Raw genomic sequence first — 42,466 nt, forward strand, 5'->3', positions numbered from 1 at the left:
GGAATCTACTACAACAAAACCAGTATCGTCAACGTCTACAGCTCATTCAGTACAAGAACCCCCTGCTCTAAATCGTCTCGGTTTCAAATTGCCTTAAAAACCGTATATCATTTTCAGAAAACAAGCGTAGGTCTTTGATTTCGTATTTTAAATTCGTGATTCGTTCGATTCCCATCCCGAAAGCAAAACCGGTATATTTCTTCGCGTCAATCTTGCTATTCTCTAAAACATTCGGATCCACCATACCGCAGCCCAAAATCTCCACCCAACCGGTGTACTTGCACATGTTACAGCCCGCTCCTTTACAAATGGTACAGGAAATATCCATTTCTGCAGATGGTTCGGTAAAAGGGAAATATGAGGGACGGAAGCGAACCTTGGTTCCATCGCCAAAAAGCTCCTGAACGAAGTGATACAAGGTTTGCTTTAGGTCGGCAAAAGAAACCCCTTCATCGATATACAAACCCTCTACTTGATGAAAGAAACAATGAGCCCGCGCAGATATAGCTTCATTTCTGTAAACCCGACCCGGCATAATGGCACGGAAAGGCGGTGTTCCGCTTTCCATCATACGCACTTGCACAGATGAAGTATGCGTACGAAGTGCAATATCATTGCCGGGCTGTTTCCTGATAAAAAAGGTGTCCTGCATATCTCTTGCGGGGTGTTCTTCCGGAAAGTTAAGCGCCGAAAAGTTATGCCAATCGTCTTCGATCTCGGGCCCCTCAGCAACAATAAAACCCAATTTTTTGAAAATCTCCACAATTTCTTTTCGCACCAGCGATAAAGGGTGCCGCGTTCCTATCTCAAAGCCGGGCCCCGGCAAAGTAAGATCCTGCTCCTTCGACGGCTTCGAAGCGGGCGTATCTGAGCCGAACAAATCCTTGGCCTCCGCATATTTTGCTTCTGCGGTCTGCTTAAGCTGGTTCAATACTTTTCCCAGTGACCGCTTCTCCTCATTGGAAACACTTTTAAATTCTTCGAATAGATTTTTAATAAGGCCTTTAGCTACCAAAAATCTTAAGCGATAGTCCTCCACCTCTTGCTGAGACTGAGGGGTCCAATTATTTATTTCTTCTGTATATTGAACTATTTTCTCTTGTATGCTCATTTTCAAATTCTTCTAAAACAAAAGCCGCACTGCCAGTCGGTTTTCTGCAAACTTAGATAAAATGCTTGACATTCAGAACACCGGCATGGCAGGTCTACAGATAGCCGCACCGGTGCTTCCGCCATCCCATGAATCTATTTAATCACGCCCAAGAGCTTCCCTACTTTTGTGAATGCAGCAATTGCTTTATCCAAGTGTTCCTGATTATGGGCAGCAGACAATTGTACCCGGATCCTGGCCTTTTCTTTTGGCACCACCGGATAATAAAATCCGATAACGTAGATACCTTCATCCAACATTTTAGCAGCGAACTCTTGCGCCAATTTAGCGTCATAAAGCATAACGGGAACAATCGGATGGAACCCGGGCTTGACGTCAAACCCGGCCTCTGCCATCTTCTCCCTGAAGTATTTCGTATTGTACTCGAGCTTGTCGCGCAATTCAGTCGTTTCGCTCAGCATATCCAGCACAGCAATAGAAGCTCCAGTAATAGCAGGGGCTAAGGTGTTCGAAAACAAATATGGTCTGGAGCGCTGCCGAAGCATATCGATAATTTCCTTTCTACCGGAAGTAAAACCTCCAGAAGCTCCGCCCAGGGCCTTTCCTAAGGTTCCGGTAATGATATCGATCCGATCCATTACCCCAAAGTGCTCGTGGGTACCCCGTCCGGTTTTTCCAATAAAGCCTGTACAATGCGATTCATCGATCATCACCAAGGCTTCATATTGATCGGCTAAATCACATATTTTATCCAAAGGCGCAACAACACCGTCCATAGAGAAAGCGCCATCGGTCACAATAATACGGTGTCTGGCATCTTTTGCCGCAATTAACTGCTTCTCTAAATCTGCCATGTCCGCGTTCTTGTACCGAAAACGCTGCGCCTTACATAAGCGAACACCGTCTATAATAGATGCATGGTTCAACTCGTCCGAAATAATAGCATCTTCCGCACCAAATAGCGGTTCAAAAACGCCCCCATTTGCGTCGAAGGCGGCCGCGTACAATATAGTGTCCTCCGTGCCTAAAAATTTCGATATCTTCGATTCAAGCTCTTTATGTATATCCTGTGTTCCGCAAATGAAACGTACCGAAGACATACCGTAACCGCGCGTGTCTATTGCATCTTTTGCTGCTTCAATCACCTTTGGATGAGAAGAAAGGCCGAGGTAGTTATTCGCACAGAAGTTGATAACCTCTTTGCCCCCGCTTACTTTTATATCGGCACCTTGCGGTGTGGTAATAATGCGTTCCCGTTTATATAAACCAGCCTCTTCTATTTCGGCTAATTCTTTTTGCAATACAGGTTGAAGTGTTTTATACATAAATTCAGTGATTTGCGGTAAAAATACAGATTTAATGATAAAAGCTGAAAAGATGATACAAAAAGACCGCCTCCCGAACGTTATGATTCACATCGCTCAAATAAATTAAGCGCTGTATAAAAATCAACTCCGGTTCAAAAATGTCGCGCATTTTCTATAAGTTTGGGTATGCCCGAAATAATCGCAGATAAAACTATCTTTTCATTGGCAGAAGTAGCTCGCAGCATTCAAAAGACGATTGCCGACCGCTATAAAAGCCTGTATTGGATAAAGGCTGAGATGAATAAGCTCAATCACTATTCCCATTCAGGTCATTGCTATCCCGAACTTCTTGAGAAGAAGGAAGGTCGGGTCGTTGCAGAGATCCGGGCAACATTATGGAAAAGCGATTATGAACGCATCAACCAACGCTTTATCGAAATCATCAAAGAACCGTTAAAGAATGGGATCAACATTCTGATGCAGGCATCGATCAGCTACGACCCTATACATGGTTTGAGCCTACATATTGTAGACATCGACCCTTCCTATTCCCTGGGCGAGTTGGAACGAGAAAAACAGGCCAGTATTGCCACGCTGAAAGAGCAAGGCCTTTTTGAAGCGAACAAGCTATTGCCTTTTCCCTTACTGCCTAAGCGCATGGCCATCATTTCGGTCGAAACAAGTAAGGGCTTAGCAGATTTTTTAAAGATTATCGACAATAACCCTTTCGGTTATCGTTTCGAATATCAGTTATTTCCAGCCCTTTTACAGGGCGAAAAATCAATAACTTCTATTATCGATCAGTTAGCGAGCATCCGTTTGCATCTTCAACGATTTGATGTAGTCGCCATTATAAGAGGAGGAGGAGGGGAAGTGGGTTTAAGTTCTTACAACAACGTATTATTGGCGACAGCCATTGCCACCTTTCCCATCCCGGTAATCACCGGTATTGGCCATGCCACTAATGAGACCGTTTCTGAAATGGTCGCCTACAAAAATTCCATTACGCCCAGTGCATTGGCCGACTACCTTTTGCAGCATTTCCACAATTTTGCGCGCCCCGTCGCCTATGCAGAACAGGTATTACGATTGAAAACGAGGCAGGTTCTTGACAATCAGCAGCAAGCGTTAAATAACGCCATCAAGTATTTTAGAATGGCGAGCCTGACTATGCTCCGAGAAAACAAACATCAATTAGCTGAGTTGCGCAGTCGCACACTTCAACAAAGCAAATACCGATTAATGCAGGAAAGGGGCTCTTTTCAGCACCTAAAAAATCAATTATCTACCCAATCAACGCGCGTTTTGTTGGAAAGCCAACAGCGCATAGCCTTTTTAGGGCAGCGATTGAAGCGCGAAAACCTCCATTTAAACAAGCGCTACAGGCAAACCCTCCAGCAAATCAAAGATCTGCTAATACGGCAAAGTCATCAGATCGCCAAAAAGCAGCATGTAGCCCTGGCAACACTACAGAAAAACCTTACACCTGCTACCGACAAATCGCTACAAGAAGCGGCAAAATTACTGGAGAACCAAGAACGCCACTTATCGATACTCGATCCGCAACAAGTATTAAAAAGAGGGTATAGCATCACGCTTTTGAACGGTAAAGCTGTTAAGGATGCCGGAAACGTCGTTGCCGGAGACCAGGTGAAAACGATCTTGGCTATTGGAGAAATTGAAAGTCGCGTTACTTTTGTAAAAGAAAACGAAGAAAGCACGGAACATGAATAATCAAATAAGCTATACCTCGGCGTTTGAAGAACTTCAAACCATCGTAGAGGAAATTGAGGACGGAGAAATCAGCGTAGACGAACTGTCTGCCAAAGTGAAGCGAGCCGCCCTGTTAATTAAAATTTGCAAGGCTAAACTTAGCGAAACGGAATCGGACGTGAACAAAATCCTGGAGGACCTCGACAATGAGAGCTTAAAGGAAGATGAATAGGAAAAACATCATCTGCATTATAATGAAATCCATGAAGAGAATTACACTACTTACCCTAATTCTGTGCTATGGTTTCTTAGTTACCTCAAAAGCACAAACGGAGACAGAGGAGACGACCCTTTGGGAAATTAGCGGAAAAGATCTTTCCGAGCCGTCCTACTTGTTCGGTACCTTTCACCTTTTATGCCCGGAAGACCTCATTCTTACCGCCAATGTGAAGGAAAAGTTCGAAGCGAGCAAGCAGTTATACCTTGAGATCGATTTTTCGGATCCGAATATAGGTCCGAAAATGATGCAGCACATGCAGATGCGGGACACGACTTTTCACGATTTATACGATAGTGCAACCTATCAGCAGCTCAGCGATAGTTTAGAGAAAAACGCACATCTTCGTTTAGAGATGCTTAACAAAACAAAGCCTTTCGCTTTATACTCCCTCGTCATGATTGGCACGCTCGATTGCCAGCCCGCCAGTTGGGAACTCAAACTAGTAGAAATGGCGAAAACGGGCGGCATACCAATAAGTGGCTTAGAGACCGTAGCCGAGCAAGCTGCCATCTTCGATACGATTCCTTACAAGACACAGGCCGAACAGTTGAAAGGAATGATTCTCAACCCGGATAGTACAAGGCGGGAAATAAGGGATATCATCGACTTATATAAACATCAAAAGCTCACTGCGATGAACGAGCGGATCACTTCAGACCCTTTGATGGAAGCTTATCTCGATTTAATGCTATACAACAGAAATGCTAACTGGATTGCCGTCATCGGGGAACAAGCAAAGCTAAAACCCACCTTCTTCGCCTTTGGCGCAGGCCACCTGGCCGGAGAAAAAGGCGTCATCAATCTCTTAAGGAAGCAAGGTTATACCGTAAAGCCGATTCACTAGTAAAACAGAAAAGGCTGTCGCCTATGTTTGCCTTCAACAAACATAGGTGACAGCCTTTTCCTTATCAACCTTTTCTTAGTCTAAACTAATTACGTTCTTCATAAGCAATGCCCATGTTCTGGAACATAAAGGACCATTTATCGGCTTGCTCTTGAATAATCATTGCGGTTGGCTTGCCTGCCCCGTGGCCGGCCTTCGTTTCTATCCGGATTAACACCGGATTCTCTCCTTTATGATACGCTTGTAAACGTGCCGCAAATTTAAAGCTATGTGCGGGAACTACGCGATCGTCGTGATCTGCTGTCGTCACCATCGTTGCCGGATACTCAACACCTTCTTTTAAGGCATGGTAAGGCGAATACTGGTACAAGTAATTAAACATTTCTTTATTGTCGTCCGCCGTACCGTAATCATAAGCCCATCCTGCACCTGCCGTAAACTTATGGTAACGTAACATATCCAGAACGCCTACTGCGGGGAAAGCCACCTTAAACAAATCAGGGCGTTGCGTCATGGCCGCACCTACCAACAAACCTCCGTTAGATCCTCCTGAGATTGCCAATTTCTCTTTAGAAGTATAATTTTCGCTGATAAGGTATTCAGCGGCGGCAATAAAATCGTCAAATACGTTTTGCTTCTGCAATTTTGTTCCGGCAAGATGCCATTTTTCACCGTATTCGCCACCACCACGTAAGTTGGCTACAGCATAAACACCGCCCTGTTCCAACAATAAAACAGTCGATACGCTAAATGAGGGTGTTAAACTGACATTGAATCCACCGTAGCCATACAGCATCGTGGGGTTATTTCCGTCGAGCACAACACCTTTTTTATAGGTGATGATCATCGGAACTTTGGTACCATCTTTAGAACTGTAAAACACCTGCTTTGATTCATATTCGTCAGGATTAAACAGCACGTCGGGCTTTTTATAGACTTCCGATTTACCGGAAGCAATGTCGTACTTAAAAATAGTTGGTGGATAGATGTAAGAGGTAAATGAGTAATAAAGCTCGGTTTCATTTTCTTTTGCGCCGAACCCGTTCGCCGTACCTACGCCGGGCAATTCGATTACGCGCTCTTCTTTACCTTGACGATCAAATTGTTTTACAAGGGAAGTAGCGTCTTTTAGGTAATTGGCAAATAATTTACCGCCGCCGGTTCTAATATTCAAAACATTGTCTGTTTCAGGGATCAAATCCTTCCAGTTGGCCGGTTTCGGATCGCTGGTATTTGTGGTCACCACTTTATAATTAGGTGCATTCAGGTTTGTGTAGATAAACAGGGTGTCGCCTACATTATCTATCACACTATGCTCCTTTTCAAAGTTATCGACCACCTGAACGATTTTAGCATCGGGCTTACTTAAGTCCTGAATATACAATTCATTGCCGCTGGTTGTGTTCGCCGCTGAAATCACCAAATAACGTTCGTCTTCTGTTAAATAAGCTCCGATATAGCGCCTGGGCGTACTTTCGCCGCCAAAGACCAGTTTATCCGACTCCTGAGGCGTACCCAATTTATGGAAGTACAGCTTGTGATATTGTGTTAGTCCGGAAAGGGCACTTCCTTCCTTTGGCTTGTCATAGCTGCTATAGTAAAATCCTTCATTACCTTTCCAAGCCAACCCCGAAAACTTGACGTCAACAAGGGTGTCACCTACCACTGATTTATCTTCCGCTTTCCAAACAATTACTTTACGCCAATCAGAACCACCTTCTGAAATCTGATAAGCCACCAAACTGCCATCTTTGCTAAAGTTGATTCCCGCCAGTGAGGTGGTACCGTCCGTAGAAAATTTATTGGGATCGAGGAAAACTTCACTTTCTCCTCCTTCTTTCTCACGATAAATCACCGACTGGTTTTGAAGCCCATCGTTTTTCGAGTAATACGTGTAATTACCTTCTTTGAATGGCGCCGATATTTTCTCGTAATTCCACAGTTTTTCCAACCGCTGCTTCATGGCATCCCTAAATGGAATCTGCGAAAGGTAATCGTTCGTTACCTCATTCTCTGCCACCACCCATTCTTTGGTATCAGCCGCCGTGTCGTTTTCCAACCACCGATAAGGGTCGGGAACTTTGGTACCAAAATGGTCATCAACGACGTCTATCGTTTTCGTTGTGGGGTAAGGTTTCAATTTCATACTCGCTGCCGGTTCAATAGTTTTCTGGTTGTTTTTGCAAGCCGCCAAAGAGATAGCGCATAGCAACAAACCTGAGTAAGTTTTTAACATAGTGAACAAAATAAAGTTTACATTGTGAATATGCTCCAATATTACAAATAAAAAAAGCAAAAAAGCAGCTTCTTCCCGGCTATATGCTAGAGAAAGCGTTTTTTTTCCTGCAAGTTCGTTTCCTTTCCTTATTTTTACCCTAAAATCTTTCGGTTTGCTTTGGAATAATCCTCAAACCAACCCTTATATTTAGAATTTATACATGAACGCCTTTCCTTCTCACACTAAAACGATTTGTCTGCTACTGCCTTTTATGCTGCTCCATCTTTTTTCCTTCGGCCAATCTTATGAATTGAACCGAGGGTGGAGATTAAAAAACCACAAGGAAGTGATACAGCATGGCGAAAAGCTTTCTGACCCTTCGCTGGCACTTCAAGACTGGAAACCAGCCACTGTTCCCGGAACGGTGTTAACAAGCATGCTGAACAACAAAGAAGTCCCGGATCCCTTCTTTGGCATGAACAACAATAAGATACCGGACATCTATTCCATAGGCAAAGACTATTACACCTACTGGTTTGTGAATGATTTTAACGAGGCTGCCCCCACTGGCGAGCAGCAGGTTTGGCTTAACTTCAGGGGAATCAACTACAGCTGCGAAATATTTCTCAATGGCAAAAAAGTGAATACCGAGCCGTTCAAAGGAATGTATATCCGTAAGCGCTTCAATATCACCAAGCTGTTGGCAGCAAACGGCAAGAATCGCCTAGCCGTAATTGTGTACCCCCCGGACGTAGTAGGTGATCCCAATGGTGGACAAGGGGGCGACGGCACTATTGCTCGAAACGTAGGCCTGCAATACACAGCGGGCTGGGATTGGATCAAACCAATCCGCGACAGGAACACTGGTATCTGGGATAAAGTGACTATTGAAAAAACGGGTGCTGTTTCCATCCAAGATCCTCATATTGTCACAGTGGTTCCGGGAAAAAGAGAAACTACAGGCCCACAGGAACCTGCCATCATCAAGGTTTCAGCCACGTTATTGAATGCAAGTGACAAAGCGGTTAGCGGAACGCTTCAATATAACTTAGACGGCCAGTCTGTTAAACAAACCGTTACGCTCCGGCCTCATGAAGAAAAGGAAGTAGAGTTTGCGGACTTCGCGCTGGCCAATCCTAAGCTCTGGTGGCCATCCAACTATGGGCAGCCGCATCTTTACCCCGCCGAGCTTAGCTTTTTGCCAAACGGCAGCCATGCAAGCAGTGATAAAAAAGCATTGCAGGTGGGTGTGCGGGAAATTCAGACTTATTGGAATCCGCATACGCGCAGTCGCGAGGTCGCTGTTAATGGCCAAAAGATCTTTATTAAAGGCGGTAACTGGATTATTTCCGATGCTATGCTCCGCTTTACAAAAGAACGCTATGACGCTGAAATCCGCTTTCATCGGGACATGAACCTGAATCTCATCCGAATCTGGGGCGGTGCGTTGGTAGAACGCCCGGAATTTTATGAAGCGTGCGACCGTTACGGCTTGCTCGTCCTGCAAGATTTTTGGATGTCGGGCGACTGCAACGGGCGATGGGAAGACCCGCTTAAGAAAGATGATCAATGGACAAGGCGACAATATCCTGATGATCATCCCTTGTTTTTGGAGTCAGCGGCCGATATGGTTAAAATGATCCGGAACCACCCTTCCCTCGCTTTCTATTGCGGAGGCAATGAAATTACGCCACCCGACGATATTTTGGTACCGCTTCGAGATTCTATTCTGCCAAAACTAGACGGAACACGCTGGTTCGTAGATTATTCCAATTCTGACGCCATGTCGCAAAACGACATCGGAGGCAACGGCGACGGCCCTTATGGCATACAGGATATCAAAACGTTCTGGGTCGATAAAACCTGGCCTTTTAATTCGGAAGTTGGTTCGGTAGGTGTAGGCGACCTGGAATCACTTAAACGGTTCCTACCGACAGAAAATCAGGTCGCTCCCTTATTTACCGGATTTAACGACGAAGGAAGAATGCAAGAAACCGTAGATTCCGTTTGGCAATATCACACGTATATAAGTTACGGAGAGCATATTGAGCCCTATGGCAAACCCCGCGATCTCGAGGACTTCGCGAACAAAGCACAATTGGTTAATTACGATCAATACAGGGGGCTGATGGAAGGCTTTAGTTCCCACATGTGGGACTGGTATACCGGCACAATTATTTGGAAAACGCAAAATCCGTGGACGTCTTTACGCGGCCAGATGTATGACTATTACCTTGATCCAAATGCCTGTCTTTATGGCCTCAGAAGCGGAAGCGAACCCTTACATGCAATGTACAACCCTGTAGATGGCTTTGTATCCATTGTCAACAATCATTTCGAAAAGCGCAACAACATCATGTTAGTGATTAACGCCTACGATATGCAGGGAAAAGCCAAGCCTATTACACAGGTCTTCTGCTTCATGGAACCTTCCTCTGTCAAGAAAATTATGTCTATAAAAAAACAGATGGATGAATTGGCAAAGGAAAAAGGGGCATTTTTACGCTTGCAGCTCATGGGTGCCGATAGACAGCTGCTGAGCGACAATTTTTATTGGTTGCCGGACGCAAAAGGCCAATATAGCGGTTTGAAGGATATGGCGACCTGTAAGCTAGATATACAAAGCCGATCAACGGCGGCTGGAGAATACACGGTAACACTTCGCAATAATGAGCACGACAAAATCGCCTTTTTCAACCGACTCTCCTTGGTGGATAGCGATAGTAAACAACGGGTACTGCCAACCTTTTATAGCGACAATTATCTGTCAATACTTCCGGGCGAGCAAAAGACAATCACGATGAGTGTCGACCCTATCCTTATCCAAGGTAAAAAAATAGCGATCGAGAATGCCGGTTGGAACGTTGATAAAATGGAAGTTCTCATCCCTTAAGCTTGGCTTTTTAAATAAGCAGGCTTTTGGTTACCTTCGCAGGGATGGTTGAAAAGAAAAAAATATATTTTGCTTCCGACTTTCACTTGGGTGTACCCACCTATGAGAAGAGTCGCGAACGGGAAGCCCGATTGGTTAGGTGGCTCGACTCGATTAAAGACGATGCCGCCGAACTTTATCTTGTGGGCGACATCTTCGACTTCTGGTTTGAATACGCTACCGCAGTTCCGAAAGGTTTTGTAAGGTTTTTAGGGAAATTGGCCGAACTGGCCGACCATGGCACCAGGATCACGTTCTTTAAAGGGAACCATGATATGTGGATGTTTGGCTACCTAGAGCAAGAACTGGGAGCGAAAATCATAGCTGATGAATTGATTATTGAGCGACAAGGTAAACGCTTCTATCTGCATCACGGCGATGGCTTAGGCCCGGGAGATGCGAAGTACAAGTTCCTGAAGAAATTCTTTAGAAGCAAATTTTGCCAATGGCTTTTTGCACGGGTCCATCCTAACTTAGGTATCGGCATCGCCCTACGGTGGTCGCAAAACAGCAGAATCGTCAACAACAAAAAAGAATGGCGCAAAGAAGCCGAGCAAGAGTGGCTGGTTGTCTACTCGAGGGAAGTATTAAAAAAGGAACATTTCGACTATTTGGTTTTCGGCCATCGGCACTTACCGCTGGATATTGAGGTGGGACCAAATAGCCGTTATATTAATCTCGGTGAATGGGTGAACTATAATAGCTATGCTGTTTTTGACGGAACACATTTGGAGCTGAAAACATTCGAAGGTTAACCCCTTTCCGGTCCGACAGTTTGACCCGATTGGGGCACCCTATTTGTTTGTTATTACTAATCGCTATTGATTTCTCATCGTATAAATACAGTGCGGCCTTTTTAAACAACGCGAAGAACGAACAACCATAATGAATCCATATCAACATAGTCAACGGTGGAAGTTTCTACTTCTGATATTTGCCGCCATTATAGCAACGGCCTCTCTTTGGTATACGAATTTTCTAGTGCAAAACCTGTCGGAAGCGGAACGGACAAAGGCATCCGTTTGGGCAATTAGTACACGGAACATGTATGCCATGCCCGATGTGAATGATGAATATATAACTTACATTTATAGCGTTCGCGATAGTTTAAAAGTTCCCGCAATCATTACAGACTCAAAAGATAGCATCATCTATTATCGCGGACTTGATTCAACAAAAACCTTATATAATATAGGCGGAGAGAACCAGGGAGCCAATCGGCCAAAATATGATCCTGCATATTTTGAATATCAATTAGCCATTATGAAGGAAAGGCATCCGCCGATAGAGATTGAACTATCGGGAGGCGAAAAATGGTATGTCTATTACAAAGATTCCCTACTGCTAACACAACTAAGGGTATTCCCTTATGTGCAGCTGACGCTTATTGCCATCTTCCTCGGTATTGCCTACACCGTGTTCAATAGTATGCGAAAGTCAGAGCAGAATCAGGTATGGGTGGGCTTAGCTAAAGAAACCGCCCATCAGCTGGGTACGCCTATCTCCTCCTTGATGGCTTGGCTCGAACTTGTGAAGGCCAAGTTCGACGCAGAAGACGATCCACTGCTGACCGAAATGGAAAACGATGTAAAGCGACTCGAAATTGTGGCCGACCGATTTTCGAAGATAGGCTCCAAACCGGTGCTGGAAAATCACCCCGTTTATCCCGTGGTAAGCAACTTCGTTCGCTATTTCAAAGTACGCACAAGTGATAAAATCAAGTTTTCAGTTACGGGCGATAAAACCGTGGAAGCGCAATTAAATGTACCGCTGTTTGACTGGGTCATCGAAAACATCCTAAAAAACGCAGCAAACGCAATTGAATCTGCCGGTGAAATCAATATAATTATAAGCGAAAATATTGCTAAAGAGCAGATATTTATTGATATTAGCGACACCGGAAAGGGTATCCCAAGAAATAAATTTGATGCTGTCTTTCAACCGGGATATACAACTCGGAAAAGAGGATGGGGCCTTGGCCTCTCATTAACCAAGCGAATAATTGAAAATTATCATAAAGGACAAATTTTTGTAAAGGATTCGGAAGTAGGAAAAGGAACTACCTTTAGAATCATATTAAAAAGCAGTTTAACCTATGAGCCAGCTAAGATCTGATGAATACCCGGCCTTTTATGCTACATACATTGATACTGTCTTTGGCGATGTCATGCAGGTGCTTAATGAACAAATAACAAGTTTTCCAGCTTTTTTAGATGCGGTTCCGGCGGGTAGATCTGAATATGCTTACGCAGAAGGCAAATGGACGATTAAAGAAGTAGTCGGACACGTTTTAGATACCGAACGGATTATGGCCTATCGAGCACTGCGTTTTGCCAGAAATGATACCAAAGCGCTACCTGGTTTTGAGCAAGAGGAATTTGTTACGAACGCCCGCTTCAATGAGCGTAGCTTGCGTTCTCTAGCCGAGGAGTTCGTTTTGTTGAGAAAATCGAATATGGCGCTGTTCAACACGTTTAATGAGACCGAACAGAGCCGGAGAGGCTTAGCGTCTGACCGTTTAATCAGTGTCCGTGCTTTTTTCTACATCATAGCCGGACATCTGAATCACCATAGAAATATTATTAAGGAGCGGTATTTAGACACGATGGTTTAATAAATTCGAAAATAAGTTGCTCTTACAATCCAACAAGATTTTAAAACTATTTAATACCTAAAGTGTTTTTATCATATCAGTAAGGCCAGGTAATGGTTTTGTGATAAGGTTTAGGTTTTTGGAAACGCCTCGATGTGAAATTGAGGCGTTTCTTTTTTGACTGTTCTGAAAAAAGCCTGCATCGAATATCAGCTCCAGTTTAAACCCAAACGAAGTCTTGTGGGCTGCCAAAAATTAACCGTTTTAGCTAATGAATGAGGCGTCTTCCGCACCATATTGGATTGAACAACCGTTTGCACGCTTGTTTTTGTTTAAAATATGGAAATATTTTATTAGCCTTGTAGAAAACATGCTTATTTTTTTATAGTTTCAATCGTCATTCACTAAAAGATACTTAATCTAATTGTTCACATGAATCAACATCCTAATGCCAATAGTATGGGTAAGAGCAGCCTAAACCCAATTGTCATCATCGGCGCTTTGTTCTTTATCTTTGGGTTTGTAACGTGGCTTAATTCCGTCCTCATCCCTTATCTCAAAATTGCTTGCGAGCTTAATCATTTTCAAGCTTATTTAGTAGCCTTCGCCTTTTACATTGCGTATTTTGTAATGGCGCCTTTGTCAACTAGAGTACTGAAAGTGTTCGGCTTTAAGAATGGGATGTCGGTCGGTTTAGGTATTATGGCCGTTGGGGCACTACTGTTTATTCCAGCCGCCTTATCCCGCACCTACGCCTTGTTTCTTTTAGGACTTTTCGTTCAAGGATCCGGATTAGCTATTTTGCAAACCGCATCGAATCCCTATATCACGATATTGGGACCTGCGGAGAGTGCGGCCAAACGGATCAGTATCATGGGAATATGTAACAAGCTGGCCGGAGGACTCGCTCCTATCGTATTAGGCGCCGTCGTATTAAGCAATGCCGATGCCTTGACCGCCCGGATCGAATCCCTGCCTGCGGCAGAGAAAGCCTTAGAATTAAACGAACTTGCTTCGAGGGTGATTTTCCCTTACTGTTGCATCATCTTGGTTTTAGCTGTACTCGCATTCCTAATTTATCGGTCGAATCTGCCAGAAATCGACACGGATAGAGAAGATGAGGTTTCAGGCTCTGCAAATCAGGGAAAAACGAGTTTGTTTCATTTCCCTCATTTGATATTAGGCTTCGTTACTATGTTTCTGTATGTCGGCGTAGAAGTTATTGCGGGGGATACCATCATCAGTTATGGTGCTGCACAGGGCATTAAACTGGAAGTGGCGAAATATTTCACCATGGGTACGATGTCTTGCATGATTTTGGGTTACGGACTGGGAATTTTGTTGATCCCAAAATATATTAAGCAAGAAAATGCCATGAAGATATGCGCATTATTGGGATTGGCTTTCAGCTTAGGGGCGATTTTTACAGACGGCTATTTGTCGGTGGCCTTTATTGCCTTATTAGGCCTGGCAAATTCGTTGGTGTATCCAGCGATCTGGCCATTGGCTATTGTTGGTCTAGGCAGATTTACGAAAGCTGCTTCCTCTTTGTTGGTTATGGGACTAGCCGGAGGAGCTGTTGTGCCTGTCATTTATGGCGCTTTAGCGGATGCCTGGAATCCACAGCAAGCGTATTGGATTATGGTGCCTTGCTACCTTGTCATCTGGTATTACGCCTTAGCAGGCCATAAACTCGGAAAAAAATAGCTACGCCCCGTTGCGGGAGCATATCATGTAATTGGAATTATTATCTTCGGAGAGAAATTCCGAATTTTAACAAAAGACTATATTATCGCTACACATTATGAAACCAAAATTTTTGAGTATTGCGGCCTGTATGCTGCTTATGTCGACCTTTATTTCAGGCAACTCCCGTGCACAGGGACTAAAGCTCCCCGCTGCTAGCAGCAAACAAGTCATCACACAGGATCTGGGCATCAGCGAGATAACCCTCAGCTATGCAAGGCCCAATGTAAAGGGACGTAAGATCTTTGGCGGCTTAGAGCCTTACGGCACTGTATGGCGTACAGGTGCTAACAGTGCAACTACCCTTACTTTTAGTGGCGATGTGATTATCAACGGCAAAACAATACCCGCGGGGACCTATGGGCTTTTTACTATCCCCGACAAAAGTGAATGGACAATCATTCTGAATAAAAATAGCAAGCAATGGGGTGCTTACGAATACAACGAGGCAGATGATGTTTTACGTTTTCAGGTGAAGCCCGAGCAGACAAAAAATAAAGTAGAGACCTTTACAATCAGTTTTCCGGAGGTAACCGCTACGGAAGCCAAGCTAGCTATCGCCTGGGAGAATACAGCCGTCAGCTTCCCGATCCAAGTAAATCAGGATGCGGAAATCATGGCATCTATTGAGGAAGCCATGAAGGGTGATAAAAAGCCCTATCTCGCAGCCGCACAGTACTACCTAAATAACGACAAGGATTTAGATAAAGCACTTGCATGGGCGGACGAAGCGGTGAAGGCAAATCCGGCATTGCCCTATCCTTATTACTGGAAGGCACAAATACAGTTGAAAAAGGGAGATAAGGCAGGAGCGAAAGCGACCGCAACATTAGGAAAAGAAGCTGCAGAAAAGGCAAAGAGCGACGAGTACATCCGTCTTAACAGCCAAATTATAGAGAAGGCAAAATAATTCTGTATCTTTGTGCCCGTTACTATGTTAAGTAAGTAACAGGCACTTAGAGATCTTTTTATCCGTCTTACATAAGGCAAATCGCTTTATCTAGGGCAGGATTTTATTTTTTACTTTTGAATTTTTACTTAATCTATGTTTGATAGTTTACAGGATAAGTTAGATAGGGCCTTTAAAGTTCTAAAAGGACAGGGAAATATCACAGAAATTAACGTAGCGGAGACTGTTAAAGAAATTCGCAAAGCCTTATTGGACGCTGACGTTAACTATAAAACCGCCAAAGCGTTTACCGATGAAGTAAAGCAAAGAGCTTTAGGTGAAAATGTATTGAGCAGCATTTCGCCAGGGCAATTGCTTACCAAAATCATGAACGATGAGCTTACCTCGCTCATGGGCGGCACGGCAAGCGACGTGGAACTTGGTAAAAATCCAACGGTCATTTTGATTGCGGGATTGAATGGTGCGGGTAAGACCACTTTCACCGGCAAATTGGCCAAGTACCTGAAAGAGAAGCGTGGTAAAAAGCCGTTACTGGTAGCAGGCGACGTCTATAGGCCTGCTGCAATTGATCAATTGGAAGTGCTGGCACAGCAAGTTGATGTGCCGGTTTACACCAACAGAGAGTCTAAAGATCCTATTGCAATCGCTGAAGAGGGTGTGGCGGAAGCCAAGCGCAGTGGCCAGAATGTGGTTATCGTAGATACGGCAGGTCGCTTGGCGATTGACGAAGCACTCATGAACGAAATCTCGGCGGTTAAAGAGGCAACGAATCCACATGAAATTTTGTTCGTTGTGGATGCCATGACCGGGCAGGATGCGGTAAATACAGCGAAAGCCTTTAACGACCGTTTGGATTTCACAGGCGTTGTGCTTACCAAATTAGATGGTGATACCCGGGGCGGGGCGGCGTTATCTATTAAATCCGTTGTAAACAAACCCATTAAGTTTATCGGTACCGGTGAGAAAATGGATGCGTTGGACGTGTTCCATCCAGACCGGATGGCCTCGCGTATCTTGGGAATGGGCGACGTGGTATCTTTGGTTGAGCGCGCCCAGCAGCAGTTTGACGAAAAAGAAGCCGCTGCGCTCCAAAAGAAAATCCGCAAGAACAAGTTTGATTTTAACGATTTTATCAGCCAGATCCAACAGATCAAGAAGATGGGAAATATGAAGGATCTGATGGGCATGATACCCGGTGTTGGAAAGGCAATTAAAGATGTCGAAATTGACGATGATGCTTTTAAACCCATCGAGGCAATTATTGGATCAATGACCCCTTTTGAGCGCGAAAATCCAGATGCTATCGATCAAAAAAGACGTATGCGAATTGCCAAAGGATCGGGCACGGACATCAACGATGTCAATAAGCTGATGAAACAATTCAGCGACATGCGGAAGATGATGAAACAGTTTTCTAATCCATCCGTAGCGGCGAAGATGATGAGAGGCATGCCTCGTACACCTTTCGGTAAATAGGTCGATCGACCACAAAACAGCTTAAATGGGCGGTATCTCTTTTACGATACCGCCTTTTTTATTATATTAGGATTTTCTTAGTTGTACTAAACCTAAAAAATATGTTGATAAAAACCTTTAGCAGCGCAGTTTATGGAATTAAGGCGACTACCATTACCATTGAAGTAAACATATCTTCCGGGACACAGTATTTTATTGTGGGATTGCCAGACAGCGCAATTAAAGAAAGTACTTTCCGGGTAGAAAGCGCCTTACATAGCATTGGTTTTAGGATGCCTCGGCAAAAAATTGTCATTAATATGGCCCCCGCGGATATAAAAAAGGAAGGATCGGCATATGATTTAGCAATGGCTGTAGGAATTTTGGCAGCATCCGGCCAAATTAAGGGCGATAAACTCGACCAGTACCTTTTGTTGGGCGAATTGTCTCTGGATGGTAGCTTGCAGGCGATAAGAGGCGCGTTGTCTATCGCGCTACAAGCGCAGCAAGAAGGGTTTAAGGGAATCGTTTTGCCTGCGATTAATGCGCGGGAGGCGGCCGTGGTGGATGATTTGGAAGTATACGGATTCGATAACATAAGGGATGTTATTGCCTTTGTGAATGAAGAACGCTTGTTCCACCGTGTGTCGGTTGATATGAAACATGAGTTTTTAAATCATGCGAACAATTATGATAACGATTTTGCCGATGTTCATGGGCAGGAGAACATTAAGCGCGCTTTGGAAATTGCGGCCGCAGGCGGACACAACGTTATCCTAATAGGCCCGCCCGGCGCCGGTAAGACGATGCTGGCCAAAAGACTGCCCTCTATATTGCCTCCACTTAGCTTATCGGAGTCATTAGAAACGACCAAGATACATTCAGTAGCAGGAAAAATGCTTGCCTCGGGCTCCTTGATGACCGTAAGGCCTTTTCGAGCGCCCCACCATACCGTAAGCGACGTTGCTTTAGTGGGCGGCGGAGGAAATCCCCAGCCCGGTGAAATATCATTGGCCCATAACGGGGTATTGTTTCTGGACGAATTACCGGAATTTAAACGGTCTGTTCTGGAAGTGCTGCGACAGCCATTGGAAGAAAGACAGATTACTATTTCGCGCGCTAAATTGACAGTGGATTACCCTGCGAGTTTTATGTTAATTGCCTCAATGAATCCTTGCCCCTGTGGCTACTATAATCATCCGGACAAAGATTGCGTCTGTTCTCCGGGACATGTTCAGCGCTATTTGAGCAAAGTCTCCGGTCCTTTACTCGACCGCATCGATTTACACGTAGAGGTTACGCCTGTTAATTTCCAGGAATTAACGGTGAAGCAGCATGTCGAATCAAGCAATGCAATTAGAGAGCGGGTCATAACAGCGAGGGAGGTGCAGGAGCGGCGATTTAAGGGCGAAGACCAAATACATAATAATGCGCAGATGGATACTAAGCGCGTTCGGGAACTATGTAAGATAGATGCAAGCGGACAGGCCCTTCTAAAAACAGCCATGGAACGGCTAGGCTTGTCTGCCCGAGCCTACGATCGCATTCTAAAGGTTGCCAGAACCATAGCAGATCTTGACGAATGTCCGGACATCGAGCCGCAACATTTGGCGGAGGCTATCCATTTCAGAAGTTTAGATCGTGAAGCTTGGGCGGGATAGGAAATTTGCGAGTTGTCAGTTGCGAGTTTGTGAAGAAAAAATAGAAAAGCCTTTACTAAAAAAGCCTTCCTAATTAAAGAAAGGCTTTTCTGAAAATAATTATTGTTGTTGTTTAATTGCCCCCTCGAGCAACGAACAACTGAAAATCAACAATGACTATGCGCCTAATTGTACGCGTTTAAATGCAGTTACAGTTAATCCTTTGGAAACACTGTCAAGGAACTGTGCAACGCTTTTTGACCCGTCTTTCACGAAGTCTTGATTCAATAAAGTAGAATCCTTGTAGAATTTGTTTAATTTACCTTGAGCGATTTTTTCCACCATGTTTTCAGGTTTTCCTTCAGCACGGATTTGCTCCTTAGCAATTTCTAATTCACGTTCGATGGTACGTGCGTCAACGCCATCTTTATCAATAGCTACCGGGTTCATAGCTGCAATTTGCATAGCTACGTCTTTTCCAGCATCCTCAGCTCCTTCAATATCAGCGCTCAAGCCTACTAATACACCTAAACGGTAGTTTCCATGGATATAAGGAACCACTTTATCAGCTGTTATTACCTCATATTTTGAAACTTCAATTTTCTCACCGATTTTACCAGTTTGGTCGATTAATAAGTCCGCTATTTTAGCACCGTTGATATTTAATGCTTTTAAGTCTTCCAAGCTAGTAGGTGCTTCATTGATAGCCACGTCGGCTATACTTTCAGCGAAGGCGATAAAATCAGCATTTTTTGCCACGAAGTCCGTTTCGCAATTTACTTCAACAACTACTCCACGTTTACCGTCAGCCGTTGTTTTTGCAATAACCACACCTTCATTCGAATCGCGGTCTTGGCGGCTAGCGGCCACCTTAGCACCTTTTTTACGTAAGTAGTCGACTGCAGCTTCAAAATCGCCATTAGCTTCTACCAAAGCCTTTTTGCAATCCATCATACCAGCACCTGTTTGTTGGCGCAATTTGTTTACGTCTGATGCAGAAATTTGTACTGTAGACATCTTATTTTCCTTTTTTAATATGCTTTATAAATAAGTTATGGGTTACGGGTTCCACACGGTAAGCAGCTTCGATGATGCTTACTGGAGGCGACCCCTAACCCATACTTGGACTTAATTATTCTCCGTCTTTTGCTTCTGTAGCTTCTGCCTTAGGTTCGCGTTTAGGAGCAACTTCGGTAGCCGCTTCGCCGCTGTCAATCTTTGCTTTTGCTGCAGCTGCTTCTTTCTCAGCTTCCTCTTCTTTATCGCGCTTACGCTCTTCCAGCCCTTCGATAATCGCTTGCTTAATTACGTTGGTAATCAATGTAATCGATTTAGTAGCATCGTCATTCGCCGGGATTGGGAAATCGATGTTGGTAGGGTCAGAGTTAGTATCTACCATTGCAAAAGTAGGAATGTTCAACTTCAACGCTTCGCTAACTGCGATGTGCTCTTTCTTCACATCGATAATGAAAAGCGCCGCAGGTAAACGATTTAAATCAGCGATACCTCCCAATAGGTTTTCTAATTTAATACGCTCGCGTTGAATCATCAATTTCTCTTTTTTAGATAATACATCGTAAGTACCATCTTTAGTCATCTTATCGATGTTCGACATCTTTTTGATAGACTTACGAACCGTAGCAAAGTTAGTAAGCATACCGCCTAACCAACGCTCGGTAACATAAGGCATGTTTACTGCTTTCGCTTGATCAGCAACGATGTCTTTAGCTTGTTTTTTAGTCGCTACAAATAATACTTTACGACCTGATTTAACGATTTGCTTAATGGCTGAAGCTGCTTCTTCAAGCTTTGCTAAAGTTTTGTTCAAATCGATAATGTGGATGCCGTTACGCTCCATGAAAATGTACTTAGCCATTTTCGGATCCCATTTACGGGTAAGGTGACCAAAGTGTACACCTGCATCCAGTAATTCCTGATATGTTGTTCTTGCCATTGTTTGATCCTCCTTAAATTAACGTTTACTAAATTGAAATCTTCTACGTGCTTTACGACGTCCTGGTTTCTTACGCTCAACCATACGGTCGTCGCGCGTCATTAATCCTTTAGCACGTAATGCCGATTTCACCTCTGGATTAAGCTCTACCAATGCTTTAGCAATTGCTAAACGCACCGCTTCAGCTTGTCCTTTTACGCCTCCTCCAGCTACGTTAACTTTCACATCAAAATTACCGGCAACTCCGGCAACTTCTGTGCTTTGAGTAACAATATATTGCAATGGCAATGTAGGGAAATACTCTTTGTAATCTTTACCATTAACGGTAATGTTGCCGCTACCAGCAGATAAATAAATACGGGCAACAGCGGTTTTTCTTCTTCCTGAAGTGTTTGTTGTTGACATTTCTTCTCTCCTTAGAATTTAACTGTTTTCGGATTTTGTGCAGCATGTGGGTGCTCTGGACCTGCATACACAAATAAATTTCTGTACAAAGAGCGACCTAAACGGTTTTTAGGTAACATACCACGTACCGCTTTTTCAACAACACGGGTAGGATGCTTTGCCAATAATTCTTTGGGAGAAATAAAACGCTGACCACCTGGGTAACCAGTATAAGAAACATATTGCTTTTCGCCCAATTTGTTTCCTGTCAACTTAATCTTGTCTGCATTGATAACAATCACGTTATCTCCGCAGTCTACGTGTGGGGTGTACGTAGGCTTGTGTTTCCCTCTGATCACCTTAGCAATCTGAGATGACAAGCGCCCCAAAATCTCACCTTCAGCGTCAACAACGATCCATTCTTTGTTAACGGTGTTTTTGTTGGCTGAGACAGTTTTGTAACTTAACGTATTCACTTGCTTGATTTTGAATTAATTAAACAATATACTTTTTTCCTTATTTTAAAGGACTGCAAAGGTAGACAGAATATTTGGTAATTAAAAAATATTTCTAAAAAAATGTATTGATACTGAGTAAGTTTTGGCTTCTTTTTGCATATTTAAGATATGAAGAATATTTCGATTTTAGCATTATGGCTCCTTATTATTGGCTATTTCGATAGTTATGGACAGGGAGAAACAACAAAATACGGATTGGATCCCATCGCCAGCTTAAACGCTTATCAGACACTTTGTTTACAAGACAGCAATAATCGCTTAGTGGCCCTAGACACGTTCATTCCCGACCTAAAGCTCGACATAAAATATGCAAGTTTGGACAATTTCATGGGGCGCAAGATGTATAACCGGGCCGCCGCATATCTAAGGTTGCCAGCAGCGAAAGCACTTCGGGCCGTGCAGATGGAATTAATGGAATGCGGACTCGGTTTACAGATTTTTGACGCTTACAGACCTTATGCGGTAACCGTCGCATTTTATGAAAAAGCGCAGGATACGGTTTTTGTAGCCTCTCCATGGAAAGGCTCAAGACACAACCGGGGATGTGCGGTGGATCTTACGCTTATTGATCTCCATAGCGGTAAGGAGTTGGAGATGCCGACCGCCTTTGATGCCTTCGTCGCCGAGGCGCATGCGGACTATCCACATCTGCCCGAAGCCGTAATCAAAAACAGAGAACTCTTAAAAAAGGTAATGACAAAATATGGCTTCGAAGTCTATCCAGACGAATGGTGGCATTTCGATTTCAAAGACTGGAAGCGTTTTGAGTTGCTGAATATTTCTTTTGAGGTTTTAGAGTAGGTGTTAACCTAGCTTATTGTCTCTAAACGTTAAATGATTTTTTTTGAATTCTGTAAATAAAAACAGAACAAATGAATGTACCAAATTAAGACAAAACAGGGAGCATTCCGATCTACTCCCTGTTTTGAAACCACTCTTTGCTAATTAATAATCTGGATTTTGCTGAAGATTCGGGTTATTGGCTAATTCGTCATTAGAAGGCAAAGGCCAAATAAATCTATAGTCGGTGTATGGTATAGCCGGCCTTGCAGGTGTTATTTGCGTAGTACCGTCGTATAGTGCAACACCTCCTCCCGCTGTTATTTGAGACGGATTAATTTTGGCCGGTATTCCACCTACAGAATAGGTTGGGTCAAGTGCCAAGCGATGAATGTCCGGCCAACGCCTTCCCTCTCCCAAAAACTCGATACGCCTCTCCTTATATATTGCATCAAGCAAATCGGCGGGAGCGGAGGAGCCATAGCGTGCTGTAGCCGGAACCGATCGATCTCTGACAGCATTTAGCAATGCTAGTGCCTGACCCGCATTTCCTTGACGAGCGTAAGCCTCTGCAGCATTTAACAGGACTTCGGCATAGCGTACAATAGGCGCCCAATCTGCATAGGTATTCTCAAAATATTTCGTTGTATAAACCGCCGATATACCACCTTCCGCTCTGTGCGTAAGACGTTCTCTTCTCAAATCACCTGCGACCCAAAAGTCAGCATTGTAAAAGTTCGGACTAATAGATACCAGATCGCGAAAACCAAAATCAGACGAGCCATACTGCGAAGCTAATGCCCCATTAACCCCTCCGTTAGATGTCGCGCTGTTTTCGACAGAGAATATCGACTCTGTGTTGTTGCTGTAGCTAGTGAACGGCGCCTCAGGAGCTGCAGTTAACTCATAACCGCCTATCGGGCTGGAAAACGGAGCAGTACCGCTAGCCCCCAATTTTCCGGCCTCAGCAAGCACATTTGTATAGTCTTGCATATGGAGGTACACCCGGGTTTTCAAAGCAATTGCGGCGCCTTTCTTCGCTCTGGATATAGGTGAAGTCCCTCCATCGGGTAAGTTTTGCTCTGCAAAGTCTAAGTCGGCTAAAATCTGCGTATAATCTTCGGCGACAGTCCCTCTACCTTGTGTTATATTTTCCTCAACGGAGGACCCACCCGTAATGGCATTTGTCCGATAAGGAACACCAAGATTCGAACCGCTTCCATCGGCATACGGCCTACAGAAATGAATAACCAGCTCGTGATGAGCTAAAGCTCTTAAAAACCGTGCTTCTGCTTCATATTGAATAGCGTCTTCGGTACTGATCACACCATTTTCGGCCGCTGACTTTACTCCGTCAATCACAATATTTGCTTCATTGATTAGATAATAAAGCGATGTCCAATGATTGACATTATTGGCAGAAGTCGGAGTGTAAGTTGACTCGTAAGTGATTTGATAGAATGCCTGCATATTAACCATATCTTCGCCCCGCATGTCCGCTTGCTGTATAGCGGCGGATCCAAAAGGGTAGCCACGGCCTCCGCCATCATTATACCTACCTACAGCAGCAGACCAGTACATACCATTCACGGCGAGCTCTACATTTGCAGCCGTAGAGAAGGCTGTATTCTCGGACAGAGCCGCTAAAGGTTCTAGCTCTGTAAACTTGCTACAGCTGTTTAATGAAAGGGCTAAAGCGAGGCTAAAGCTTCCAATGATTTTGCTATAATTTTTTATATTGATGAATTTCATGTTTCAGTAATTAAAATCCGACATTAAGACCAAAAGTAAAGGTGCGTGGCACTAGGTTGGTTGCTATATCCATGTTTGGTTCCGTGTTAGTTGTGACGCTACTAGCTAACTCAGGATCTGCTCCTTTGTACCCTGTAATAACGAAAGCGTTCTGCACTTGCGCGAAGATACGGAGACTATTGACTTGTATATGAGAAAGCAATTCTTTCGGAAAAGTATAACCTAAACCGATATTCTGAGCTCTTAAGAAATCGGCCTTCTCAATAAATTGAGATGTTGCGTTACTTGTTTGATAAATATTAGCCCCATATCCATACGCCAGTCTAGGGATATCGGTTACCTGTCCAGGGGTTGTCCACCGGTTTAATAAGTCTGTTCCGCCGTTACCGAACTGTTGGTTTAGCAAAATATTCTGCCTTGTTTGGTTGTATATGTAGTTTCCTCCAGAGAAACTCAGGAAAATATTGAGGTCGAAGTTTTTGTATCGGAAGGAATTGTTGAAGCCGCCAAACCATTTAGGCATGGTATTACCTAAAATGCGCTTGTCGCCTTCATTTAAGCCTCCTGTGGTTTGGGAGACGTCTGCAGGGTTGGCAGAATCATAAACAGCAAAACCCGATGTTCCGACGACTTGTTGAATTAAGGTTATATAGGTCGATCCATCTTCTCTTGTATTAATCTTTTCATATATTGGATTTCCGTTTTCGCTGTTAACCCCTCTCGATACAAAACCGTAGAAAGAAGCGATCGATTCGCCTTCTTGTGTAATATGATAGGCATAAGAAAGAGGCTGACCATTCACCAAGGTTTTCACTTTATTCGTTTGGAAAGTCGTGTTGAAGCTGGTGTTCCACGTAAAATCATTTTTATCAATAAGCGTCGCATTAAGCGTAAGCTCCAATCCCTTGTTGGTCATTCTTCCAACATTTTGGTTGATGGAGTTGCCAGGAATACCTAGGGACGATGGAATGGGAACTGCTAAAATCATGTTATCGATGTCATTAGTAAAATAATCCGCAGTGAAGGAGACGCGATCCCTAAACAACGTTGCATCCAAGCCAGCATTGAACTTTTTACTGGTTTCGAAACTTAGCTGGTCGTTACCCGCCTGGCTAAACCGGATGCCGGCATTGTTTCCATATTGGACCGGCGCGAAATTTCCTGCATAGGGATAGCTGCCGATCTCAACGTTACCAACTTTGGCATAGCCCCCTCTAATTTTTAGGTCGCTGATCCAACTTGTTTGGAAAAAATCTTCTTCGGAAAGACGCCATCCGATAGACGCACCAGGAAGCGTGGCCCCTTGATTACCCCAAGGTAAAGCGGATATCAAATCATGCCGTAGCGATGCGGTCAGCAAATAACGGTCTCTGAAACTATATTGTATTCGTCCAAAATAGGATTCCAACGCCTGTTCTGTAGCATTTCCTCCGATAAATTGGTTACTCAGTGTATTACTGATTATATTTTTGTTTTCTCCGAAGTAATCAGCGGATAACCCCCTGCCTTCTGCACTGAAACTGCGAACGCGCGTTTTTTGAATCTCTTGTCCGGCCAACAAGTTAATATGATGTTCTCCGAAACTGTTCGCGTATGTCAAGGTGTTCTGCCAATTGTAGCGGAATCTCGGCAGGGATTGTTGATATATGAGTCCGTCATAACCACGTCCGTCTCCATGATAACGATCCCAATATTGGTAATCTTCCGAAGTCAAGAGATTAACACCAATTTGGGTTTTTGCATGTAGATTCTTAACAATTTCTATATCTGCATAAGCGTCACCAGTGAGATTCAGCAAAGAATTATCGTTAATATTGTGGTCTAGAACGTATCTTTGATTTGTAAAGTTAGAAACTATAGGAATTAAATTGTTTCCTTGCCCTAAACCAGAACTGGAGATGTTGTAACTCCCATCAGGAAGCATAACCGGCACGTTGGGCAACCCATACAAAGCTCCGATGACATTTCCCGATAACGCATTGGTCCCTGTATTGAGCCCTTTATTGGTCGTATGTGAAATAGCTGTATTAATGCCTATGGTTAACCGATCATTAAAGCCTTTCTGATCGACCTTCAAACGAGCTGTATATCTTCTCAAACTATTTGCATCAATAATTCCTTGTTGGTCAGTAAAACCGAGAGACGCATAATAAGTTGTCCCACTGCTCCCTCCACTGAGAGACAATCCGTGATTGTGCTGAAAACCCGTGCGATAAATCACATCCTGCCAATCCGTATCGTAAATCCCACCTGCAGGATTCTCCATAGGAAAGGCCGCTTCCGGCTCGCCAACGTTGGTCAATTTCTCATTGGTAATTTCCATAAACTGCTCTGCATTCATAAGTTTGTACCTTTTGGAAGGATTTGCTATCCCGAACCAGTTATCATACGAAATCCTCTTCGATCCGGAGACACCTGATTTCGTGGTGATTAATATTACACCATTAGAGGCACGGGAACCATAGATCGCTGTTGCAGAACCATCTTTTAACACTTCCATGTTAGCGATATCATTTGGATTGATATCTCCAAGAGGGTTAGACGGCGTGACCCCACTTTGACTGCCAGTAATATAAGGCACCCCGTCAATTACGTAAAGTGGATCTGAACTGCTACTAATACTGTTGGTACCTCGGATTCTGATTTTCGCAGGCTGCCCTAATACCCCAGATGCAGTAGAGGCCTGTACCCCAGCTACCTGTCCTTGTAGGAATTTATCAATAGAAGGTATGGCCACGTTTTGCAGGTTTTCTCCCTTTACTGTACTAATCGCGCCAGTTAAATCTTTTCTTCTTTGCGTGCCGTAACCCGTTACGACCACCTCAGACAGCTCGGAGGCATCGGGACTGAGACTAACATCAATAACGCTCTTCCCATCTAAAGATATTGTTTGGCTCACGTAGCCGATATTTCTTACGATAATAGCATTGGCGTTCGTTGGAACTTTCAACGAATATCGACCTTGACCATCAGATTGTGTACCAATTGTCGTATTTGGAACAACTATAGAGGCCGCTGCAATAGGAGTTCCATCCGATTCATCAATGATTTTTCCGCTAATGATTCGCTCTTGCGCTTGTAGCACGCCTAAGAAAGAAAACATGAGGAGCATGCATGTAAAAAGTTTTTGTTTCATGTTTAGAAGATTGGGTAATTAAAGGTTGAATTGTTTACAAATGCCAATACAAACCCATTGCAACATAAAAAATGGCACAACAGTCTGGTTTGTAAAAAGTTTAGTTAAAGTTTAGGAGTTGTCGATGTGTTTCATGTTCGTTGGTTATTTGAGTTGGTGAAAAAAATTCCTAATCCCACATAATCTTGCCCGTTAATTGATCTTAATGAATAATTAGTTTCTAATAAACAGCTTTTTGTTTGTATTGCCCGGCCGACTTAATACAAAAATAAAACATGTATTCACAAATACAAGCTTTTTTGATTAAAAAAACAGTTAATCTGTTGTTTTATCATAAAAAACCCAAAAAAACAGGATTTTTTACAACACAAAGCAATTTATAAAAATAAAAAAAAAACAAAAAGCCACCATCTATCCCAAAATAAAACATTCCTCCAACACCAATACCAACACCAAACACACATAAAACACAACATATTTTATCATACATAAAAAAAACACCAACAGTTTTACAGGATTCTTTTAAATGAAACGGAATTTCTAGGAAATTGACGAAATAAAGTTGAGATTCTTAAAAAAGTAAGAAAAAAAATACAAACTAAGCACTTCTTAGCTTCAAAAATCGAACAGACAGAAGCACAGACACCAGACTGAGGCCAATAATCAGCCCAGTCCAGATGCCCGGGGCTTTCATCTCTAAATGAAAGGCGAGGTAGTAACCAACAGGCAAGCCTACACCCCAATAGGCAAGTCCAACGAGGAATGTAGGCACTTTTATATCCTTTGCTCCTCTAAGTAGGCCGACGGAAACAGCCTGTGTGGCATCAGATATCTGAAAAATAGCAGCGAATATCAATAAATAAGAGGCCAGCCCGACCACTTTGATATTATCATTAAAAAGTTTTGGCAGATAGTCGTTCAAAGATATAAACACAACAAAACAGAGACATCCATAGCAGAGGGCGGTCAACATGCTACTTTTGCCGATGATCCGGATATGCTTCCAGTCGTTTCTGCCATAAGCATTGCTAACACGGATGGAGCCTCCCTGAGCCAATCCCATAGACACCATAAAGGTAAATGCAGCGCAATTCATGGCGATTTGATGAGCAGCCTGTTCCTCAGCGCCGATCGTGCCAACTAATATGGCCGATACCGCAAAGACACCTACCTCCATACCGGCCTGTAAACTGCTGGGCACCCCAATTCGCAAAAGCTCCTTCATGGTATGCCAGCTAAATCTCCAATGCCTGCGCCCCGCAACTATATACCGTTTAAAAGTTTTGTGTTTTAATATGGTAAGCGCGAGTGCTATACATATCAGCGTTCTTGTGATTAGCGTACCCCATGCCGCACCCACCAGCTCTAACCTGGGCAAACCCCAGTTTCCAAAAATAAGCAGCCAATTAAGGAAGGCATTCAGAGGTAAGGCGATTAAGGAAAGCGTCATGGCTGTACGCGTATACTCCAAACCGTCCGTGAATTGTTTTAGCGACATAAATAAGATCATCGGGATAATGGAGATGCTGATGATACGCAAAAAGGGGACGGCCATCTCCGCCACTTGCGGATCTTGCTTTAGGTTAAATAGTATATTTTTACCGCATTCTAAGCCCAGCGAGATCATAATGGCTGTAGCGGTGCAGAGTATAACGCCATTGTACAAATAATGAGAAACCTTCTGCGCATCATTCTGTCCATGAGCCATAGCCACCAATTGCGATACAGACATCGTCATACCGATTCCTAAGACAAAGGGGATGTTTACAACACTCATTACCAAAGCAGCCGCAGCAAGTTGTTTGTAGCTAACGGACCCCACCATAGCCGTATCGATAAGACTCAACGCCATCTGGGCTAATTCACCTAAAATGATAGGACCTGCGAGCTTCAAAGTCTTGCCCGCCTCACTACGAAGCAATCCTAATCCGTGCATGCTTGAAAAGAAAAAACTTGCTTTTTTTACAAGTATTGTTTATGACCTCAGTTTAATATAAGACGGTATTTCCCCATTGACCAACGCATATCTTATCGGAAAAAATGGGAGAAAAAAAAATCCCTGCATAAAAACTAAGCAGAGATTGAAAGCGGTCCGGACGGGACTCGAACCCGCGACCCCATGCGTGACAGGCATGTATTCTAACCAGCTGAACTACCGGACCAAACTTTAACTATTTCAAGAACTAAAAAAGCATATTACTTGCTTTCCCTTTCAGCGGTCCGGACGGGACTCGAACCCGCGACCCCATGCGTGACAGGCATGTATTCTAACCAGCTGAACTACCGGACCTATTCCCCTCTTTTGAGGACTGCAAATATAGCGCGTTTTTTTAAAATTAAAATCTTTTTATGAAAAAAATTATTCGATGCCGCCCTCTTTCATTTTTTCTGCATTTTCCGCAAACTGAAGCGCATCTATAATCTCCTGTATATCACCGTCCATGATTGCGGGCAGGTTATACATGGTTAAGCCAATACGGTGCTCCGTTACCCGCCCCTGCGGATAGTTATAGGTCCGGATTTTAGCAGACCGATCACCTGTAGAGACCATTGTTTTCCGTTTTGCCGCAATATCTCCATGCTTCTTCTGCACTTCTAGCTCGTACAGTTTACTTCGGAGCATCTCCATGGCCAATTCCCGATTGGCTAACTGTGAGCGCTCTACTTGGCACACCACCACAATACCCGTGGGCTTGTGCGTCAACTGAACTTTCGTCTCCACTTTATTAACATTCTGACCGCCGGCGCCTCCCGAACGAGAGGTCTGCAATTCGACGTCCGCAGGATTAATCTCCACATCCACTTCTTCTGCTTCCGGTAAAACCGCAACGGATGCCGCAGAGGTGTGAACACGGCCCTGTGTCTCGGTGTCGGGAACGCGCTGCACCCGATGTACGCCCGATTCATATTTCAACTGACCATACACATCTTCTCCGCTAACTTTCAAGATGACTTCTTTATAACCTCCTGCCGTACCTTCCGTAACGTCCATCACTTCTACACGCCAGCCTTTTTGATCAAAGTAACGGGTATACATGCGGTATAGATCGCCCGCAAATAAAGCGGCTTCATCTCCTCCAGTACCTCCCCGAATCTCAAATATCGCGTTTTTAGCATCCTCGGGATCTTTAGGAATCATCATGAGCCTTACCTGCTCTTCTTTCTCCTCCTTCTGAACAAGCAGCGCATCTAAATCTTCCTTGGCCATTTCCCTCAGCTCCTGGTCTTTCTCATTGGCCAATATATCTTTATTGGTTTCAATGTTACTGATGATGTTCTTATAGATATGGTACTCCTCAACAATTTTGCCTAAATCTTTATATTCCTTGTTCAGCTTCGCAAAACGTTTCATGTCGTTTACCGTATCCGGGTTGCTCAACTCGCGCTCTACTTCCTCCCAACGTAATTTTATCGCTTCTAATTTTTCTAACATAGTGATATGGTTTGCATATACCTTATATCATTGCCTCTTAGGCAAAAAGTTTACAAACTTAGATAAAATGCCTGACATTAGCGAATAGCCGATTAGATCGCTACCTTCCTTCTGTAATTAAGCACAATACCCTTGGATATGACACCGTGAGGATTGCATATCCAAAGCCTTTTCTCTAAGTTTGCGCTTATGTCTACAGATAAAAAAGTTAGGGTAAGATTTGCACCCAGTCCAACGGGCGGACTACATCTCGGCGGCGTGCGTACCGTCCTGTTTAATTATCTTTTTGCCAAAAGTCAAGGCGGCGAATTTATACTACGGATTGAGGATACAGATCAGACACGGTATGTACCAGGTGCTGAAGAGTATATTCTCTCTTGTTTAGCATGGTGCGGCTTAACGCCCGATGAAAGTCCTACACACGGCGGGCCTTACGGGCCATATAGACAAAGTGAACGGAAAGACCGGTATCGCGACTTTGCCGAACAGCTGATACAGAGCGGTCATGCTTACTATGCATTCGATACGCCACAAGAACTCGAAGCCCAACGTCAGCTCGTTCCAAACTTTAAATATAGTCATGAAAATAGGCTGCAATTGCGCAACTCCTTAAGTATGGATGAGCAGGAAGTAAAAGAGCTTTTGGCGGCAGGCACACCTCATGTTATTCGTATCAAAATGCCTGTGGGCGAAACGGTCGGTTTTCATGATATGATTAGAGGTGCGGTAAGTTTCGAAACTTCGCTGGTGGACGATAAAGTACTTATGAAAGCAGACGGTATGCCTACTTATCATTTGGCAGTGGTAGTAGACGATTATCAAATGAAGATTACACATGCCTTTAGAGGAGAGGAATGGCTGCCTTCGGCCCCTGTACATCTACTTCTTTGGGAATATTTAGGTTGGAAGGACAGTATGCCTGAATGGGCTCACTTTCCATTAATTCTGAAGCCGGACGGAAATGGAAAACTCAGTAAACGCGATGGCGACCGATTAGGATTTCCTGTATATGCTATGAATTGGACCGATCCGAAAACGGGCGATCTTACCAAAGGTTTTAAAGAGCTTGGTTTTCTGCCAGAAGCTTTCGTTAACATGTTGGCCTTGCTTGGTTGGAATAACGGTACCGATCAGGAGATTTTCACGTTGGAGGAACTGATCCGTGAGTTTTCAATTGATCGCATCAGTAAGGCGGGAGCGAAATTTGATTTCGAGAAGGCAAAATGGTTTAATCATGAATGGATTAAACAAAGTGAGGACACTAGGTTACTCCCTATGGTCAAAGAGGTGCTGGAGAGCCATCAGGTTGATGCTCCAGTTGACAGCTACGTGGCCGAGGTGTTGGCATTGGTGAAAGACCGACTTACTTTTGTGGCCGATTTTTGGGAACAGGCTTCTTTCTTTTTTACACCTCCCATGCAATATGATTTAGAAGCCATTAAGAAAAAATGGAGCGAAGATAAAACAAATTTCTTCCAGGCGATCATTCCTGCGCTTGAAGCCTTCGAGCCTTGGGAAACCGAAGCGCTTGAACAGTATTACAAAGATGCGATACAGGCGAGCGGGTTAAAACTGGGTGAATTGATGTTGCCATTCCGCATCATGCTGGTGGGCGGCAAGTTCGGCCCACATGTATTTGATATCGCTAAATTACTCGGACGGGATGAAACGATTGTCCGAATGAAAAAAGGCTTGGCGGCTATTTTAGCATAGATGAAGGGACTCGTTACAAAATCTACCGGCAGTTGGTATACCGTCTCATCGGACGGCGTAAGCTATGAATGCCGCATAAAAGGCAAGTTTCGTACTAAGGACATAAAAACCACTAACCCAATCGCAGTAGGCGATTGGGTTGATATTGAACCGGAGCCCGAGCAGGAGACTGCCGTTATTACGAGGTTATACGACCGAAAGAATTATATGATTCGTAAATCGGTTAACCTGTCCAAGCAAGCCCAAATCATTGCTGCCAATCTAGATCAAGCGTACCTCGTGGTAACCTTAGCGTCGCCACCCACTTCTTTAGGTTTTATCGACCGATTTCTTGTTACGGCGGAAGCCTACGATATACCAGCCGGTCTTTTATTTAATAAACTAGACCTTTTTAGCGAAGAGGGTTTAGAAATCCTTGGCGAATACCGATCAATATATGATGCGCTAGGCTATCCTTGCTTTGAAATCTCGGCCTTAAAAGGAACGAATATGGAGTTTGTGGAGGCTTCCTTAAGCAATAAGGTGACCTTGATTTCCGGCCACAGCGGGGTAGGCAAATCGACCCTTATTAACCGCATCATTCCAGAAGCCGCATTACGTACCGGAAAAATCTCCGACTGGTCTGATAAGGGAAAACATACCACCACTTTTGCGGAAATGCTGCAATTGGAAAAGGGCGGCTACATCATCGATACACCTGGCATTCAGGAGTTCGGCGTAATTGATATCGAGAAGCAGGAGCTTAGCCATTTTTTTCCTGAAATGCGTGCGCTGATGCATCAATGCAGATTTAACAATTGCAGGCATATCAATGAACCCGGCTGTGCCGTTCTGGAAGCTTTGGAAGAGGGGGAAATTGAAGCCAGCAGATATGAAAGCTACTTAAGCATCTATCACGGTAATGATAGTCGAGCCTAAGTCCCACCTGATGTGAGTTTAACAGAGTGCTCGACTACAACCTTTTCAAACAGCGAAAATGGCGCCTATTCGTTAATAAGTTTCTCTTCAAAAAGCTTTAAAATACGTTTGTATTCATCGGTCCAGCTGCTCGGTTCAACGAACCCATGATCTTCTACCGGATACACTGCTAATTCCCAATTGTCTTTTCCTAACTCAATTAATCGTTGGCTAAGCCGCACAATATCCTGAAAATGAACATTAACATCCACCATACCATGGCACATTAATAAATGTCCTTTTAAGCCATCGGCAAAATTGATAGGCGATGATTGCTGATAGGCCTTGGGATCATTTACCGGCTCGTTCAAAATATTGGAAGTATAGCCATGGTTATAATGGGCCCAATCGGTCACCGACCGCAATGCGGCACCTGCTGCAAAAACTTCTGGCTCCGTAAAAAGTGCCATGAGTGTAATGAAGCCGCCATACGAGCCGCCATATATGCCAATATTCTTTGGGTTGACGCCGTATTTCTCCACCAGAAGTTTCGCCCCGTCCACCTGATCGGATAAATCTTTGCCGCCCATATGCCGATAAATACCCGTACGGTGATCTCTTCCATAGCCCGCGCTTGCCGTATAGTCGATATCCAGTACCGTATAACCGAGATCCACGAGTAAATTATGAAACATGTATTCCCGGAAATAAGAACTCCACCAATAGTGAACATTCTGTAAATACCCGGCACCATGAACAAAAATGACCGCGGGTTTATTCTTTTTAGGATTTTCAGGATGGTATAAGCGAGCGTAAATGCTATCCTGATAGCGATTTGCGAAACTGATCACCTCGGGCGAACGCCAAGGATAAGCTTTAAACTCATCGCTCCGCGATTCTGTAATTTGCAGGGGCTTTGCACCGGGTTTATTTTCCTGCAAATACAGTTCCCAAGGCGTATTGCTGCTCGAATAACGTATAGCAAGCCATTTTTCATCCGGCGAAAGGCTTACCTCATGCCCCCCTTTCATCGAGGTTATCTGTCTTAAGTCGCCTCCATTTACCGACAAACTATAGAAGTGTGTTATTCCGGGATGCGCTTTGTTAGCCGTCAAATAGAATGTCTTTTTATCCTTTGAAAGGACTAAATCTTGTACTTCGAAACGTCCGCTTGTAAGCTGCTTCTTCTGCCCATTGCTTACCGACATACGGTATAAATGCGAATATCCTGTCTGTTCACTTTGAAAATAGATATGATCATTATCTATCCACCCCACATGACCACCGCCCCATCCGCCAATACCTGGTCCCGCAATCCAAGCATCGTCATGTTGCCGATCCAAGGTTTGCAAAACACCTGATTGAAGGTCTAACGCTGCTATCCAACGATCTTTGTGATCTTGTGCATAAACTGCTACGACCGCTCGATCACCGTTGGGACTCCAATAAACGCCGGAAATATTAACCGCTCTGTCTTGGTTCAACTTTAACAAGGAATCTCTCTTTGACGGATAATCACTGTAGAAGTCGGGAATGTCCTTTATTCCCTCCAGACCTTGCGTAGAAATAGAAAGAATCGTATCTTTTTTTATATCATATAGAAAAGCGGTTGTAGTGCCCTGCTTATCGCCCACCTTATTTCGCGTCTGCATGTCTTCCGTATAGCCCGACGCTGTTACATAGTTCGGAACGATCGTATTCCTATTGTCCTTAACCGGGCTGTATTTTACATAAGCGACATATTGCAGATTGGGACTTGCGATAATGCTTCTGACCATTTCGTCCTCCGCAACGGGCAGCTCTTTCAACGACTTGGTTTCCTGTAGTTTTTGGAGGGAGTCTTGCACCTGACTCTTTTTCTTTCGTTCGCGAAGCACATCGAATAATGCTGACTGCTCATCTTTAAGCCACTGATCTTGATCCGAAAGTTTAGCGTCCCGCTGCTTTTGCTTAGAAGCTTTTGTAAAATTGGTTAACTGCCTCAACTCACTATTTAATAAAGAGATAGTATACAGATTATCTCCGCGCTTGAAAATAACAAGGCTTTCGTCCGCGTTAAATTGTGGCGTTGACTCCACGTCGACCGTCGCGGTCAATTGCTTCTCGCTCCGCGATTTTTTATCATAGATAAAAAGATCGCCATGCTTTATATATATTGCCCGATTCCCGTTTTTACTATATTGTATTTGGCGTACCAGATCGCGGCTTGCTTTTTCTTCTTGTTTTTTGGGTTGTCGGTCTTGCACCCCAACGCTGTACAAAGGGGCGTAATCAAGACTTTCAGGGTTCCACCTAAAGTACAAGCGCCCATCCAGCTCACCCCACCTGATATCCTCGGGAAAAACCCCCATCCATTGGGGATCACGCATGATCTTTTCAACCGTTAAGCTTGGTTTTTGCTGTGCCCATATAGGATTAAAATAGATAAAGACGATAAAAAGTAAGATTTTCTTCATGTTATGTAAACTTTGCCCTAAAGTACGAGCAATTTTTGAAGGATAGGTCTCCTTTACGCAACAATTTAGAAATATAGCACAGCTGTAGTCATACATTCCGGATTTTTTATCCCTTTTGAGCTTATCGCCACAGTGTCCTATAATTTTTCCGCTCGCCCGACATCTGTGAGGCCGGTCAAAACAGCGAAGATTTAATACATTTTAAGAAATCCCTTCAGCTTGATATATTCAATCCTGTAGTTGAGAAACAGGTCAGACGAAAGATACCCGTGTTCCCTTTATGTGTAGTATATTATGAATGAAAGTAAGTGTCTAAAAAGTAGTATCCCTTGGCAGACGCTCGACGCCAAGAAAACGACTTTTTAGACACCCCGTTTTAGAAATTTTAGAAAATTCCTTAGACCGTCATAATGTCTTTTTCTTTTGCTTCAGCCAATTTATCTACCTTAACGATGAAGCTGTCCGTTAACTTTTGAACTTCCCCTTCCCCTATTTTAATTTCATCTTCTGATACACCTTCACTCTTTAGTTTCTTAATTCCATCATTCGCGTCTTTTCGGATGTTCCGGATAGCCACTTTTCCTTTTTCTGCTTCATCTTTCACTTTCCGCACCAGTTCTCTACGGCGCTCTTCGGTTAAAGGCGGAACCGCTAAGCGAATAATATTTCCGTCATTCTGTGGGTTTAGTCCGATATTGGAATCGATGATGGCCCGCTCGATGGCACTTAATAAGCTTTTTTCCCAGGGTTGAATAACCAAGCTACGAGGGTCAGGTGTATTAATGTTTCCAACTTGCGATAATGGAGTGGGAGTTCCGTAATAGTCTACGTTAATTCCATCTAACATGGAGGGCATTGCTTTACCTGCGCGAATTTTAGTTAATTCAGATTCTGTATGCGAAATAGCTTTCTGCATGGAATCATTAGCGTCTTCTAGTTGTAACTTTATTAGGTCATTCATATGAATACAATAATTTTCTACGGCGATAAGAAATACTCAGCTGTTTACATCACTGACTATTGTGCTATTACAAAGATTGCCCAAAAATAAGATTTTTTATTCAATGGCAAAACTCCCTTCATAGGCTGTTTACTTGTTTGTTCCACGAGGAACAGTGGGCCTTTGCTTTCAGCCGTTGGGTGGCATTAGCGTATAAGCCACAATCAAGGAAAACAGTTAATAGGAAATAGTTAGTAGGCTGTAGGCCATAAGCAATCAGCCTTAGCTAATGGCCGTGCTATCCCATTCCGTATTTGCTGCAAAGCTTACCGGAAATCAGCCAGTATTCATTTACGTACAACGTAGACCCAGAACAATGAAACTCAAAAACCGTGCAACCGAATGCGAATTAACAATCTCTAAAAAAAATTAAAAATATCTTGACAAATTAAAAATAAACCGCTTACTTTACTGCCAATACAAAAAATGAAAAGAACAATAGCTATTACAACATCCACAATTATTACCACCGGGACAGCATGGTACCGAGGGAAGTAATCTTTATGTTGTAATACCAGCAAATAAACATAAAAGGCGCTTCTCTCGACGAGAAAGCGCCTTTCTTATTTAACAACCATTTTAAAGGACAATAGAAAATCTAAATGAAGATACTTAAGTTTGGGGGAACCTCAGTAGGATCGGCAGAAAGCATCCATGGTTTATTGGAAATCTTAAAGCAAGGCTACGCACAGGGAGAAAAACCTATTGTGGTTTTATCGGCCGTAAGTAGCGTTACCAACTTGCTGACGCAAATGGCGGAAGAAGCGGAGCAGGGTATCAGCTTTGTTCCGGCTCTAAAGGAACTGGAATCAATGCACTTCGACATTGTAAAGCAGCTTATTCAAATCAAAAACCAGAATCCGGTCTTGACCCAGCTTAAGCTCTTTTTAAATGAGCTGGAAGATTTGTTGCAAGGTGTACTGAATCTACGTGAACTCAGTCTGCAGAGCAAAGATCTTATCTTAAGTTATGGTGAACGTTGTTCTACCTTTCTGGTATCTAAAGTCGCCGCACAATATTTCCCCGAAAGTTTATTTGTTGACGCCAGCACTTTAATAAAAACCGACAGCCATTTTGGCAATGCGCGCGTAGATTTACAACAAAGCGAAATGCTCATTCGCCAGTTTGTACAGGCACATCCTGATAACTTTCTGTTTGTAACAGGCTTTATCGCATCGAACGTGAACGGTCGGATTACCACCTTAGGACGGGGGGGGAGCGATTATACCGCTGCCATTTTTGGGGCTGCCCTTCAGGCATCGTCCATCGAAATCTGGACGGATGTAGATGGCATGTTAACCGCAGACCCGCGCATGGTTAAAAAAGCCTTTCCTTTGCCGGTTTTATCTTATACCGAAGCGATGGAATTGTCTTATTTCGGTGCAAAAGTGATCTATCCGCCAACCATGATTCCGGCCTTCATGAAAAAAGTGCCGATTGTAATCCGCAATACTTTCAATCCCAGCTTCCACGGAACTGTAATTCAACACGATAGCGGAAAATCGCCGTACCCCATCAAAGGGATCTCCTCTATTAACGCTATCAGTGTTATCAACCTGAGTGGTAGTGGCATGATCGGAAAAGCGGGATTCAGCGGACGGCTCTTTTCCCTACTTGCCCATGAGCAAATCAACATTGTTCTGATCACTCAATCATCATCCGAACATAGCATCACCTTTGCTGTGCACCCGGCAGACGCTGTTAGGGCCAAACACCTAATCGAATCCGCCTTCGAGTTGGAACTGCTGGCAAAAAAACTCGAAGCCCCCGTCATCGAAAACGAGCTGTCGGTGCTTGCCATTGTCGGCGAAAACATGAAGCAAACGCCGGGCATTTCAGGAAAACTATTCCATGCATTGGGCCGTAATGGTATTAATGTAAGAGCCATCGCGCAGGGTTCATCCGAATACAATATTTCGGTAATCATTAACCAGTCGGATCTATCGAAGGCCTTGAACGCCGTGCACGATGCTTTTTTCACTGCCTTGAAGAAAACACTTCATGTATTCAATCTCGGAACCGGCAATATCGGGTCGACCTTGTTTAAGCAACTATCTGATCAACAAGACTTTTTACTAAACAACAATGACATCGAAGTAAAAGTAGTGGGGATAAGTAATTCGCGCAAGATGTTATTTGATGTTGAGGGGATTTCGCTAACATCCTGGCAAGCTGAGCTGGACGGTAAAGGCGAACCGGCCGATCTGGAGACTTTTATTAAGCGAATGGAAACGCTTAACTTACCTAATTGCATTTTTATCGACAACACCGCAAGCACAGACCCCACCAAGCATTATCTTCAGATTTTTAAATCGAATATCTCGGTGGTAACCTGTAATAAGATCGCCAACTCTTCGAGCTATGCGGAGTATAAACAGCTGCGTGATACGGCCCGCAGCCATGGTGTCGACTTCTTCTACGAAACTAATGTCGGAGCCGGACTTCCCATTGTGCGCACGTTAAAAGATCTTATGACGAGCGGAGATCGCATTATCCGCATCGAGGCCATTCTTTCAGGAACGATTTCTTATATTTTCAACAACTTCACAGGCAATGCATCTTTTCATGATGTGGTAAAGAGCGCGCAGGAACTCGGTTATACAGAACCTGACCCAAGGGACGACTTACGGGGTACCGATTTTATGCGAAAGATGCTTATTCTGGCCCGCGATAGCGGCCTAGCCATAGAAGCACAGGACGTTGAGCTGGGTGCTATCCTTCCGGAAGCCTGTTTAAACGCCCGGAATGTCGGCGAATTTTATGAGCAACTTAAAAAGGAAGCCTCCTTTTTCGATGCGCTGAAGGAAAAGGCCTTAAACGAAAATAGAGCGATCCGCTATATCGGAAAACTAGCGGACGGCAAGGTGTCTATTGCTTTGGAACTTGTGGATGAAAAACATCCTTTTTTTAACCTGTCAGGAAGCGACAATGTGATCTCCTTTACCACCGAGCGCTACAAGGAACGCCCTTTGGTGGTAAAAGGCCCTGGAGCTGGTAGCGAGGTTACTGCAGGGGGCGTATTTGCCGATCTAATGAACGCGGGAGCCTAAGAAGCTTTGAAACGGAAGGTTTAAGACCTGAAGCGGAAGGTATTTTTACTTCCTGCCTGCAGTAGCAGGTTTACTTTTGAATTTTTACTTATTAATAGATGGAATTAGCAACAGAAAAAGAACCGACTGGCAAAGTTGGAAAAGAACGAGATCAAGTGCATGTCTTCGCACCCGCAACGGTGGCTAACCTCGTATGCGGCTTTGACATTTTGGGGCTCGCCTTGGACGAACCGGGAGATGAAGTAATCATGAAACGTTCGGATGAACCCGGTGTCAGACTGTTAAAGATTACCGGTGATGACGGGCGCTTACCGTTAGACCCTTCAAAGAATACAGTAAGTGCTTGTGTACAGATGTTATTAAAGCATTTAAACCGTGAAGAGGTGGGAGTCGAAATAGAATTACACAAACATATGCCCATTGGTAGCGGCTTGGGTTCGAGCGCGGCCAGCACGGTAGCGGGTTTGTTTGCCATCAATCAATTACTCGGACAACCGTTAACTAAAGGAGATCTTTTACCTTTCGCCATGAAGGGAGAGGAGCTGGCCTGCGGACACGGCCACGCAGATAATGTAGCGCCATCTCTGCTTGGCGGTATCACCTTAATCAAAAGCTATGATCCGCTGGAAGTTATCCCTTTACCGGTGCCCGACAGCTTATACTGTTCTGTGGTATTTCCACATGTCGACGTGCCCACACGGGCCGCACGGCAAATGATCCGCGCTAAAATCGAGCTAAAAGATGCCGTAGTTCAATGGGGTAACATCGCAGGCTTAATAAGCGGTCTGTTTATGGGCGACTACGGTTTGATCGGCCGAAGTATGGAAGATGTGCTCATCGAACCCGTCCGGGCGATCCTGATTCCTGAGTTCTACGAAATGCGCAAAACGGCTATGGAAGTCGGTGCGTTGGGCTTCGGCATTTCCGGTTCGGGGCCCTCCGTCTTTGCTTTCTCAAATAACCGGCAAACCGCAGCGCATATTACAGAAAAGATTGTTCAGCACCTGCGGTCTAAGGAAATTGACAGCAATGGTTACGTTTCAAGTATTAATCAACATGGGCCTAGGGAACTTTAGTTGCGAGCTGCTAGTTGCCCCTGAGTCCACTTACATCGAACGAACAACTACAACACAGACTAATTAATACTGAAATCCGTAACTCATAGCTCATAACTCTAATGAATCTATACAGTACTAACAATAAAGAACTAAGGGTTTCTTTCAGAGAAGCCGTATTTAATAGCTTACCAGCAGACAAAGGGCTCTATATGCCGACGGAAATTCCTTCGCTTTCTGCCGACTTCATTGATAAACTTGATCAATTCAGCTTACAGGAAATCGCCTTCGAGGTGGCCAAAACCTTAATTGGCGACAGCATTCCAGCCAGTGACCTTCGTCAGCTAGTGGACGAAGCGATCAACTTTGAAGCTCCCGTCGTATCGTTCGATGAGCGTACCGCGGTGCTGGAACTTTTCCATGGCCCATCTCTCGCCTTTAAAGACTTCGGTGCCCGATTTATGAGTCGCATAATGGCTTATCTATCCACAACTACGGAAAAGGAGCAGCTCTTGGATGTGCTGGTTGCCACTTCCGGAGATACCGGCGGAGCCGTAGCACTCGGTTTTTTAGGCGTGACAGGCACGCGAGTGACCATCCTGTATCCGAAAGGAAAAGTGAGCCCTATCCAAGAGCAACAGTTAACCCGCAATGGTCAAAACATCCGCGCTATTGAGATCGATGGAACCTTTGATGACTGCCAGGCCCTGGTAAAAGAAGCCTTTAACGACTCGGAACTCAATCGACAATTCCGGTTAACATCGGCTAACTCCATTAATATTGCCCGCCTGATTCCCCAAACTTTTTACTATTTCAATGCATATGCGCAGATGAAGAGGAAAAGGATAACGGACATCGTTTTTGCTGTACCCAGCGGAAATTTTGGTAATATCGGTGCGGGCCTGCTGGCCTTTAAAATGGGCTTGCCCGTCAGGCAATTTTTAGCTGCTACCAATGTAAACGATACGGTCCCTCGCTTCCTGACAAGCGGCAGCTATGAGCCTCGGCCGTCCGTGGCCACCTTATCAAATGCCATGGACGTTGGGAATCCCAGTAACTGGGTGCGGATTATGGATCTTTTTGAAGCAAATCGCGACCTGTTGAAGGAAAAGGTGACCGCCTATGCTTATACTGACGAGGAGACTCGCAAAGCCATTGATGAGCTTTACAACAGCCACCAATATCTTGCCTGCCCACATACGGCCATTGCTTACTTAGCAGGGAAGGCTTATAAAAATGAGCAAGAAGGAAATTATATGACCGTCTTTTTATCGACAGCACATCCTTGCAAGTTTCCCGATGTTTTTCCGACAGATCTGCGGAAAGCTATCGATATACCGCAACAGGTAAAGGATTTGGAAAGCAAACCAGCTCAAAAGGATTTACTGGGAACTGATTTTGAAGCTTTTAAGCAGTGGCTATTGGAAAGGTAAAGGGGCTTAAGGTAGAAAGCAAAAGGTGTACGCTATGGGACCCAATGAAAACAGAAGGTATAAGGTTGCTCCCAACCTTTGTCATGTCCTAAAAAAAGTAGACACTTTTATTGTTGTTGATTAAGATGTTGGAATGTGGGAAACTCCAGAGGAGTT

Annotated in this window: 30 protein-coding genes and 2 tRNA genes; 17 read left to right on the forward strand and 15 right to left on the reverse strand. The window is 44.0% G+C overall.

The window, feature by feature from the left end; translation table 11 throughout:
- Positions 1–67 precede the first annotated feature (67 nt).
- Both pheS and kbl read right to left on the reverse strand, forming a co-directional pair.
- Positions 68–1,111 carry a phenylalanine--tRNA ligase subunit alpha gene (gene pheS / locus EPX21_RS10395; RefSeq protein WP_134089628.1) on the reverse strand — a complete coding sequence of 348 codons (1,044 nt, stop codon included), beginning with the start codon at positions 1,109–1,111 and terminating at the stop codon, positions 68–70.
- Positions 1,112–1,245: 134 nt separating this feature from the next.
- Positions 1,246–2,436: a glycine C-acetyltransferase gene (gene kbl, locus EPX21_RS10400; protein WP_134089629.1), complete on the reverse strand. Its 1,191-nt coding sequence runs from the start codon at positions 2,434–2,436 to the stop codon at positions 1,246–1,248.
- Positions 2,437–2,604: 168 nt separating this feature from the next.
- Between kbl and xseA the strand changes: the two genes are divergently transcribed.
- The 3 genes from xseA to EPX21_RS10415 are packed head-to-tail and all read left to right on the forward strand — an operon-like array spanning position 2,605 to position 5,255.
- Positions 2,605–4,152, forward strand: a complete 1,548-nt coding sequence (xseA, locus tag EPX21_RS10405; protein ID WP_134089630.1) for an exodeoxyribonuclease VII large subunit — start codon at positions 2,605–2,607, stop codon at positions 4,150–4,152.
- Complete coding sequence (xseB, locus tag EPX21_RS10410) at positions 4,145–4,363, forward strand: exodeoxyribonuclease VII small subunit (RefSeq protein ID WP_134089631.1); 219 nt, start codon at positions 4,145–4,147, stop codon at positions 4,361–4,363. The genes xseA and xseB overlap by 8 nt, the downstream gene beginning before the upstream one ends.
- A gap of 31 nt (positions 4,364–4,394) precedes the next feature.
- Positions 4,395–5,255 carry a TraB/GumN family protein gene (locus tag EPX21_RS10415; protein ID WP_166670729.1) on the forward strand — a complete coding sequence of 287 codons (861 nt, stop codon included), beginning with the start codon at positions 4,395–4,397 and terminating at the stop codon, positions 5,253–5,255.
- A gap of 85 nt (positions 5,256–5,340) precedes the next feature.
- Here the strand turns inward: EPX21_RS10415 and EPX21_RS10420 are convergent, their stop codons facing one another.
- On the reverse strand, positions 5,341–7,491 hold the full coding sequence (locus EPX21_RS10420) for a prolyl oligopeptidase family protein (RefSeq protein ID WP_134089633.1): 2,151 nt from the start codon (positions 7,489–7,491) through the stop codon (positions 5,341–5,343).
- Positions 7,492–7,693: 202 nt separating this feature from the next.
- On the opposite strand from EPX21_RS10420, the gene EPX21_RS10425 reads away from it, so the two are divergent.
- The 8 genes from EPX21_RS10425 to EPX21_RS10460 all read left to right on the forward strand — a co-directional run bounded on the left by EPX21_RS10425 (position 7,694) and on the right by EPX21_RS10460 (position 18,770).
- Positions 7,694–10,366 carry a glycoside hydrolase family 2 TIM barrel-domain containing protein gene (locus EPX21_RS10425; RefSeq protein ID WP_134089634.1) on the forward strand — a complete coding sequence of 891 codons (2,673 nt, stop codon included), beginning with the start codon at positions 7,694–7,696 and terminating at the stop codon, positions 10,364–10,366.
- Between the two features lie 44 nt (positions 10,367–10,410).
- Positions 10,411–11,160, forward strand: a complete 750-nt coding sequence (locus EPX21_RS10430) for a UDP-2,3-diacylglucosamine diphosphatase (RefSeq protein ID WP_134089635.1) — start codon at positions 10,411–10,413, stop codon at positions 11,158–11,160.
- Positions 11,161–11,290: 130 nt separating this feature from the next.
- Complete coding sequence (locus EPX21_RS10435; protein WP_134089636.1) at positions 11,291–12,520, forward strand: HAMP domain-containing sensor histidine kinase; 1,230 nt, start codon at positions 11,291–11,293, stop codon at positions 12,518–12,520.
- A complete protein-coding gene (locus EPX21_RS10440) occupies positions 12,501–13,019 on the forward strand; it encodes a DinB family protein (RefSeq protein WP_134089637.1) in 519 nt (172 codons plus the stop codon). The genes EPX21_RS10435 and EPX21_RS10440 overlap by 20 nt, the downstream gene beginning before the upstream one ends.
- A 411-nt stretch (positions 13,020–13,430) precedes the next feature.
- Positions 13,431–14,705, forward strand: a complete 1,275-nt coding sequence (locus EPX21_RS10445; protein WP_134089638.1) for a sugar MFS transporter — start codon at positions 13,431–13,433, stop codon at positions 14,703–14,705.
- 97 nt (positions 14,706–14,802) lie between these two features.
- The gene (locus EPX21_RS10450) at positions 14,803–15,654 is read left to right on the forward strand and encodes a DUF2911 domain-containing protein (RefSeq protein ID WP_134089639.1); all 852 of its coding nucleotides are present in this window, start codon (positions 14,803–14,805) and stop codon (positions 15,652–15,654) included.
- A 135-nt stretch (positions 15,655–15,789) separates the two neighbouring features.
- Positions 15,790–17,130 carry a signal recognition particle protein gene (gene ffh, locus EPX21_RS10455; RefSeq protein WP_134089640.1) on the forward strand — a complete coding sequence of 447 codons (1,341 nt, stop codon included), beginning with the start codon at positions 15,790–15,792 and terminating at the stop codon, positions 17,128–17,130.
- 101 nt (positions 17,131–17,231) lie between these two features.
- Positions 17,232–18,770: a YifB family Mg chelatase-like AAA ATPase gene (locus tag EPX21_RS10460; protein WP_134089641.1), complete on the forward strand. Its 1,539-nt coding sequence runs from the start codon at positions 17,232–17,234 to the stop codon at positions 18,768–18,770.
- A 156-nt stretch (positions 18,771–18,926) separates the two neighbouring features.
- Here EPX21_RS10460 and tsf read toward each other — a convergent pair whose 3' ends face one another.
- The 4 genes from tsf to rplM form a co-directional block, all read right to left on the reverse strand.
- Positions 18,927–19,766 carry a translation elongation factor Ts gene (gene tsf, locus EPX21_RS10465; RefSeq protein ID WP_134089642.1) on the reverse strand — a complete coding sequence of 280 codons (840 nt, stop codon included), beginning with the start codon at positions 19,764–19,766 and terminating at the stop codon, positions 18,927–18,929.
- Between the two features lie 115 nt (positions 19,767–19,881).
- Positions 19,882–20,703, reverse strand: coding sequence for a 30S ribosomal protein S2 (gene rpsB, locus EPX21_RS10470; RefSeq protein WP_134089643.1), 822 nt, complete (start codon positions 20,701–20,703; stop codon positions 19,882–19,884).
- A gap of 18 nt (positions 20,704–20,721) precedes the next feature.
- Positions 20,722–21,108 (reverse strand): 30S ribosomal protein S9, encoded by a 387-nt coding sequence (gene rpsI / locus EPX21_RS10475; RefSeq protein WP_013664736.1) that lies wholly within the window; start codon positions 21,106–21,108, stop codon positions 20,722–20,724.
- Between the two features lie 11 nt (positions 21,109–21,119).
- Positions 21,120–21,563 carry a 50S ribosomal protein L13 gene (gene rplM / locus EPX21_RS10480; protein ID WP_134089644.1) on the reverse strand — a complete coding sequence of 148 codons (444 nt, stop codon included), beginning with the start codon at positions 21,561–21,563 and terminating at the stop codon, positions 21,120–21,122.
- A 150-nt stretch (positions 21,564–21,713) separates the two neighbouring features.
- On the opposite strand from rplM, the gene EPX21_RS10485 reads away from it, so the two are divergent.
- The gene (locus EPX21_RS10485; RefSeq protein ID WP_134089645.1) at positions 21,714–22,406 is read left to right on the forward strand and encodes a M15 family metallopeptidase; all 693 of its coding nucleotides are present in this window, start codon (positions 21,714–21,716) and stop codon (positions 22,404–22,406) included.
- A 144-nt stretch (positions 22,407–22,550) separates the two neighbouring features.
- Here EPX21_RS10485 and EPX21_RS10490 read toward each other — a convergent pair whose 3' ends face one another.
- The 6 genes from EPX21_RS10490 to prfA all read right to left on the reverse strand — a co-directional run bounded on the left by EPX21_RS10490 (position 22,551) and on the right by prfA (position 30,706).
- On the reverse strand, positions 22,551–24,137 hold the full coding sequence (locus EPX21_RS10490) for a RagB/SusD family nutrient uptake outer membrane protein (protein ID WP_134089646.1): 1,587 nt from the start codon (positions 24,135–24,137) through the stop codon (positions 22,551–22,553).
- Between the two features lie 10 nt (positions 24,138–24,147).
- Positions 24,148–27,273, reverse strand: a complete 3,126-nt coding sequence (locus EPX21_RS10495) for a TonB-dependent receptor (RefSeq protein ID WP_134089647.1) — start codon at positions 27,271–27,273, stop codon at positions 24,148–24,150.
- A 598-nt stretch (positions 27,274–27,871) separates the two neighbouring features.
- Positions 27,872–29,209, reverse strand: a complete 1,338-nt coding sequence (locus tag EPX21_RS10500; RefSeq protein ID WP_134089648.1) for an MATE family efflux transporter — start codon at positions 29,207–29,209, stop codon at positions 27,872–27,874.
- A gap of 152 nt (positions 29,210–29,361) precedes the next feature.
- Positions 29,362–29,435, reverse strand: a tRNA-Asp gene (locus tag EPX21_RS10505).
- A gap of 54 nt (positions 29,436–29,489) precedes the next feature.
- Positions 29,490–29,563: transfer RNA gene (locus EPX21_RS10510), tRNA-Asp, on the reverse strand.
- A gap of 69 nt (positions 29,564–29,632) precedes the next feature.
- Positions 29,633–30,706 (reverse strand): peptide chain release factor 1, encoded by a 1,074-nt coding sequence (gene prfA / locus EPX21_RS10515; protein ID WP_134089649.1) that lies wholly within the window; start codon positions 30,704–30,706, stop codon positions 29,633–29,635.
- Positions 30,707–30,895: 189 nt separating this feature from the next.
- On the opposite strand from prfA, the gene gltX reads away from it, so the two are divergent.
- Together gltX and rsgA are read left to right on the forward strand one after the other, a co-directional pair.
- Positions 30,896–32,419 carry a glutamate--tRNA ligase gene (gltX, locus tag EPX21_RS10520; RefSeq protein ID WP_134089650.1) on the forward strand — a complete coding sequence of 508 codons (1,524 nt, stop codon included), beginning with the start codon at positions 30,896–30,898 and terminating at the stop codon, positions 32,417–32,419.
- The gene (gene rsgA, locus EPX21_RS10525) at positions 32,420–33,337 is read left to right on the forward strand and encodes a ribosome small subunit-dependent GTPase A (protein ID WP_134089651.1); all 918 of its coding nucleotides are present in this window, start codon (positions 32,420–32,422) and stop codon (positions 33,335–33,337) included. It abuts the gene before it with no gap.
- A 65-nt stretch (positions 33,338–33,402) separates the two neighbouring features.
- Here the strand turns inward: rsgA and EPX21_RS10530 are convergent, their stop codons facing one another.
- Both EPX21_RS10530 and frr read right to left on the reverse strand, forming a co-directional pair.
- Positions 33,403–35,772, reverse strand: coding sequence for a prolyl oligopeptidase family serine peptidase (locus EPX21_RS10530; protein WP_134089652.1), 2,370 nt, complete (start codon positions 35,770–35,772; stop codon positions 33,403–33,405).
- Between the two features lie 397 nt (positions 35,773–36,169).
- Positions 36,170–36,733: a ribosome recycling factor gene (gene frr / locus EPX21_RS10535; protein WP_134089653.1), complete on the reverse strand. Its 564-nt coding sequence runs from the start codon at positions 36,731–36,733 to the stop codon at positions 36,170–36,172.
- A gap of 641 nt (positions 36,734–37,374) precedes the next feature.
- Between frr and thrA the strand changes: the two genes are divergently transcribed.
- The 3 genes from thrA (at position 37,375) to thrC (ending at position 42,310) form a co-directional block, all read left to right on the forward strand.
- Positions 37,375–39,822 carry a bifunctional aspartate kinase/homoserine dehydrogenase I gene (thrA, locus tag EPX21_RS10540; protein WP_134089654.1) on the forward strand — a complete coding sequence of 816 codons (2,448 nt, stop codon included), beginning with the start codon at positions 37,375–37,377 and terminating at the stop codon, positions 39,820–39,822.
- A 98-nt stretch (positions 39,823–39,920) separates the two neighbouring features.
- Positions 39,921–40,898 (forward strand): homoserine kinase, encoded by a 978-nt coding sequence (locus tag EPX21_RS10545; protein ID WP_134089655.1) that lies wholly within the window; start codon positions 39,921–39,923, stop codon positions 40,896–40,898.
- A 101-nt stretch (positions 40,899–40,999) separates the two neighbouring features.
- Entirely contained in the window at positions 41,000–42,310 is a 1,311-nt protein-coding gene (thrC, locus tag EPX21_RS10550; RefSeq protein ID WP_134089656.1) for a threonine synthase, read from the forward strand.
- Positions 42,311–42,466: the final 156 nt, after the last annotated feature.

It is taken from the genome of Olivibacter sp. XZL3, from assembly GCF_004368405.1.
Taxonomy (GTDB): domain Bacteria; phylum Bacteroidota; class Bacteroidia; order Sphingobacteriales; family Sphingobacteriaceae; genus Olivibacter.

Coding starts and splice junctions, on each gene's coding strand:
- EPX21_RS10545 (WP_134089655.1), top strand. CDS start 39,921: ATGGAATTAGCAACAGAAAAAGAACCGACTGGCAAAGTTGGAAAAGAA.
- EPX21_RS10435 (WP_134089636.1), top strand. CDS start 11,291: ATGAATCCATATCAACATAGTCAACGGTGGAAGTTTCTACTTCTGATA.
- kbl (WP_134089629.1), bottom strand. CDS start 2,436: ATGTATAAAACACTTCAACCTGTATTGCAAAAAGAATTAGCCGAAATA.
- rsgA (WP_134089651.1), top strand. CDS start 32,420: ATGAAGGGACTCGTTACAAAATCTACCGGCAGTTGGTATACCGTCTCA.
- EPX21_RS10450 (WP_134089639.1), top strand. CDS start 14,803: ATGAAACCAAAATTTTTGAGTATTGCGGCCTGTATGCTGCTTATGTCG.
- EPX21_RS10490 (WP_134089646.1), bottom strand. CDS start 24,137: ATGAAATTCATCAATATAAAAAATTATAGCAAAATCATTGGAAGCTTT.
- tsf (WP_134089642.1), bottom strand. CDS start 19,766: ATGTCTACAGTACAAATTTCTGCATCAGACGTAAACAAATTGCGCCAA.
- frr (WP_134089653.1), bottom strand. CDS start 36,733: ATGAATGACCTAATAAAGTTACAACTAGAAGACGCTAATGATTCCATG.
- rpsB (WP_134089643.1), bottom strand. CDS start 20,703: ATGGCAAGAACAACATATCAGGAATTACTGGATGCAGGTGTACACTTT.
- EPX21_RS10415 (WP_166670729.1), top strand. CDS start 4,395: ATGAAGAGAATTACACTACTTACCCTAATTCTGTGCTATGGTTTCTTA.
- thrC (WP_134089656.1), top strand. CDS start 41,000: ATGAATCTATACAGTACTAACAATAAAGAACTAAGGGTTTCTTTCAGA.
- EPX21_RS10530 (WP_134089652.1), bottom strand. CDS start 35,772: ATGAAGAAAATCTTACTTTTTATCGTCTTTATCTATTTTAATCCTATA.
- gltX (WP_134089650.1), top strand. CDS start 30,896: ATGTCTACAGATAAAAAAGTTAGGGTAAGATTTGCACCCAGTCCAACG.
- rpsI (WP_013664736.1), bottom strand. CDS start 21,108: ATGTCAACAACAAACACTTCAGGAAGAAGAAAAACCGCTGTTGCCCGT.
- EPX21_RS10440 (WP_134089637.1), top strand. CDS start 12,501: ATGAGCCAGCTAAGATCTGATGAATACCCGGCCTTTTATGCTACATAC.
- xseA (WP_134089630.1), top strand. CDS start 2,605: ATGCCCGAAATAATCGCAGATAAAACTATCTTTTCATTGGCAGAAGTA.
- prfA (WP_134089649.1), bottom strand. CDS start 30,706: ATGTTAGAAAAATTAGAAGCGATAAAATTACGTTGGGAGGAAGTAGAG.
- EPX21_RS10420 (WP_134089633.1), bottom strand. CDS start 7,491: ATGTTAAAAACTTACTCAGGTTTGTTGCTATGCGCTATCTCTTTGGCG.
- EPX21_RS10425 (WP_134089634.1), top strand. CDS start 7,694: ATGAACGCCTTTCCTTCTCACACTAAAACGATTTGTCTGCTACTGCCT.
- EPX21_RS10445 (WP_134089638.1), top strand. CDS start 13,431: ATGAATCAACATCCTAATGCCAATAGTATGGGTAAGAGCAGCCTAAAC.
- thrA (WP_134089654.1), top strand. CDS start 37,375: ATGAAGATACTTAAGTTTGGGGGAACCTCAGTAGGATCGGCAGAAAGC.
- pheS (WP_134089628.1), bottom strand. CDS start 1,111: ATGAGCATACAAGAGAAAATAGTTCAATATACAGAAGAAATAAATAAT.
- EPX21_RS10495 (WP_134089647.1), bottom strand. CDS start 27,273: ATGAAACAAAAACTTTTTACATGCATGCTCCTCATGTTTTCTTTCTTA.
- xseB (WP_134089631.1), top strand. CDS start 4,145: ATGAATAATCAAATAAGCTATACCTCGGCGTTTGAAGAACTTCAAACC.
- EPX21_RS10485 (WP_134089645.1), top strand. CDS start 21,714: ATGAAGAATATTTCGATTTTAGCATTATGGCTCCTTATTATTGGCTAT.
- ffh (WP_134089640.1), top strand. CDS start 15,790: ATGTTTGATAGTTTACAGGATAAGTTAGATAGGGCCTTTAAAGTTCTA.
- EPX21_RS10500 (WP_134089648.1), bottom strand. CDS start 29,209: ATGCACGGATTAGGATTGCTTCGTAGTGAGGCGGGCAAGACTTTGAAG.
- EPX21_RS10430 (WP_134089635.1), top strand. CDS start 10,411: ATGGTTGAAAAGAAAAAAATATATTTTGCTTCCGACTTTCACTTGGGT.
- EPX21_RS10460 (WP_134089641.1), top strand. CDS start 17,232: ATGTTGATAAAAACCTTTAGCAGCGCAGTTTATGGAATTAAGGCGACT.